Source organism: Thermoflexus sp., assembly GCF_034432235.1.
Taxonomy (GTDB): Bacteria; Chloroflexota; Anaerolineae; order Thermoflexales; family Thermoflexaceae; genus Thermoflexus.
Map to the genome: position 1 here is coordinate 1 of NZ_DAOUCJ010000063.1, position 47,810 is coordinate 47,810.

The following is a 47,810-nucleotide window of genomic DNA, read 5'->3' on the forward strand; positions in this document are numbered from 1 at the left end:
TCAACGACAACACCTTCGTAATCGCCGACGTCAGCGTCGTCTTCCCATGATCTATATGCCCAATCGTCCCCACATTCACATGCGGCTTCGCCCGCACAAACACCGCCTTCGACATCGTTGCACCTCCATAAGGTGATCTGGATGCAGGATCCATTGCCACTATCGGCCTACCGGCTTCTTCTCACCTGCCCGGATGATCGATTCCGCGATATGCGGCGGCACCTCCGCGTAATGGTCGAATTCCATCGAGAAAGTGCCGCGGCCCTGGGTGATGGAGCGCAGGGTGGTCGCATAGCCGAACATCTCGGCCAGCGGCACCAGCGCCCGGATGGCCTGGATGCCTTTCCCCCGGTTCTCGATCCCCTGGATCTGGGCCCGACGGGAGGAGAGATCCCCCACCACATCCCCGGTGTAGGTCTCCGGGACGATGACCTCCACGCGCATGATGGGTTCGAGCAGCACCGGGGCGGCCTTCTCCGCCGCGTTCCGGAGCGCCAGCGAGGCCGCCACCTTGAAGGCCATCTCCGAGGAGTCCACCTCGTGATAGGAGCCGCCGACCAGAGTGGCCCGGATATCCGTCAGCGGATACCCGGCCAGCACCCCGGCCTCCATGGCCTCGATCAGGCCCTTCTCAATGGCCGGAATGAACTCCTTGGGGATGATCCCGCCGACGGTGGCATCGACGAACTCAAACCCCTTGCCCCGCTCCAGGGGCTCGAAATCGATGATCACGTGCCCATACTGGCCCCGGCCGCCCGTCTGCCGCACGAAACGTCCCTCCACGCCCTTCACCGGCCGGGTGAATGTCTCCCGATAAGCCACCCGCGGGCGCCCCACATTCGCCTGCACCCGGAACTCCCGCTTCATCCGCTCGATCAGGACCTCCAGATGCAGCTCCCCCATCCCGGAAATGATGGTCTGGCCCGTTTCCGGATCCGTGCGGACCCGGAAAGTGGGGTCCTCCTCTGCCAGTTTGCGCAGGGCTTCGCTCAGGCGATCCTGATCCGCGATCGTCTTGGGCTCGATGGCCACAGAGACCACCGGCTCCGGGAAGGTAATGCTTTCCAGGATGATCGGCGCTTCCGGATCGCACAGGGTGTCGCCGGTGAACGTATCCTTCAGGCCCAGCGTGGCCGCGATATCCCCGGCATAGACCTCTTTGATCTCCTCCCGACGGTCCGCATGCATCCGCAGGACCCGTCCCACACGCTCCCGCTTGTTCCCACGGGTGGAGTTGGTGATCTGCTGGCCTGCGGTGATCTTCCCCGAATAGACCCGGAAATAGACCAGACGACCGACATATGGATCGGTCACCACTTTGAACACCAGCGCGGCCAGCGGGGCGTCGTCCGAAGCCGGTCGGGTTTCCTCCTGACCGGTGATCGGATTCACCCCCTTCACAGGTGGGATATCCACAGGGGAAGGCAGGTAATCCACGATCGCGTCCAGCAGCGGCTGGATCCCTTTGTTGCGGAGCGCGGAGCCGCACAGCACCGGGACCAGCTTCCCGGCGATGGTGGCCCGGCGGAGGGCGGCCCGGAGCTCCTCGATGGTGATCGGCTCGCCCTCCAGATATTTCATCGTCAGCTCATCATCGGTCTCGGCGATCCGTTCCACCAGGGTCTCCCGGGCATGTCGGGCCTCCTCCTCCAGTTCGGGAGGGATCGGCTCATAGGCCATCTGGGTCCCCAGCTCATCCACCCAGTAAATCGCCCGCTTCTCCAGGAGATCCACCACTCCCCGGAAATCCGCCTCCGCCCCGATCGGGATCTGAATCGGAACCGGATTCGCCCCCAGGCGATCCCGGATCATCTGGATCGTGTTCCAGAAATCCGCCCCCACCCGATCCATTTTGTTCACGAAACAGATGCGGGGAACACCGTAACGATCCGCCTGACGCCACACCGTCTCGGATTGGGGCTCCACCCCATGCACTGCGTCAAAAACAACGACACCCCCGTCCAGCACACGCAGGCTCCGTTGGACCTCAGCGGTGAAATCGATGTGCCCGGGGGTGTCGATGATGTTGATCTGGTGTCCCCGCCAGTAACAGGCTACTGTCGCAGCGGTGATGGTGATCCCCCGCTCGCGCTCCAGTTCCATATAATCCGTAACCGTGGTCCCCTCATCGACGGAGCCCAGCTTATAGGTTTTGCCGGTATAGAACAGGATGCGCTCGGTGGTGGTGGTTTTGCCCGCATCGATATGAGCGATGATTCCGATATTCCGGATCTTATCAATTGGAACTTCCCGCGGCATCTCTCCTTGCTCCTGTAACTCTGTCAGATGAGCTGGACTGACACGATGGAACATCAAGGGGGAAAATCAAGCCCCTTCCCCTCTTCTCGTTGTCTCGTCTGACCCAAAAGGGAATATCCTTCATCTTTTCCGACCAGCTGCCTTCAGCGGCCGGCCCATTTTTCTGAAACCGGCGGGAAACCAGCAGGTTGTTCAGCGACAGGGTCACGGCCCCAGCCGTCTCGCCTGCCGCGAACGGCCATCCTCTTCAACAGACCGACGCCGTTGGGCTTCCGCAGGAGAGCCCCTCCCCCGAGGGGGTCAACGGCGTAACACCCATCTGCAAATCCCGGCAGGTGAACACCCTTCCCCAGATGGGGATCGGCCGCTCACCACCGATAATGCGCAAAGGCGCGGTTGGCCTCCGCCATGCGATGGGTATCCTCACGCTTTTTAACCGCCGCCCCCGTCCCATTGGCCGCGTCGATCAGCTCGGCCGCCAGCTTCTCGATCATCGACTTCCCAGGACGTTCCCGGGCGGCGTTCACAATCCAGCGCAGCGCTAAGCTGACCTGGCGATCCGGCGGCACCTCCAGAGGGATCTGATAGGTAGCGCCGCCCACCCGGCGCGGGCGAACCTCCAACAGTGGCTTGGTGTTCGCCAAGGCCTTCTCAAAAATCTCCATGGCCGGCCGCCCGGTGCGGCGCTCGATCAAATCGAAAGCGCTGTAGACGATCCGCATCGCCAGGCTCTTTTTGCCGTTCATCATCACTTTGTTGATCAGCTTGGCGACCAACACGCTGTTATATCGGATATCGGGAGCGATCTCTCGTTTCGGTGCACGACCCCGTCGCATGGATCTCCTTCCTGTCGACCGGGATGCATTCGCCTGCCTCGGGGAGGACAAATGGATCTCCTCTGGATTCCGGAAGCGCCGATCGGCCGAGAGCCGTTCTTTGCCACCCTGCTGGGCTTGCCACGCTACGGAACGCCCCCGCGGCGCGGCAGCGGGAAAGAGGACCCCGGGGAAGCCCTACCCGGCAGACGCAACCAGAAATTATAGCGGCAGGGTGAAAACCTGTCAAACCGCGCGAGAGCGAGCGAGGTTCCAACGGTCAGCGATCGCCGGAACGCGCTCCAGCAACGCCCTTGAAAGGCGCTAATGGGAAGTTTCCTGCCAGAAGAGGAAGAGAATCCCCGCGATCACCAGCGCCCACAGCCACATCACGGCGGGGTGGCTGAGAAATTCCAGACCCTGCTGCAAAGCCCTGGCAGGATGGGAGATGAGACGCGTGAGGCCCTCATACATCCATTCCAGCGACAGGAACGGACGCACCCGGGCCCAGCCCCGAGCCGCTGCATGCATCTTATCCGCCTGCCATAGGCCAATGATCCCCAGCCCGAGGCTCGCAAGCAGGGGAAGGCGAAAAACCACCGGCACATCCTGCCAGGCCCCGAACAGCCCGCCCAGCGTGATCAACCCGAACATCCCCAGCGCCAGGGCGAGGCCATAAGCGGCCCGCCAGATTCGTTCAGAAGGCAGGGGCTCCTCCGCCGCCCGAAGCCAATCCCGACATAGAGCGCCCAGCAGCAAAGCGGAGGGAAGCGTCAGGAGGGGCCAGGCCCAGAAAGGCCATGCCTGAAAGGGAGCCGCAGCGATCCGCATGCCCGGCATCATGGGCAGGCCGGCGATCGTCAGGATCGCCGCCAGGGCGGGAACCCCCCATAGGGACGTTCGATCGAAGGGACGGCCAGCGAAGATCAGGGCAAAGCCAACCGGCCACAGGATGGCCGCCAGCGGAGCGACGTCCGGATGGGCCAGCCCGGCCAGCGCCCACCAGGCGGCGCTTCCCCATGCCGCCTCCACCAACCCCGCCCGCGGATCGGGCTCCGCCCACGCCCAGAGCCCCCCCAGCAGAGCAGTCAGCCCCAGAGCCGCGGCCACCCACGGCATCCCTGGCCATCCGCGGATCAGCGGGGCGAGATGGCCCCATAGCATCAGCCCCACGGCAGTCGGCAAGATATACAGCAATGCGACGCGATTCACCTCATCGGCCAGCTCCGGCGGGCGCCCGACATGAAACGGGTAAATATCCAGGCGAATCAGCGCGGCGAGCACCAGGAAGGGGAGCGGAGCGATCCCCGCCATGCGGCTCCAGAAGAGGCTGTCGCCGGAACGCCAGATCTGCCAGGCCGCCGCCCAGAGGCTCAAAAGGGCCGCCCCGTTCACCAGGCCGGCCATAACCGCCCGATCCGCGACGGCCTGGCCCCGTCGGATCAGAAGGAAAGCCAAGAACATCGCGTCCAGCGCGGCCCATGCCATGAGAAGGGTGAAGAGATCCGCCGTTAGAGCAGCACCGGTGGCCACAACCACCATCCCGAGGGCCAGGGCTCGCGGCCATCCCCGGCCCTGACCGGGATGGGCCACCCCCATCCAGGCCACCAGGAACCCGGCCAGCAGAACCCCCAGGCCCTGCCCCCAGACCGGAGTCGTGAGACGGAAGACCCAGGCCGTCTGAAAGACGGAGAAGGGCCGCTCCAGGCGAAGGGCGACTTCCTGGGGAGGCTGGCGCCACGCCAGCAACCAGAGCCCCAGAGCTCCTGTGAGGGCGAGGCCCACTGCCAGGCTGGCTCCCCGCAGGCTGGGAAGCCGTCGCCCCACTCCAACGCCCAGGATCCCGATCCCCATGGTTATCCACGCCAGGATAATCCACTCCATCGCTCTGAGCTCTCCTCCTTAATTCATCTATTCATCAACGGCCACCATGTGCACCGAAGCCTTCAGAATGGGTCCATGATCTTGCGGGACCGTCCCTTTCAAGGGGCCCTCTTTGGAGGCCCCGATCCGATCGCTGTTGGGCTAAGGTCCCTTCATGATCAAGGGAAGCCAGATTCGACGATCCAGGATCCGCTCCTCGATCCACACGAGGCGATTGTCCCCTTCATGGCTGAGGATAGCAAGCCGGGCAACGGGATCGAAGACCATGTCCCGCGGGAAGATCCCGGTGGTGAGGATCTTCCGAACGCTGGGGCCCTCCAGGGCTGCGATCTGGAAATCGCTGGCCACATACGCCAGCCGGCTCCAGGGGCTGACCCAGATCCGACGGGGCTCAAAGGGGAGAGAGACGGTGAACGCCCACTGCGTCCCTGTCAGCACCGCCACCTGACGGGTCCCGCTCAAGGCCACGTAGACCCAGCCGGATGCCGGATCCGCCCCGATGGCCACGGGCACCCCCTCGACGGTCCGGCTGGCCACACGGGCGGGACCCTCCAGGATCCACACCGTGCCGGTGGCCCCGATCCCGGATCCCACATAGGCCAGGCCGTTCGCCGGCTGCACCGTGAGGGCCCGAGGAGGATACACTTCCCCCGTCGTGGTCAGCCAGAAAGAAGCCGTGATGGGGCTGGTCAAAGAGAAAACCGCCACCTGAGCGCTGCTCCTCACATAGAGGTAATGGCGTTCAGGATCCACCGCGATCTCCCGAACGGGAGGCCAGAACAACGGGCTCTCCCCTCCAATTGGAAGGGTGTAGACCGTCGTCCCCGTGATCGCCAGCAGCCACGGCCGGTCTGAGGCCCCTCCCCAGACCACGCCATGCACCGGATCCGAAAACAGGGTCGAGACGGCAGCGCTCAGAGGCCAGGTGATCCACCCATCCTCCTGAAGGATCCATAACAACAGGACCCAAGGATGCGCCACATATACCCATCCGGTCCCCGCGTCCACGGCGATCCGGCGTTCCGAAGGCAAAAGGATCGAAGGGCCCCATGGGACCAGATGGCTAACGGTGAGGACCCCGGTCCCGGACAGGACATACAGGGTGCCTTCGAACGCGTTCAGGGCGTAAAGCCGCTTCCCGTCGGGGGAGAGCGCCAGGGAGCCCAGGCCAAACCCGTTCGGGTATTCGGCAACCGGAGTGGTCCGGCTGAGCACCCAAAGATCCGTCGATAGTCCGGGATCAGGTTCCTTCCCGGTTATGTAGACCCACTGGGAGGGGGTGGCCGCGATGAAGTGGGGACGAACGGGCATGGAGATCACGGTTAAGCGGGACAGCTCGCGGGAGAAGATGTGGATCTCCTGACTGAAGAACGCCCCCCCCACGATCTCCCCGGAGGAGGGGATGACGTCGATGGGATTGTAACCGTGCGGGAAGGGAATGCGGGTGATCACCTCCGTCCGCGAGAGGACCGTGATGAAATCCGGAATCCAATGGGTCGCATACACCCGCTCGCTATCCGGATCCACCGCGATCTCGTAGGTCTCGGTCACCGGGAGGGTGGCGCTCACCGAGCGGCCGTGGAGGATCTTCATCTCGTTCGGGCTGGCCACATAGGTGAGGCGGCTGTAAGGATGATAGACGATGAAGTGAAGGGGTCCGTCCAGGGGAAGGGAGGCCACCCGCTCCGTCCCGCTCAGGATCCACAGCCTCTGGGTGCCGGTGTAAACGCCCAGATACAGATCCCCGCTCTCCGGATGCGGGACCAGAAAAGACGCACCGGGAGCGCTCATGATCGTTAGAACGGACGTGGCGCTGATGACGGCCAGGTGGGTCGAGATCGGCGGATAGGGATTCGCCTGCATGGCCACATACAGCAGCTGGGTCCGGGGATGGAGGACCCCTCCGGTCACCGTATACGGGAGGTTCACCCGGGCGATCGGGGTGGTCCCGCTCATGATCACCACCGAGCGGCCATCCGCCGTGAACCAGCGCGGGGTTTGCGCATGGAAACTCAGCGCGCAGGAGCCGGGCACGATCTCCCGGAGCGCGGCGCCCCGGAGGATAGTGGCCCCGCCGGCCCGGCAGATTCACACATCTCCGGAGACCGGATGGACTCTGGCGACCCCCGGAGATAAACCCGGTCCGGGATCCAGGAGGGTTTCGGCGAGGGAAACCGGGACCACCGGATCCGAGGGGGAGGCGATCGAAACGGAGACATGGTTGGCCTGGATGGGCTGGAGCCCGATCAGGGCGGCCAGCAACAGGAAACCGCTGAGGCCAAGACCTCCCACGAGAAGGATGCGCATGGAGCGACCCCCCATCTTTCTATGAGGGAAAGCCTTTGGTTCCCAGTATAACCGGAGGACGCCCCCGGCGGGAATCGCCGAGCGGGCGGGAAGCCCGTGACGTTCCGGAGCTCGCGAACCGCGTGGCCAGCCCTCCCCCGCATCCGATTGAGCTAAACTCGATAAGGAACCCATCCTCATCTGGATCGCCGGCCATGCCCAAACGGATCGCGATCATCGCCCACGATGGAAAGAAAGGGGAGCTGGTGGAGTGGGCCCGGCGCGAGCGGGACCGCCTGGCCCGCTATGATCTGGTGGCGACGGCGACAACCGGGCGCACCCTCCAGGAAGCCCTGGGCCTGGAGGTGGCCTGTGTCCGCTCCGGTCCCCAGGGCGGGGACGCCCAGATCGCTGCGATGGTGGTGGAGGGGAAGATCGACGCCGTGATCTTCCTGGTGGATCCCCTTTACGCTCACCCCCATGAGCCGGACATCCGCACGGTGATGCGGCTGTGCAATGTGCATAACGTTCCGCTGGCCACCAACCTGGCCACCGCCTCGATGGTCCTCCGGGGGCTGGAGGAAGGATGAGCCGGCGCCGCTGGCTGTTCTGGCTGGTCCTGGATCTCGTGGCCCTGGCCGTTCTGATCTGGATCGACCGGTCGCTGGGAACGAATCGTCCGGCGATGAGGGGAAGCCCTTCTCCAACCCCGACTCCCTCTGCGGATCATTATGCGCAGCAGGCGGAAGCCGCCTACCGGGCAGGGGATCTCCGGCGGGCCGAGGAAAGCTACCGGCTGGCCCTTTCCCTGGAACCCGAAAATCCGGCCCGGTATCCTCCCCTGATCCGCCTTCTGGCCTTCAGCAATCGCCTGGAGGAAGCTGCCACCTGGATGGAACGCGCCCGACGGCTGGCCCCGGAGGATCCGATGGTCCTCGGGATGGCAGCGCTGATCCTGGACTGGCAGGGGAAGATCCCGGAAGCGCTCCAGGCGGGCGAGCAGGCCATCGCCCGGGCACCGGAATCCGCCCCTCTCCACGCCTATCTGGCGGAAGCCTATGCGGACGCCCATCGTCCGCAAGCGGCCCTGGCGGCGGCCCAGAAAGCCCTATCCCTGGATCCAGAACATCCGGACGCCCATCGAGCGCTGGGCTACGTGTATGAGACTATGGGGCGCTACGCCGAGGCCATGGCGGCCTATCGGGAAGCCCTGGCCCGGGACCCCCACATGGTGATCGTCTGGCTGGCCCTGGGGCGCAACGCCCTGGTTCTTCGCCAGACCCCGGTCGCGGTGGAGGCGTTCCAGCGAGCGGCCGCCCTGCGGCCCGAGGACCCGCGGGTTCTGGATGAGCTGGGCTGGCTCTATTACAACCTGGGGCGTCTGGAGGAGGCCCAGCAAACCCTGGAGCGGGCGCGAACCTATGGCCCCGATGACTGGCGGATCCTTTACCATCTGGGGATCACCCTGTATGCCCGCCGCCAGTATGAGGAGGTCGTTCGGGAGGAGCATCTCCCCCGGGGCATCGCCCGGCTCCAGGAGGTCCTGCGCCAGGAAGGGAAGGCCTGCACCCCAGAGACGGTGAGCGGGGAACCCCGTTGCGCCCGGCTGGTGGAGATGGCCTACATCCTGGGGCTCTCGGAGTATTATCTGGGAGATTGCGAAAAGGCGCGCCCCTGGTTCGCGCTTGCGCTTTCCCTCTCGCCCCAGGAGGAAAACGCATCGAAGGGCCTTCGATTGTGCGAGGAAAGCCACGGACGGCCGTAGTGGAGATCCCGGATCCGCTTTTTCATCTCCGGCAAACTCTCATGAACGCACGACGCTTCGGCCAGCCCCATTCGATGGGATCCAGCCAGCGGGGATCCCGAGCGATCCCTCTGGGTCTCCTCGCTCTTTTCTTTGCGCTGGAGCTGATCGCGCTTCCCTCGGCCTTTGTGCACAACGACGAGGCCCATGGGGCCATCGTCCTGATCTACAATCTGCCGGACACTTTGCGAGCGGTGGCCCGGGACAGCCATCCGCCCCTCTATTATGTTCTGCTCTGGGGATGGCTCCGGCTGGTTCCGCACCCCTTGGCCCTGAAATTCGTTTCGCTGTTCTTCGCCCTCCTGGCCCTCGCGCTCGTTTACCGTCTGGTAAAGGCGGCGGCCGGCCAGCGCACCGCAACGCTGGCGATGCTCCTCCTCGGATTGAACCCGCTGTTCTTCGCCATGGCTACGATCGGCCGGATGTATTCCATGGCGATCGCCTGGAGCGCCCTGGGGGCATGGCATGCCCTGCGTGGGCGCGATCGGGGATGGTTGCTCAGCGCCTGGGGGTTGACCCTCACCCATTTCTATGGGGTCTTCTTCCTCCCCGCCCAGCGTCTGCTGACCCGGGGTCCGCGCTCCTGGTTTCGAGAAACCCTCCTCATCGCCCTGGCGACCCTTCCCCTGCTTCTCTGGTCGATCGGCGCGCTGGGCCCCTCGCTGGACCATACGGTGCAGACCCTGGCGCGGATCCCCATTCGCCCCACTCCCTTCGAGGTTCTGGCGAACCTGATGGGCGCTCTGGGGATCGGCATTGGAGCCGATGGGCTGCTGGGCGGGGTCGGGGCCATGCTCACGGCCATTGGGATCGGGGCGGCGATCTCCGCTCGAACCCTCCGCCTCGGGCTGGCGATGGCGATTCCCATCGGGATCGGGCTGGCGCTGGCCCTTCGTTTCCCCTTCTATGCCGCCCGTTATTTTTCCCCGATCCTGCCTTTCTATGTGTGGATGCTGACCACCGGCTGGAGCCGCCGATGGCGGCGGCTCCTGACCCCCCTTTTCCTCATCCTGGGGGTGTACGGCATCGGACGAACATGGGCGGTTTATGAGAACGCACCGATTTATGTGGAAGCCCAGCGGGAGCTCTACGCCACCCTGCATACCCTTGCCTATCCGACGGATCGCCTGATCTTCCACGGCTACTGGAACCAGGCGGAGATGGCCCTCTTCTACCCGGAGACCCGGCCCCGCCTGCGTTCGATGGAGGATCTCATCCGCCAGGAGGGTCGGCTGCACGAGCCCACCTGGCTGATCGGTGTGACCTTCTTTCAGGAGCTTTACCGGCCGGTGGCGGAGACCCTCGCCCGACAGGGACCATTTGACCGCCATGCCTGGTATCCCATGGCGGAAGTCTTCCGCTTCGTGCCATGGCCGGATTCCTTATCTTGGCAGCCTCTCCATGTCCGCTTTGAGGAGGGTATTCGCCTGGAGGCGATCGCCCTCCTGGACCCGGTCGCCGAGCCCCGGGGGAGCGTTCGGATCGGCCTGCGCTGGCGGGCCGAACGCCCCATTGCCCGCCGTTACGTGGTTTTCGCCCATCTCTGGGATTCAGAGGGGCGCTACCGGGCCGGGACGGACCGCGAGCCGGTGCCGCCCACAGAGGCGTGGGAGGTTGGGTTGCCCATCACCCAGACGATCGCCATCGGCGTGCCTCCCTTTCTACCCGCCGGCCGCTATCGGGTCGTGATCGGCATGTATGAGCCGGTGGGATCCGGATGGCGACGCCTGCGGACCGAAACGGGGGAGGAGGCGGTGCCGATCGGCTTCGTCGAGATCCGTCCGCTGCTCGAAGAATCCCGTCGCCCGGGACCCACGCTCCCCATCGGGATCACCATCCTGGAAAGCCAGGCGTGGCACACCGAGATCGACGGCACGCCGCGATGGCGGGTGCACCTCGTCTGGCGAGCGGATCGGCCCATCGAGAAGGATACGCACCGATTGCTCCTTCGATCCCCTGATGGGACTGTGGTGGGCCTGACGCCTCCTGAAGGGTGGTTCCCAGGGGCTCGATCGGCGGGGGAGGTCGTGGCGGAGATCTGGGAGTGGAAAGAGCCGCTTGCGCCGGGGCGTTATCAGGTATTCTGGGAAGGAGGAGCCGATTTCGCCCTTCTGACGTTTCGGGTTCCACCGGATGGTTATCGATGGAATTATGACTGGATTTTCCTGAATCGCCTTCCCTGGTGATGGGATTCCGGGCAAAAGGAGAGCCGGGATGATCCGGGATCTGTTCCTGAATCAGGAGCCGGCCCTTCGGTTCTTCGCCGGTCTTGTCTATTACACGCTTGGCCTCAGCCTGATCCTGCAATCCCGGGGTCACAGCCGCCTGCGCCTGGCCCGCAGCCTCCCCTGGCTGGCCGGCTTCGGGATCCTCCATGCCATCTATGAATGGAGCGGGGCGCTCCTCCTGCCGGTGCGCTCGCCCCTCGCGGCGGAGGCGGCGAGCCTGTTCATGATCGGTCGGATCATGAGTCTGGCGCTGGCTTTCTTCTGCCTCTTCGAGTTCGGCGCTGACATTGTGGCTCCCCTCGGCCCGCGCTGGCTGTGGCTGCGGTCCATCGGGATGATCCTCTTCCTGGGCTGGAGCGCAGGGGCCTTCGCCATCGGCCTTCTTTCTGCTCTTTCCCTGCAGCAGTGGGCGCGTTGGGTGGAGGCCAGCGCGCGCTGCCTCCTGGGCTTCCCTGGCGGATTGCTGGCGGCCTACGCCCTGCGCCGCCACACCTTCCATCTCCTGGTTCCCATGGCCCGGCCGCACATCATCGGGATGCTCCGCACCGCCGGGCTGGCCATCGCCGCCTACAGCCTCCTGGCCGGCCTCGTCGGGCCTGCGATCCCGGTCTTCCCACTGGATCGGATCCATGAAGAAGCCCTGCAAGATCTCACCGGCGTCCCTATCTTCCTGCTGCGCAGTCTCGCGGGGATCGTGCTGGTGGGGGGCATGCTGCGCGCCCTGGAGATCTTTGAGATCGAGCTGAGCAGCCGGCTGAGCAGCCTGGAGGAAGCCCAGATCCTGGCCAGCGAGCGAGAGCGGATGAGCCGGGAATTGCACGATCGCACCCTCCAGATGATCTACGGGGCCGGCCTGCTGGTTCGCAACGTTCAGGCTCAGATGGAACCTGCCGCCGCGAGGGCCCTCGATCCGGTGGTTCGCCTGCTGGACCAGGCGGTGCAGAGCCTGCGGGAGATCCTTCAGGAACTCCAGGCCCGCCCGGCCATGGCCAGCCTGATCGATGGCCTGGAGCGCCTCATCCGGGAGTACAGCCTTCCGGCTCTCATGGATGTAGAGACCGAATGGGAGATCCCCTCGGATGCCCAATTGCCCCCAGCTCAGTTGCGTCATATCCTGGCCATCGTCTCCGAAGCCTTAAGCAACGTTGTCCGCCATGCCCGGGCCCGACGGGTCCACATCCGCGCCGCTTTGCATGATGGCCGGCTCCAGATCCGGATCGCCGATGACGGCCGAGGATTCGGCCCGGAGGTCCAGCCCGGCTTCGGCTTGCGCAATATGGAGGAGCGTGCCCATCTGCTGAATGGACGCCTGGAGATCCAGAGCCAGCCCGGTGCAGGGACGACAGTGATCTTAGAGGTCCCATGGTTGGGGATCCGTCGGGAGGCGCTCCATCGCCCGATGGGGACGAGCCAGCCCCAGCCGGAGGAAGACAACCGGTGCGCCCCAGGTCACCCAGAGTCCGATCCCCACATACCGCAATAACCGGAGGGCCGGCTCCTCGGAAAGGAAAGATGGGAGGAGGGCAAACATGGCGGTCAGGCCTCCATAGATCGCCCCCAAGGTGAAGAGACCGATCCCCAGGCGCAGCCCCCGCTGCCATAACGGCCCGCCTGGATGAAATCCGTTCCCACCGGACTCCCCGATCGCCCCCCATGCCATGCCCAGCCATGCGCCGAGCGGCACCGCCGTTTCCCGGGTTCGATGAGCGAGAAAAAGGAGGATCACCACCCCTGCGGCGAGCAACGCGCTCCGTCCGCGGGAAGTGGCCAGCCGGCGGACCACCCGGGGGGCTGCATACACCATCAGGAGCGCCACCAGCATCCCAACCCCCCAGCCGACCAGCACGTCGTGGGGAAAATGCACGCCCAGGATGATTCGCGATAAGCCGATGAGAAAGACGAGCCCGATCGCGAGGATCGTGAAAAGCGGATGCCTTACCATCCCAGCCAGCGTTCCCCAGAGGGCGGCGGCGCTCACGGCATGCCCGCTGGGCAACCCGTATCCCAGCCTCTCCCCGCCGGGCAACAGCACTCGAACTTGATCCGGGGCGACCTGGAAGGGGCGGGGCATGGCGAAGAGATCCTTTAAGACGAACGTGAGGTAACTGCCCAGCAAAAGACCGGTGGCCGTATAGAGGACCTCGCGCTTCCGGTAGCCCCACAGCAGGGCAGAAAGGATGAGGAGGAACGCCTGCTCCTCCCCCAGGAACGACATCATGCGCCAGAAGGCGATGGCCCATGGAGGCTGAAGCCTCTGCAGTTGAGCGATCCACTCAATTTGCCAGCGCATCCAATCCGGCATCCGGGTCCTCCAGAGCAGGATGAAGCATTCCACCGGCTCCCGCCGCGCAGCCAGCGGCGCGATCCTTCACCTAAGCCGGCAAGAGGATGGAAAATCCCCGGCCATGATAGGCAGGATCGCAGATTCCTGTGGATTCAGCTATCATGTTAAAGAAGCAAGGACAGCTCCCCTTCCCCCCCCGGAATCCCGGAATAAGGAGGTGCTTATGGCCATTCGGATCACCTGGTATGGCCATGCCGCCTTTCTGATCGAGAGCGACGGCAAGCGCATTCTGATCGATCCTTTCCTCAGCGGCAACCCCATGGCTCCCGTGAAAGCTGATGAGGTCCATGCCGATGTGATCCTGATCACCCACGGCCATGCGGATCACGTGGGGGACGCGGTGGACATCGCCCGGCGAACGGGGGCCCTGGTGATCAGCAACTATGAAATCGTCTCATGGTTCCAGAGCAAAGGGATTTCGAACACCCATCCCCTGCACATCGGCGGAGGCCGCGATTTCGACTTCGGCCGGGTGAAGCTCACCCCCGCGCTCCACGGTTCCGTCCTGCCCGATGGCTCGTATGGCGGAAACCCGGCGGGGATCCTGCTCTACCTGGGGAAGCATCGGATCTACCACGCCGGCGACACCGGCCTGTTCGGAGACATGAAGCTCATCGGCGCGGAGAAGCTGGACCTTGCCCTCCTGCCCATTGGGGATAACTTTACGATGGGCCCGGCGGATGCCCTGCAGGCGGTTCGCCTTCTGAAGCCGAAAGTCGTCATCCCAATGCATTATAACACCTGGGAATTGATCCAGCAGGATCCCCACGCTTGGGCCCGGAAGGCGAAGGCCGCCGTGAAGGGCTTGAAAGTGGTGGTGCTGGAACCAGGCGGGTCCTTCGAGCTGAAGTAAGCAACCCGTCTACGGCACCTAGGCGCCGCACTCCTCCCGTCTGCCCCCCTCGGGGAGGACCGGGCAGCGGCGGGGCACCCAGCGCGCCACACCCCGCCCGGAATCCACCCCGAGGGAATTTCCGGCATTTGCCTTCCTGGGGGATTTTGACTTACAATAGGGAATAGCCCGGCCATGTGCGTGAGGTCGTGCTCAGCGGCTTGCGCCAACACCTGATAGAGCGGGGGCCGGACTCTGGCCTGGGGACGCGTTAGACGGCCTGCGCGCGGGGCCCGTCAAGGCGGCAACCGGCAGGAGGCCCCCACCTGAGCGAGAGGGTGCATCAGCCCGGCGGCCCACGGCATGGCGGGGCTTTTTATTTTTCGACATAAGCGCCGTTTGTTTCCAGTGGGCCTGTCCTCACCCCGGGCCCTACCCGGCTGGCCAGCCGTCTGTGGAATTAGGCACGATGGGTCTCCAGCCAGTCAGCCAGCGCCCAGCGTCGCTCGGTCACTTCATCCAGCTGTCGAGCGAGCGCCAGCGCTCGAACCCGCAGGCCGGCGGCCTCCTCGCCAGCCCCGAGCGCGTCCACCGCCAGGGACCACCAGCCCAGGATCGCCCGGGCCAGCAGCCGGATCGCCTCATAGGAGGGTTGGGGGAAACTCTCCGCCAGATTCTCCAGCGCTGCCTCCGCTGTGGCCTGCACCACAGATCCTTCTGGACCGGCAGCCCGGGCGCGCGCCCACATGTTGAAGACATCCAGCCAGCTGAACAGATCCTGGGCGGATCGGATCTCTTTCAACGCCTCCAGAAGTTCCATAACAGGACCCTTTCATGCCCCCTGGGCCCTTTGGGCCCGGAGGATGAGGAACGGAGGAACACCCTCCGCGGACGAACAACAGCCGAAACGGCTGCGGACAGAACCTTTGGGCTTATGGCTTCGATGACGGGCTGGAAGAGCCGGTCTCTTCCTCCTCATCTTCCCAGCTGATGATCCAGACACACAGCCCGGCCAGCACGATGGTCGCGATCACCAGGGCCAGGAGCTGAGAGGGAGTCAACCCCACGTCCCGTGCCGACCACAGGAGGATCGCCACCATCCCGATGGCCAGGGCAATCCACGCGGCCAGGCGAGGATGCCGTTCCGCAAATCCTTTGATGGCAGCCCACATCGCGCGCTCCCTCCTGAGGAGGATAGGTGCTTCAAATCGGCCGTGTGACGCGCTCGGCGCGGATCTGCTTGATCAACGCCACGCGACCGAAAGCATCGAATTCATGGGCGGCCTCTCGCCATGGTTCGGATAAGCTTTCCTCCGGCCACCGGGTATATCCCAGACCCAGATAAAACGCAAGGGCTCCAGAGGACATCTCTGGGGAAACGTAAATCATGCAAGCCTCGCACTCCAGACGGCGCGCTTCCTCTTCGACGGCCTCGATGAGCTGCCGGCCGACCGTGGGCCGCAGATCCAGAGGATCAACCACGAAATCCAGAATGCGGGCCACCAGGTTCTCCACCCGCCAGCTGATCAGGCCAACCAGCTCCCGGTCCGGGTTGAAGGCCAGCAGCATCCCCCGCTCGGCCAGCCGATCAAACACCTCATCCCCGGAGGGATCCAGGCGTCCCCGGGTGGCCCGGCGGACGAGATCCCGAATGGCGTCCACATCCGCAGGTCGCGCCCGACGAACAGTGATTTTCATGGTTCCTCCAGCGCGCAGGATGAAATCGCCGCGGAGCCCTTTCCGCCCTTTAAACGTTCCTCAACCGTGGATCCACCCATTCGCGCCATGCACGCTCAACCTGACGACGGGTCATTTCCAGATCCCCACTGTTATCGATGATGACATCGGCATACCGGATCTTTTCCTCTTGGGGGGGCTGGGCGTGGACCCGAACGCGGGCCTCCTCCTCCGTGAGCCCGCGCTCGACCACCAGGCGACGGATCTGCTCGGGCTCCGGGCAGGTGACCACCCACAGGGTATCGCAGGCCCGGGCGAACCCGGATTCGATGAGCTTGATCGCCTCGATGACAATCGCCGGGGCCTCTGAACAGGCATGGATCTGTCGCTGGATCTCCTCCAGCACCGCCGGGTGAACGACGGCTTCCAGATCCTGCAGGGCGCTGGGATCCCGGAAAACGATCGCCCCAAGGCGCCGGCGATCGATCTCCCCATCCGGCCCGAGGATTTCCTCCCCAAAGCGGCGGAGGATGGATTCATAGGCCGGAGTGCCTTTCCGGATCACCTCATGGGCGATCGCGTCCGCATCAATGATATATGCTCCCTTCTCCGCCAGCATGCGGGCCACCGTGCTTTTGCCACAGGCGATGTTCCCGGTCAGGCCAATCAAAACCGGTCGCTTCCCCATCCGATGCCCCACAAGCGCCCGGCTTCCGGTTCAGGCCGTAAGCCTGAAGAGGCAAACGTCGCGGATGCCCCTTTCTTCCATGCTGAGCCAGGGCCGCCTTCGGGCGGCCCGCCCCAGGGAAACGGTGTGGGAAAGAGGACCCCCGCCTTTGTCGATCGGAGCCGAACGGCGTGCGTTTTATGATAATGATAACGCTCTATTTGAAAGTCCGAGGATACGAATAGCGGGCCCGCCGAAGGCGCCCATGCCCTGAGATCCAGGGAGTTGGAGAGACCGTCCGAATCCCGTTAAACTTAGGTGGGAAAAGCGTTCCCGGACTGGAGAAGATGAACCCATCCGCTCATCCAAGGGGGATTCCGATGTGGAAAGCTTACTACACTCCAGTGTCCCTGGAGGAGGTTCTGAGCCTGCTGGCGGAATATGGCCACCGGGCGCGGATCATCGCCGGGGGCACCGATTTGCTCCTGGAGCTGGAAAGGGGTCAGCGCCCCGGCGTGGAGATCCTGATCGACATTACCCGGATCCCCAACCTGGATGCCATCACCATCGGCCCGGATGGGCGCCTGCATCTGGGGCCTCTGGTCACGCATAATCAGGTGGTGGCCTCCCTTCTCTGTCGTGAGCGGGCCTTCCCGCTGGCCCGGGCCTGCTGGGAAGTGGGATCTCCCCAGATCCGGAATCGGGGCACGGTGGCCGGCAACCTGATCACCGCCTCGCCGGCGAATGACACCATCGTGCCCCTGTGGGCGATGGATGCTACCGTGACCCTCCAAAGCGCGCGGGGCCGGCGCACCCTCTCCTTCGAGGAGTTTTACCAGGGGGTCCGCCGGACCGCCATGGCCCCCGATGAGATGCTGGTGGATATCGCGTTGGAGCCCCTGAAGCCGAACGAGCGAGGAACTTTCCTCAAGCTCGGATTGCGCCGGTTTCAGGCGATTTCCGTGGTCAGCGTCGCCGCTGTCGTCGCTCTGGAGGGTGACCGGGTAGCCCGGGCCCGGATCGCCCTGGGGGCGGTGGCGCCGACCATTGTCCGGGCCCGGGAGGCGGAGGCGTTCCTGCAGGGGCAACGCTTGACCGAGGACGTGATCGAACGGGCAGGGGAACTGGCCCAGGCCGCAGCCCGTCCCATCGATGATATCCGCGGGCCGGCCTGGTATCGCGCGGAGATGGTCCGGGTGCTCACCATGCGCGCCCTGCGCCAGCTGCGGGAAGGAACCGAGCGGATGGGCTTTCCGGAGCGCCCGGTGCTGCTCTGGAGGCGCCCCGACGGGCAGCCCCGCCCCTGGCTCTCCATCCCCCCCGAGCTCATCACCTGGAACGGTCGGGTTCGTCATCTGGCGGAGGGCCCTGAGCCGATCGTTACCACGGTCAACGGGCGTCGCTATGTGGTGCATGGCGCCAGCGACAAGACCCTCCTGCGCATGCTGCGGGAGGATCTGCGGCTGGTGGGCACGAAGGAGGGATGCGCCGAGGGAGAATGCGGCGCGTGCACCGTGATCCTGGACGGCATGGCGGTCATGTCCTGCTTGGTCCCGGCGCCCCGGGCCCACGGGGCGGAGATCGTGACCGTGGAAGGCGTGGCGGCCGGGGAGAGCCTTCACCCGCTGCAGGCCGCTTTCATCCGCCAGGGAGCCGTCCAGTGCGGATACTGCACGCCAGGCTTTATCATGTCCGGCGTCGTGTTGCTGGACGAAGTACCCCAACCCACGCCGGAGGAGATCCGTCAGGCTTTTGCGGGGAATCTCTGCCGGTGCACCGGCTATTACAGCATCATCCGCGCGGTGGAAGAAGCCGCCGGCGGGAGGGGCTCAACGTTCCGGAAGGAGCCGGAGACCCGCTGAGCGCTTTCCATGCTTTACCATGACTACGCGCCTCCCGGCGCGATCGGATGAGCTCTTCAGCGGAGGAATCCAGCTATGGCCATCGGGATCTCCATCCCGCGGATAGACGCCGAAGGAAAGGTTACGGGTCGGACTCCCTATCCGGGAGATCTGGATCTGCCCGGACAGCTATTCCTGAAGGTGAAATGGGCGGGTCGGGCCCCGGCCCGGATCCGGCGGATCGATACGCGCCGGGCGGAGGCATTGCCGGGCGTGGCGGCGGTGTTCACCGCGAAGGATGTGCCGGTGAACGAATACGGCCTGATTTACTTTGATCAACCGGTGATCTGTGGCCCGGGGAGCAAGCCGGGCGCGGATGTGGTTCGCTACGAGGGGGATGTGGTCGCCCTGGTGGCGGCGGAGAGCGAGAAGATCGCGGCCCGGGCGGTCGATCTCATCGAGGTGGAATACGAGGATCTCCCCGGCGTCTATGATCCCGAGGAGGCCCTGCGCCCGGGCGCCCCCCAGGTTCACCCGGATTATCCGGGGAACTTGCTGTGCCATTATCGGATCCGCCAGGGGGATGTGGAGGCGGCCTTCCGGGAGGCGGCGGTGATCGTGGAGGGAACTTACCGGACGCCGTTCCAGGAACATGCCTACCTCCAGCCGGAGGCAGGGATTGCCTATATCGATGAGGAGGGACGCATCACGGTGGTGACCGCTGGGCAGTGGGCCCACGAGGATCGCCATCAGATCGCCCATGCCCTGGGGCTCCCCGAGGATCGGATCCGGGTGATCTATGCAGCGATCGGCGGAGCCTTCGGCGGCCGGGAGGATATGTCGGTGCAGATCCTCCTGGCCCTGGCAGCGTGGAAGCTGGGCCGCCCGGTGAAGATTCTCTGGAGCCGCGAGGAATCCATCATCGGCCATCACAAGCGCCACCCGGTGGTGGCCCGGGTGCGCTGGGCGGCGGATCGGGAGGGGCGATTGCTGGCGGTGGAGGCCGATGTGATCGCCGACGTCGGCGCCTACGCGTATACCTCCACCAAGGTCCTGGGCAACATCACCATGTCGATCTGCGGCCCCTATGAGGTCCCCAACGTTCGGGCCGATATCCGGGGGGCGCTCACGAACAATCCTCCGACCGGGGCGATGCGAGGCTTCGGAGCGCCTCAAGCCCTCTTCATCGCGGAGACCCAGATGAACAAACTCGCCCAGGCCCTGGGGATGGATCCGGTCGAGATCCGCCTGAAAAACGCATGGCGCGAGGGCTCCCGCATGCCCACCGGCGGGATGGTCCCGGAGGGGGTGAGCCTTCCCGAAGTCATCCAAGCATGCGCTCGAGCGGCCGGCTGGCGCCAGACAGCGGGCGGCTGGATCCGGCCAGAGGCGCCCTCCTCGACGGATCCGACGAAACGATACGGCTGGGGGTTCGCCTGCGGTTTCAAGAACATCGCCTACAGCTTCGGCTTCCCGGAGCATTGCTGGGCCCGCGTGGAGCTGCACGGCGACGCCCATATCGAGAAGGCCATCGTCTTCCACGCCGGCGCCGACGTGGGACAGGGAGCCCATACGGTGATGATCCAGATGGCGGCCGAGGCCCTCGGGGTGCCGCCGGAGCGGATTGAGCTCCGCGCCTCGGATACCGCGTTCACGGAGAGCTCGGGAAGCTCCTCCGCCTCCCGCATGACCTTTATGGCGGGCCACGCCATCCGGGGCGCAGCGGAACGGGCCCTGGCCGCATGGCGCAACGAAGAGCGCCCGGCCGTCGGTGAATTCACCTACCGGCCGGTGCGCACCTTCCCCTTTGATCCAGAGACCGGCTTCTCCGAACGCCCCAACGTGACCTACGGCTACGTCGCCGAGGCGGTCCTCGTCGAGGTCGACATGGAGACCGGTCATGTGCGCCCGGTGAAGGTGATCTGCGCGGATGATGTGGGGCGGGCGGTGAACCCGATCAACGTCAGGGGTCAGATCGAGGGCGGGGTCGTGCAGGCCGTCGGCTACGCCATCACGGAGAACTTCATCGTGCAGCAGGGTCGTATCCTCACCCGCCACCTCAGCACCTATCTGATCCCCGGGATCTACGATATTCCCGAGGAGATCGAAAGCCTGATCCTGGAGCATCCGGACCCATTGGGCCCATGGGGGGTCAGGGGGATGGCCGAGATGCCCTTCCTCCCGCTGGCCCCTGCCCTCATCGCCGCCGTTCACGATGCCACGGGCGTCTGGTTCGAGGCGTTCCCGTTGACACCGGATCGGGTCTATGCGGGGTTGTATCCTGATCGGGTGAAAGGAACAGCCATCCGCAAAGAGGGGCCCGAACAGGCCCCCTGAACGGAAGCCATGCGGCTGGCCCCTTCATGGGGGAAGAAATCTTCCCGCCTTCCCGGGTGGAGCCCGGCGGCGGCCCGGCCCGGAAAGAGATCCCAGGCTCTTCCATGGTCTCTGGAAGGCCCGTGATTTCTCTCACTGATGTCATCCAGAGGGAAGAAGAGAGAAGGGGGAGATCCGCTTCTTCCTTCCTCTGGAGAGGATTTTCAGCGAGCAGATCCCGATGGCTCTGGAGATCGCTGTCCTGGCCGCCAGCGCGGCCTATGCCGGTGGCGTTTTCCCTTACGAAGAACCCGAGGGCCCGGATGGTCATCTCCGGCCCGGGCACCTCGTGCTGGTGCCGTTCGGGCGAAGCGGGCGGCCCGAGCCGGGGATTGTGCTGCGCCGGATCCCCGGCAAGAGCTTCACCCGTCCCCAGAAGGGCGACCGGGTGGAGAACGGCCGCGCCCGGAAAGCGGTGCTGCGCTGTCTGGAAGAGGACCCTATTCTGGACCCCCCGCGCCTGGAATGGGCCGCCTGGCTGAGCCGGACGTATCTGGCCCCGATCAATGAGTGCCTCCGCCTGATGATCCCCTCCGGCCTGATCCCCCGTCGAGAGCCGGTCTATGAGCGGATCTCCGGCCCCACGGGCGGGGAGCTGGAACAGGCGGTGGCGGTCTCGTTCGCGGAACATGTTCTGCTCACCGCGCTGACGGAGGGGCCGCTGACCCATAGCGAGGCGCACGCCGTCCTGCGGGATTTCCCCCTGGCGGAACGGCGACGCGCGCTCCAGCGCTTGCTCCAGCGGGGATGGATCCGGCGGGGCTGGCGAATCGGCGAACGCCGTCCTCCGATGCTCCGCTGGGTTCGCTTGAAGACCATGCCGGATCCGACCTTCCGCCTGGGACGCCATCGGGCGGTGGTCGAACGGCGGCGACGGCTGCTGGAACGCCTCGAGGAGACCGCGCGGCCGCTGCCCGCCGACTGGCTGCAGGCGGAGACCGGCTGCCGCGCGTATGATCTGCAACAGCTGGCCCGCTGGGGCTTCCTGGAGCTCTTCGAACAGCCAGCGTGGGAAACCTTCGATCCTTACCCGGTGCCGGAGGAGCCGCCGAATCTGACCCCCGACCAGGCGCTGGCATGGCGATCGATCGCCCGAGCCCTGGAGGCCGGTCGGTTCCATGCCTTCCTGCTCCATGGGATCACCGGCAGCGGGAAAACCGAGCTCTACCTGCGGGCTGTGGCGGAGACCTTGCGTCGGGGGAAGGGGGCGATCGTCCTGGTGCCGGAACTGGCCTTGACCCCCCAGACGGCGCGCCGCTTTGAAGCGCGCTTCCCGGGCCAGGTCGTCCTCTGGACCGGCGGGCTGTCTCCGGCTCAGGAACGGGCTTTGTGGGAGCGGGTGCGTCGTCGCCAGGCCCGGGTGATCGTGGGCACTCGCTCCGCCCTTTTCGTTCCCATCCCCGATCTGGGGTTGATCGTCATCGATGAGGCCCATGATCCGAGCTACAAGCAGGACATCGAGCCCCAGATCCCCTATCTTCTGCCCGCCTACCATGCGGTGGACGCCGCGCTGGCCCTGGCCCGCCTGGTGGAGGCGGTGGTCATCCTGGGCACCGCAACGCCCGGGGTAGAGCTGCGCCATCTGGCAGAGCGGGGCATGCTCGAGGAATTGAGCCTCCCCCGTCGCCTGCGCGGATATCGCCAGCGGCTGATGGAGCAGGCCCGGCAATTCGGGGCCTCCCTCGATCGGTTCGTGGAGGTGGAGACCGAAGCCCTGGAAAGCGGCCTGCCCCCGGTTGAGGTGGTGGATATGCGGCAGGAGCTGAAAGCCGGGAACACCGGGATCTTCAGCCGGGCGCTGGAGAAAGCCCTCGATCAGGTGCTCCGCCGCGGACAGCAGGCGATCCTGTTCCTGAACCGGCGGGGGGCCGCGCCCTTTCTGTTCTGCCGGGATTGCGGGCATCTGATCCGATGCGCCCGCTGTGATCTTCCCCTCGCGGAGCACCATCACCCCACCCGCTGGGTCTGTCATCACTGCGGCGCCGTGGAGAAACCAGCCGCTCGCTGCCCTCGATGCGGGTCCCGCCGGCTGAAGGGCATGGGCATCGGCACGCAGGCCGTGGAGGAGGCCGTCCGGAAGCGCTGGCCCGAAGCCCGGGTGCTGCGCTGGGATCTGGACGCCGCCCCGACCCGCGCCGCCCATGCGCTCATCTGGCAGCGTTTCGCCGACGGGGAGGCCGATGTCCTGATCGGAACCCAGGTGCTGACCAAGGGGCTGGATCTGCCGCTGGTGACCCTGGTCGGGGTGATCCTGGCCGACGTGGGGTTAGGGCTGCCGGATTTCCGGGCCGCCGAGCGGACCTTCCAGTCGCTGATCCAGGTGGCCGGCCGGGCCGGGCGGGGGCTCTTCGGCGGACGGGTGATCCTCCAGACCTACCGGCCGGATCATCCGGCGATTGCCGCAGCGGCGCGTTATGATTTAGAATGGTTCTATCGGAAAGAGCTGGCCTTCCGGAAGGCCCACGGATACCCTCCCTTCCAACGCCTGGTCCGCCTGCTTTACTGGCATGCGGATCCGGAGCGGGCCCGGGAGGCGGCGGAGCGGATGGGGGAGGCCCTGCGCCATCACCTGGAACGGAAAGGGGCCCCCCCCACCGCGATGATCGGCCCGGCCCCCTGCTACTTCAGCCGCCTGCGGGGGCTTTACCGGTGGCAGATCCTCCTCCGGGGTCCTGACCCGGTGGCCTGGCTTCGGGATTTCCCGCTGCCGCCGGACTGGCGGGTGGACGTGGATCCCCTGGATGTCCTGTGATCGGAACTCTCGGAAATCCGGAGCGTGGACGATGCCCGGGGCCTTCGCATCCCGCAAACGCTACCATCTGATCACGCTGGGCTGCGCGAAGAACGTGGTGGACTCCGCCAGCATGGCCCAGTTGCTGGAGGACGCCGGATATGAGTCCGTGGATCGCCCGGCCCGAGCGGACGTGCTCATTGTGAACACCTGCGGCTTCATCGAAGCGGCCCGGCAGGAATCCCTCCAGGTATTGCGGGAGCTGGCGGCCCGGAAGAAGAAAGGGCAGCTGCTCATCGCCGCCGGATGCCTCGCCCAGCGGTGGGGAGCCCGCCTGGTGGAGGAGGTGCCCGGGATCGACGGGGTCATCGGCACCCGGCGCTGGATGGATATCCTGGAGTTCATCGAGCGGCTGCGGGGGCGCATGATCCCCGAGCCCCTCTTCCATATCCCGGAGGGTGGGCCGATCCAGCGAGAGGAGCGCGGCGTGTTGCGCGCTGCGGTCCAGGGGGCCAGCGCTTATCTGAAGATCGCCGACGGCTGCCGTCGCCCATGCGCCTTCTGCGCCATCCCCCTCATCAAAGGCCCCGCTGTCAGCCGTCCGCCGGAGGTCATCTGGGCGGAGGCCCGTCGCCTGGTGGATCAGGGGGTGCGGGAGCTCATCCTCATCGCCCAGGACACCACGGATTATGGCCACGATCTGGGGATGCGGGATGGGCTGCCCACCCTGATCGAGGGCCTGGCCCAGCGGGTTCCCGAAGTGAAATGGATCCGCCTCATGTATGCCTACCCGGGCGCCGTCTCCGATCGCCTGATCGAAGTGATGGCCCGCTATCCCCAGGTGGCCCATTATCTGGATCTGCCGCTGCAGCACGGCCATCCCGCAGTCCTGCGCCGGATGCGCCGTCCGGCGAACATCGAGTGGGTCTATCGCACCATCGAGAAGCTCCGGAAGGCCATGCCCGATATCGCGATCCGCACGACCTTCATCGTGGGCTATCCCGGGGAGACCGAGGAGGAATTCGAGGCGCTGATCCGGTTCATTCAGGACCTGGAGTTCGATCGCGTCGGGTGTTTTACGTATTCTTACGAGCCGGAGACGCCCTCGGCCCGGCAACCCGGCCATCTCCCGGAGGAAGTCAAACAGGAACGCTATGAACGGCTGATGGCGGCTCAGCAGCCGATCTCCCTCCGCAAGAACCAGGCGCTGGTCGGGAAAACCCTGGAGGTGCTGATCGAGGGGACGGGAGACGGCCTGAGCGTGGGGCGGACGTATCGGGATGCCCCGGAAATCGATGGCCTGGTGCTGGTGGAAGGGGAATGGCCCGTGGGCCAGTTCCTCCCGGTGCGGATTACCGGGGCGATGACCTATGACCTCATCGGCGTGGTGGAAACTACCTCTCCTCGGGATCGGGGAACTCCCGCTCGAATTCCTCTCACCCCTTCCCCCCTCTCACGACATCCATCCCCATGAAACCCTTACGAGGGGCCGGGGCGATCGCCCCGGCCCCCAGGCTTTCAAGCTGACTCCTGTGGCCAGTCGATCCAACCGTCCTGAATCACTACGAGAGGCCGCCCCTCCCGACGCAGCCCTTCCGCCCGCTCCACATCCCCCGGTCTACCCCCCACAAGACCTCCAGGGCCAGTGGAGCAAGCCCTCGGGCCGCCGCTTCAGATTACCCCATCCACCCGCCGTGCCTCCTCGTATTCCTCCGGCGTGATCCACCCGGCGTCCAGCGCGCTCCCCAGCACCTGCACCTGGCGGAAATCCCAACGGCCGAAGTAGGCCGCCGCCCGCTTCCGATATGCGCGGTGAAAGGGGTTGCCTCACCCAGAATACCCTCCACCCCCTCGTCTACCGGCACGTCGAGAGGGATGTCCAGGACAGCGTCAGCGTATGGCTGGGTGGAACTGAGTCGGGGTTAGGGATAGCATCCTCGTCGGTGTGGCCGGGGCAGGTGGCGATGCTGTAGCTACCGAGGCGAGCAACGGGATACGGACGGCCCCCTCTGGGTGCGGCGGGCCCGTCCACCAGTCAAAGAGGCTGTCCCACTCTACATGACCATAATAGCCGAACCACTCGGGGGCAGGTGTCAGTTCGTCCACCACTTTCTGCGGTTCGCCCCCTTCGGTAGATACCAGCCATAACGATGCTCGTCCTTCCCTATTCAGCCGAGCAAAAAGGATGCGGCTTCCGTCAACTGACCACAGCGGGCGCTCATCACGGTAGGCTGGATCGTCTGTGAGACGATGATGCGACTGGCCCTCCACGTCCACCAACCAGATGCGCCGCTGCATCATCGCTTCGCGGGCCGGCTCCCCACCGGCCACTCCTTCTGCCGACGGCATGCTCACATAAGCGAGGGCTCGACCGTCCGGCGACCACGCCGGCGAAGCGACTGCTTCCTCAGAAGGAGAAAGGGGGATCTGTTCGCCTGTGGTGACGCGAATGATGTAAAGCCGCTTGCCCAGCCAGCTCTCACGGCCACTGCCGGCGACGACCGCGATCCAATCTGTCGCCATGGGGTGGGGAACGACGAAGTCCTCATAGACCAGTGTGGTTACAAGGCTTTGGGGCGGACCGCCGTCAAGGGGAAGACTCCACAACGGAGCGCCATCGGCCAGCAAAGAGCGCCGAGCCATCAGAGACCCATCCGGCCAGAATGGGCTCATACGTTTCAGTGTCCACATTGAGGAGTTGTGTGGCCTCACGCCCATCAGCACGGATGCGCCACAAGCTCGCATATCGCACGCTCTGCTGGTTTCTTGCTGGAGAGTTATATACTCGTATGCTAACCACTCCCCATTCGGACTCCAGGCAAAATGCACCACACCGGTGTGCGTTTGACCTCCTGCCCCTGACACAAGTTGCTGCTCATCTCCCCCACCCGCGCTGGCGACCACCAGAGCTCCATCAGGGGCAACATAGGCCAACCGGTCATCGGTGGGTGCCCATGCGAAAGCGCCCACGGCCCTGCCTTGGTTCAGCGGATAAGCAGCCCCGCTGTCGGCGCGCATCACCCAGACCTGATAATCGCCCTTGCGAAAGGCGATCCACCGACCCGAAGGGGACCAACGTGGCTCCCGGTTGCGGCCATCCGAGGTTAGACGCCGTGGCTGACCGTCCGGCAGGTCCTTAACCCACAGGTCACCACCCTGAATATAGGCCAGCCGGCCCAAGCCTGGCCCAGGCGTGGGGGAGCGGGCCACTTGAGCCGTGGCCGTGGCCTCGGCCGGAGTCATCACACGGGTTTTGATGGAAAAGGTGCCACAGCCAAGCAAGAAGTGCGTAAGCAACGCCAAGAAGAGAAGGTGTCTTTTCAACATGGTGTTAAGCCGCTGCCGGCTTTCGAATTTTATTAAGGCTGCCGAGTTGGCACGAGTTGGGGATAAGGCCAATATGGGCTCTTGGCTTCTACAATCCTCTCGACTTCTCGACCATCCTCAGTAACAAAATGCAACGTGAGCGGAACTTGCTGATCAGGCCTGGGGAACTGGATAAACCAGACGCCCTTCTCAACCGGCTCTACGATAATGTAGTAGTCGGCACCTACACGTTTGATGCTCTTCACCCGATGTAACAACACCCAGACTTCTGCTTTCTGAAGCTTCAGTATAGCATCCTGACGCTCAGGGTCGACGCACCGACTTCGCACATTTCCTTCAAGCGTCCAAAGCCCCGAAAGGTTGATGAGGTCGTATTCGTCGCTGGCATTACCGTAGACTACGAAGAAATTGTGGGTCCAGGGATACTGGGTGACCTTCTCATCGCCACCTGCGTACCGCCCAGAGTTCCCCCATTTTGCCTTTTGTTCCCCTTCGGTGGGTCGGGTCCAGGCGCTGGACTCGCCACAAATCTCAAACGGTATTTGCTCCCCCTGGACAGCAATCTTCGATATGCTTGCTTCGTTTGCAGTTGTTTCTTGGGGCGCTGACGCTGGCGCTGCACAGGCGACTCGTAATACAATCGCTAACGGCATAATTGAGAGCATACGTATCCTCTTCATCCCGCTCCCCTTTCCAGGTCGCTGTCCTTATGATTTGCCTCCCGGCTTCCTCCACAAAAATACAGGCTCAATACAATTCAGCTATTTTTGTTTTACTGCGTCCCATGTTTCACTGTGTTTCACACCAATGTCCATTCGAAAACAGCATGTTTCGATCCTGAAACATCACTTCTCTTTCGCCAGCGGCAACCACACCCGCACCACAGTGCCCTGACCTTCCCGGCTCCGCACGGCTACCTTCCCCCTGTGTAACGTTACGATGCGTTCCACCAGGGCCAACCCCAACCCGCTGCCGGGCACTTCCCGCGCGTTGCGCCCCCGGTACAGCTCCTCAAAAATGTGTGGCAACTCATCTGCTGGGATGCCCGGCCCCGTGTCTGCCACCTCCACCACCGCCCAATCCCCGTCCTCCACCACCCGCACCTCTACCCGATCACCTGCCCGCGTAAACTTCAGGGCGTTGTCCAACACGTTGCGAAAGGCCACGACCAGCAGCTCGTGATCCCCAAGCACGGGGCCGACAGACCAGGGGACTTGCTGGATGTGCATGTCCACTTTCCGGCCTTGCTCCCCGGCCTCCCCACAAACGAGGGTTAAGGCCTCTTCCAGAACCGCTTGCAGGTCGACGCGCGCCGGTTCGCTGGTGGCATCCTCCAGTTCCGTCAGCCACCGGAGGCCGGCCACAAACGCCTCCAGCCGTCCCACCTGTTCCGCGAGCCGCGCCAGCCTTTCGGCTTCATTAGGGGACCGATCGGTTAAGGGCTGTAAGTTGGCCAATCCCACGCGCAGGATGGCTAATGGGTTCTTGAGTTCGTGGTCCAGCCGGCGCAGAAAGCGGCGGTGGGCGGCCACCTGGGCGGCACGGGCGGCGGCTTCGGCTGCCGTGATGCGGCGGCGCAGCCACGCGCGCCAAGCCCACCCAACCCCCCATGTCAAGCTCACAAACCCACCGATGCCGACGGCCAGTGCGGCAGCGTCTACCACAAAGGTGCTAACCAACACCCGATTGGGCAACAGGCCGCGGGCCAACAGGACGGAAAGGAGCAGACCGAGGAGGAAAGGGGCGATCGTCACCACTATGCGCACACTGCGTCTCACGGGATGCCCTCCACATCGCCGATGAACCGGTAGCCGTATCCGACAACCGTCTCGATGTAGCGAGGGGATTCCGGATCGTCGTCCAGTGCCTTGCGGATCTCAGCGATCCGGATGTCCACCGCGCGCGGGCCAACGGGGTAGGCCCACCCCCACACCTGGTCCAGGAGGTGTTCCCGGGTCAAGACCTCGCCCGCGTGCAGCATCAGGAACTCAAGGAGAGCGAAGGCCCGCGGGGTGAGGGCGAGCCCCACCCCTGCGCGCCACGCCTTTCGAGCCTGCCGGTCCAGCACCAACTCCCCACACCGCAGGCGGCGAGCCGTCAAAGGGGGTTTACCCGGCCGGGCACGGCGCAACACGGCCTGGATGCGCGCCACCAGCTCCATCGGCTCAAAGGGCTTGTTCAGGTAATCGTCGGCCCCCTCCTGGAGGCTGAACGCCCGCTCCGCGGGCGTGCCCACCCGGGTCAGAAGGATGACCGGCGTCCAATCACCGGCCTGTCGCAACCGGCGGAGCACTTCCCGGCCATCCAGGCGGGGCATGAGCACATCCAACACGACCAGATCCGGCCGCTCCTCGGCAATGCGGCGGAGGGCCTCTTCCCCGTGACGTGCCGTGAGCACGCAGAACCCGAAGCGTTCCAGCAGAGATGTGAGTTCGGCCAACAGGTCTGGTTCATCATCGACCAGCAGGATACGGGGCCTGTGCGAGGTCCTGGGTTTCCCCCCGTTGGCTGAGGCGGGCAACACGCTCTCACTTTCCACTTCACACCCTTATTGTATTGAACCATAGCCACGCCGTCGAACGGCGGGGACCGCAGCGTATCCATGGCCACACACAGGAAGCATCAGAAAAAACAAGGAAGAGCAAAGAGCAGGCAAGCGGGACTTTACATGCATCCCCACTGCCTTCTTCGCCCCGAGAGGCATAAACAGCGGAATTTTGGCCAAACTCCCGCCTCGCATTAAACTGAATATCCCCACGGAGGGGAAAATGGAAGAGGTGAGCTGGCCATGGGCGGCCCCCGCTTGCGCTATCTGATCCTGGACCTGGACGATACGCTGTATCCCCGCCGCTCCGGGTTAATGGATCTCATCAGTGAGCGGATCGGCCGCTACATGGTGGAGCGCCTGGGATTTCCCCCTGCCGAGGCGGAAGCGCTGCGGCAGCGCTATTACGCCCAGTATGGGACCACCCTGCGGGGGCTGATGGAGGAACATTCGATCGACCCCGAGGATTATCTCGCTTATGTCCACGATGTGCCGCTCGAGGCCTATATCCAGCCCAACTCCGCCCTGGATCGGATGCTGGGCCGGATCCCTCTGACGAAGGTGATCTTCACGAACGCCAGCGAGGAGCATGCGCGGCGGGTGATCGAGCGTCTGGGGATCGCCCATCACTTCCCGATCATCCTGGATGTGCGTCGTCTGGAATATTACAATAAGCCGGACCCCGAGGCTTACCGGCGGATCCTCCAGCACCTGCGGGCCCAGGGGCCGGAGTGCATCTTCGTGGATGACTCGGCTCGCAACCTCCGCCCGGCGCGAGCGCTGGGGATGATCACCATCCTCGTGGATGGCCAGCCGGAGGAGGGGGTGGATTTCCACGTCCCGGACATCCTGAGCATCGAGCCGGTGATCCGGCGCCTGCTCCTGGAGCGCAACGGAGATGTGAAAGACGATTCCGCATGACCCCGCCCCGGGGTCGAGCCGCTTCATTCGCCTCCCTCACCCCGGGCTTTCTCCAGATGGCGTAGCCACGCGCGGCCCTGCCGCGCAGCCCCCCAATCGACCAGGCGGGGCAGCGCCCGGTTGATCCAGATCGCCGGGACGTAGCGGGCGGGGATCACGATCTCGGGCACCGGCCGGCGCAATGCCCGGGCGATCGCCCGGGCGACCGCCTCGGGGTTCAGCCCCCCGGGCACCTCACCGGGATCCACCGCCAGCCCGCTGGCGGCCCGTCCGAACTCCGTGCGAACCGGCCCCGGGCTGATCACGGTGACGTGAATGCCGTGCGGCTCCAGCTCACGTCGCAACCCCTCACTGAATCCCACCACGGCAAACTTCGTGGCGGAATAGACCGTGAGGGGCGGGGTGGAGATATGTCCGGCGACGGAGGCGACGTTGATGATATGACCGCGCCCCAGCCGCCGCATGCCCGGCAACACCAGCTGCACCAGATGGATCATCGCCAGGATATTCACCTGGAACATCCGCTCGATCACTTCCCAGGGGGTCTGGGCCACGGTCCCGTAGTAGCCGAAGCCCGCGTTATTAATCAGCACCTCCACCGGGCCCCATGCCTCCTCCACCTGACGCACCAGGGCCTGACGGTCCGAGAAGCTGGCCAGGTCCGCCGGGATCACCAGGGCGGCACCGCCCTGAGCGCGGATCTCCTGAGCCAGGGCCTCCAGGCGATCCCGGCGCCGGGCGGTTAGGACCACGCGCATGCCCTGGCGGGCCAGCCACCGAGCGGTGGCCGCCCCAATTCCACTGCTTGCCCCCGTGATCAGAACGGTCTGCTCTCCCATATGCCTCTCCCAGGATGGAACTCGGCTGCACCCTCTCGCCCTGTGATAAGTTTAGAATACAAGCACGCTCGGATTCTGGAAAATCGGATGTTGTTGACGATCCCAGGAAGTCCTCTTAAAATGCGTGCCGTGAGCCATGATCCCATCAGACCCGTGGAACACCCGCCTGGGATCGGGAATTTCCAAGGAGATCACGTCCGCCCATGCAACGGGATCGAATTACAGATGACATTTATGTCCTTACCAGCGACCGGTATGCCCAGGTGAACGCGGGGGTGGTTCTCGCCTCCGAGGGGGTCGTGGTGATCGATACCCTTCCATTTCCCGAGGAAACGCGGGAAATCCTCAGGCTATTGGAGAAAGAAGCCGCGGGGCGTCCGATCTACCTGGTCCTCACCCATTATCACACGGATCACACCTTTGGCGCGTGCTTCTTTTCGAACGCGATCGCCATCGCCCACACCCTTTGCCGAAAGCGCCTGGAAGAACATGGGGAACAAGCCCTTCAGGAGGCGAAAGCGCAGGACCCTGCCTTTGCTCCGTTGAGCCTTCGTCTTCCTGAGGTCGTCGTGGAAGAAGGCGATCTCCTGCTGCGCCTGGGGAACAAAACGCTGCAGCTGTTCCACGCGCCCGGTCACTCCCCGGATGGGCTGGCCGTCTATGTTCGCGAGGATCGAATTCTTTTCACCGGGGATGTCATGATGCCCATCCCTTACATCGTGGATGGCGATGTCGAGCAGACCATCGCCACCCTTCAGCGCTTCCGGGAGCTTCAGATCGAGACCATGGTCCCCGGCCACGGTGAGCCGATCCTTCGGGGGGAGGTGCTGGACGCGATTCAGGCCAACATCAATTACCTGAACACAATTGTGCGCGAGGTTCGGCGCTACCTCCAGCAGGGGAAGCCCCGGGAGGCGCTGCGAGAACTGGATGTGGAAAGCTGTGGGATCCCCCGCATTGCCCTGAACGGCCTGGCCCCACAGCTGCACCACCGCAACCTGATCGCGCTGTATCAGCGCCTCAGCCCAGAGGTCCGACCTGCCTCCAGGGCGCGGGCAACCAAAACCTCCTCACGCTCCTCCAGGGCCACATGAGCGTCTGGGAACGGGCCCGACGACGCGGCCGCTTTCTGGAGCTGATTCTGGAAGATAAGCGGGAGGAGCTAACGCGACGACGTCGCGTGCTGGATGAAGGGGCCTTGCGCCTGCAAACCCGCCTCTGGCCCGCCCCCATTCCCCTTCGAACCGTCCTTCCCGATCCCCAGGGCCGGCTCCGACCCGTGGTCGCCCTGATGCGAGCTGCCCCCTTCCATGGACTGTTACGCCCCTCTTATGATCCGGTCCGCCTCGCTCTCTCCCTGGCGACTCGTGGGGTCGCCGCCCTGGTGGTCATGACCGACGCGCGTTACTATCAGGGCCGCCTGGAACATCTGGCAGCGGTGAAACAGGCCCTGCTCCGCCGACGGCTGAACATCCCGGTGATCCGCCACGATTTTTTCCTCGATCCCTTCCAGGTGCTGGAGGCCCGGGCCTTCGGGGCCGACGCCATCTGGATCAGCATGGGCATGCTGAGCCCCTCCGGCCTTCGAGCCCTTCTGGAGGCCGCCGCGGAATGCGGCCTGGAGGTCCTGGCGGAGGTTCGCACCGAGGCTGAAGTGGAAGCCGCCCGGGCGGCCGGCCTGGATGCCCTCATCGTCCAGCGGCGAGACTGGCGGACCTTTGAGGTGGATCCCACGCTGCCTGCTCGGCTGCGTCCACTGCTCCCCAGGGAAGCCATTCAGATCGTCGCCGGAGGGATCTCCACCCGTCAGGAGATCGAGGAAATCCAGACGCTGGGCTTTCACGCGGTGATTTTAGAGGAAACCTTCCTGAGCGCTCGGGATCCCATGACCCGCTTGAGCGAGGTGGGCTTCGGATCCTGAACAGAGCTTCCATAGAGGAGAAAAATATTCTTTGGGTAGAGGCGTCTGCAGCGCCCCGATTTCCCCAAAAGGACACTCTTCTTCCCGCATGAGCTGGCCATGCGGAGCACCCTTTCCAAACCGCCGGCTCCCGAGACGATGCAACGGCTACCTCGCGCGTTCTTCGAGCGGCCCACCTTAGAGGTCGCCCGGGATCTCCTGGGGCGACGCCTCGTGCATCTGGTCCGTGGGCGTCGGATCTCGGGGCGCATTGTGGAAGTGGAGGCTTATATTGGAGAGGATGACCAGGCCTCCCATGCCGCCGTCGGTCGCACCGCTCGCAATGCGGTGATGTATGGCCCGCCCGGACATGCCTATGTCTATATGATCTACGGCCAGCACTATTGCCTGAACGTCGTCACGGAACCGGAAGGGTTCCCGGCGGCCATCCTGATCCGGGCTCTGGAGCCCGAGGAGGGGCGCTCATGGATCGCCCGTCGGCGCCCCGGGATCCCGGAGCGGGACTGGTTGCGGGGCCCCGGGCGGGTCTGCGCCGGGCTGGGCATCGACCGGAGGCTGAACGGCCACGATCTGTGCGCGCCGGATGCCCGGCTCTGGATCGAGCTCGGGGAGCCCGTTCCCGATGATCAGGTGGCCACGGGCCCCCGCGTCCGGGTACGCGGGGATCTCCTCGCCCGCACCCGACCGTGGCGGTTTTACATCCGCGATCACCCATGCGTGTCGGATTAGCGCTTCGTCCAGCTAGGATTTCAGGACACGGGGCGCCCGGATCCCTGGGTTCCGTGCGGGCAGGCCGCCGCAGCAACCCGCCCGCGCGAAAGCTCCGCCCGAAAAAGCATGAGGAGCGCGCCTGGTGGGTGGTGGCCAGCGCTTCCGCAGGGCGGTGGCACTGGCGGGACTTTTTCCAAGACCCAGCGGAGGAGGGGCGGAACTGGGGAGGGCGGGAATGGATCCGCTCACCGGTCTCATGGGCCCGGATCCGGGAGATGCGAAAGGGAGATATTGTGGTGGCCTATCAGGCCGGCGAGGGGATCATCGGCCTGGCCCGACTGGCCTCGGATGGCTACCCGGAGGTCGAAGGGGGGCCTTATGATACCTTCGACCTGGCCCCCACGCCCACCGTATGGCTCCGTGAGCCCGTCCCCCTTTTCCTGGTGCGTCAGATCCCTCAGGCGCGCGCCCACTTCGAGTTCCTCCGGGTTCGCCACGGCACGGTTTTCCGGATCACCCCAGAGGGCTTTGAGGCCCTTCTGCATCTGATCCGCGCGCTGAACCCGGAGCAGGCTCCGGAGCTCCAGACGTTCCTGGAGAAGCGTAACCAGTGAGATCTTCCTCACCGACGTGAATCAGTGAGCGTGCCCATCCAGAAGCGATCGAAGCAGCATCAGTTCATCCCGCAAACCCCGGGTGCAAAGGAAATGCTGTCGCACATGTTCCCGGCCCCGCTCCCCCATCGCCCGGGCTTTCTCCGGTTGGTTCAGCAACTCCAGCGCCCTCCCCGCGCACTCCTCCACGCTGCTCACCAGGAAACCCGTTTCTCCATCCAGGACCTGCAATGGAATCCCGCCGACCCGGCCCCCGACGACCGGCTTTCCTTTCCATAAAGCCTCTGTGACGGTGAGCCCAAATCCCTCCCGCAGGGATTTCTGGATGACCACATCCGCAACCCGCTGGAAGGCATTCACTTCCCATGCGCCCACCCCATGGAAGTTGTGCAGCACATAAAGATCCGGGTCCTCCCCTGCATGCCGCAGCGTGCGGTCATAATAAAACCATCCCTCCGGGTCATCGTGGGCCATGGATCCCACCAGGGCCAGCTGAACCTCCGGGCGCTCCTCCTTGACCAGCCGGTAGGCATCGATCACCCCCAGGGGGTCCTTCCATGGGTCGAAGCGGGAGACCTGCAGAAGCAGGGGCCGGTTCACATCCACCCCGAACCGGGCGACGATGGCCCGCGCTTCCCCCAGATCCATCGGCGCGTTTTTGGGCGAGAGGGGATCGATGGTCGGAGGGATGATCTCCACGCGAGGGACCGGGAAGCCAGGCCCCACGTATTCCGCCATGGTGAAGACTGCCGCATCGTAAACAGCAAGATAGGGGAGCAGGAACGACCAGAAAACCCGATTCGGGTTGCTGGTATCGATATGACAGCGCCAGATCCAGAACCGGGCCCCGCGGCGTTCTCGCTGCAGCGGGATGCCGACCGGTTGCGGGTCATGGATCACGATGACGTCGTAGTCCCCTGGCAGAGACATCGCGTTCTGCCGGTTCCCTTCCTTCCAGATCTCCTGCATCGGCGGGGTGAAGGCGATGTCCATCCCCTGGAGGCCGTTATGCATCGCCTTGGTGACCCGGAAGAAGGCATCGTCCCCGTGGATCACCCGCCACTCCGCCTCCAGGCCGAGATCCCGCAGCAAGGGGATATGGGTGGCCAGGATCTCGGCCACTCCCCCGCCGAAGGCGGTGGCGTTCACATGCAGCACCCGCAGGCCGCGCAGAGGCGCGACGAGCTCCCGAAGGGCCTCGATAACCTCAGCCTCCACCAGGGGGCGCAACGCTTCCAGGGATCGGGAAGGAACAGCTACAGGTTCATGCATCGCATGGTCTCCGCTCAGCGATAGAAGTTACACCGCGCGATCTCCCCCCGGCGGCTTCCAGGGTCAGGCGCTGAACAGCATAAGCCCTGCGAAATGGTGGAAAAACCATGAGCGCGCACCGCTCACTATTTCAGGGTCCACCCGATCAGGCCCCGAATGTAATAGCGCTGGAGCAGGGCGAAGACCAGGATCGGCACACTCATGGTCAGGATGGAAGCCGCGGTCAGCACGCCCCAATCGATATGATACTGGCCCCGCAGCAGGGGGATGCGCTGGGTGGCCACCAGCATATCAGGATCGTAGATCAGGATCAGGGCCATGAAGAAATCGTTCCAGGCCCAGGTCAGTTGCAAGGCAGCGGCTGAGGCCAGGCCGGGCAGGCTGAGAGGCAGCACAATCCGGGTGAAGATCTGAAACCGGCTCGCCCCATCCAGGCTGGCCGCCTCCTCGATCTCCGGCGGCAGAGTGGAAAAATAGTTCCGCAGGAAGAGGATCACCCAGGGCAGCGCCCACGCCGTGTGCACCAGGATCAGCCCGAGATAGCTGTTGATCAGCCCCAGATCCCGCAGGAACCGGAAGAGGGGGACGGCCACCATCTGCTGAGGGATCGCCATCAGGAGAACGATCGTCAGGAAGAGGGGATCCCGCAGCGGGAAGGGGAAACGAAGCAACGCGTAAGCCGCCATCGCCCCGATGAATATCGGCAGAACCGTGGCCGGGATGACCACCGCCAGGGAGTTGCGGATCCCCTGTCCGATAGGGGCGGTGGGATGGTTCCATGCTTTCAGGAAGTTATCCAGGGAGATGGTGAAGGAAGAGAACTGCCACCACCCGTGGATCAGCTCGCTCTGGGGGCGCAGAGCGCTCATCAGGATGCCGATGAAGGGGACGATCCAGATCAGGCCCACTCCCCATGCCAGCGCGTTCACCGCCAGTTCCTGTCCCCACCGCCGCATCGCGCTTCACTCCGGAGAACGTGTGGTCCGCACGAACCAGAGGCCGACGATCAGCGTGAAGAGCGTCAGCAGGGTGGCCACCGCCGCCGCCCGATGGAACTCCAGGGCCCGGAAGGCGTAGAAATACATCTGGAGGGCGAGCACCATGGTGGCCCCGCCCGGGCCACCCATCGTCGCCGTGTAGACGATGTCGAAGATCTTCAACTCCCAGAGGACCGTCATGGCCACGATCACCATGGTGACCGGGCGGAGGCTGGGGATGGTGATATACCAGAACTGCTGGAGAGGGCCCGCTCCATCCACGGCGGCGGCCTCATAGTAATCGCGTGGGATCGTCGCCAGGCCGGCGCTGTAAAGGATCATGCTGAACCCGACCCAGAGCCAGACGGACCCGAGGATCAGCGCCGGCAATGCCGTCTCCGGGTAAGCGGCCCAGCTCCGCCCCAGCTCCGTCAGCCCCACCGCCCGCAGGATCGCGGTGACGATCCCCGCGTTCTCGTCGAACAGGAAGCGAATGATCACACCCCCGACGATCATCGGCGTGACCATTCCCAGGAAGATGATGGATTTGAGGAAGGTAGCCCCCCAAGCCCGATCCAGCAACACCGCCAGGATCAGACCCAATCCGATCGTCAGCGGAAGATGGAGCAAGATCCACACCGCATTGTGGACGATGGAGCCCCAGGGGGGTGGGCCGGGCGGGAAGCCTGGGAGATTGAAGGTGTCCGGATCGGAGAGGACCTGAACGAAATTCCGCAGGCCCACAAAGGCCCCCTGCCGGTCGGTGAAGCTGAGGGCGATGGTCTGCAAGGCGGGGAGGATGATAAAAAAGAGAATGAGAAGCAGGGCTGGTGCGGTGAACCCCAGAAAACTTCCCCAGCGTCCGATTCGCTTCCACCCTCGCCATGCCCGCATGGTCCCCGGCTCCTGATCCGGATTCAGAGGGACAGGAGATGGGCGCAGACGGCGAATCGGCCTGCCCCCATTCCCTTCCCTTTGCAAAACAACCGCCGTTCGGCTCCCATCCGGGAGGCCGGATAGCCTCTCCCCGCGGCCTGAGGGGCCGCGGGGAGAGGAGAGAACACGGAGTGTCTGGAGGGGAGCTCCCCGGGAAAATCCAGAGGAGCCCGCTATCGAGTGGGGAAGCGAGCGTCCAGGGTGCGGAGCACACTATCCAGCGCCTGGGGGCGCACCCAGAGGAGCTTCAGCTGATCCCAGAACGTGCGCTGCCAATCCCCGCCCACCGTGTCATCCAGGTCCGGGACGTTCGGCCGCTCGATCTTCGCCAGGGCCTCCGCCAGGGCCCGGTCGGCCGGCGGGTAAACCTCGGGGGAGATGTCCTTGCGGCTGGCGAGCTTGCCGCCCTGTTTGGCCCGGATCTCCATCCCCTCCTTGCTGATCAGGAAGGCGACGAGCTGCTTGGCGGCCTCCACATTCTCGCTGTATTTGGGGATGAAGGCCCAGTCAGTGCCCCCCACCACCCCGCGCGCCCCAGGCAGAGTGAACACGCCCAGGTCGTTCGGGTCCTTCACCATCCCGGTCAGCCAGTTCCCCATGAAGAACAGGCCGTATTCCTCATTCCACCAGAGGTCAATGGCCTGGGTCCATTCCACCGGGTCGCTGAAGTATTTGCCGAGCAGGGGAACCAGGCGCTCGGCGAAGATGGCGCGGACCTGGGGATCGGTGAACCGGGCCTTGCCGGCGATCAGATTCTCCTGGAGCTCCGGCCCGCCGAAGGTGATCAGGAAATGCTCCACAATGTCGCTCAGCGGCCAGCCCACGCCATCGCCGCTGATGATCGCCTTCTTGATACCGGGGATCTTGGAGATCTGATCCAGGAGGGCCAGGAACTCCTCCCACGTGGCCGGCGGCTTCAGATTATGCTTCTGGAAGAAGGATTTCTTATACCAGAAGCCGGGCTTCACAAAGAGAACATAGGGGACAGCGTAAACCCGGCCATCCACAGGGGCGGGCTGGAGCACGAACTGGCTGGCCTCCTTCTGCCACACGTCCGTGAGATCCACCGCGTGATCCTTGTTCTTCCGGATCCACCAGTCCCACATGAAAATCACATCACCCGGGGCCTGCTTCGCCTCAAATTGAGGAGGCAAAATCTGCGAGAGATCCTCCGCCCGGTAGATCCGGTAGCGGATCTGAACGCCGAGCTTCTTCTCCGCCGCCTTAAGGACGGGGAGGAACTGGTCCATCTCTGCGCCCGCCCAGGGGCCGATGACGGTCAGGGTGGGGATTACCTTGGTGACCTCAACGGTCTTTTCGACCGGCACCGTCCGCTCAATGACCCGGGTCTCCACGATCCGTTCAGGAGTCGGCGTGGCGGCTGGCACACAGGCGCTGACCGCCAACATCAAAACCACCAGCACAAACCCGATACGTTTCATGCTCCACCTCCCGCGCCACAGGATTGACGGATCACCAGCCCGGTGGCCAACCGGATTGTTGCGGTCGGAGGCCTTCCCTCCTGAATCCACCGAAGTAACAGCCGGCCCGCCTCCCGCCCCAGATCCTCCGCCGGCAGGTGAACGGTGGTGAGCGGTGGATCCACGTAGGCAGAGAGAGGCACATCATCAAAGCTCACCAGAGCCAAGTCCTGGGGAACCCGCAGGCCGTGGCGGCGGATGACCTGAAGGGCACCAAAGGCGACCACATCGCTGGCCACAAAGACCGCGGTGGGAGGATCCGGAAGCTTCAGCAATCGCTCCATCGCCACCGCGCCGCTGGCCGGGGTGAAAGCCCCGAAGGCGACCAGGGTTTCATCGTAAGGCAGGCCCGCCTCCTCCAGGGCCTGACGATAGCCGAGCCAGCGCTCATAACTGGCCGTATACGATAACGGCGCGTTGGTGATCAACCCGATCCGTCGATGGCCTAACCGGACCAGATGACGCGTGGCCATGGCGGCTGCCTGCCTGTTGTCCACATCGACCGAGGGGAGCGGAGTGTTGGCCAGATGACCCAGGAGAACCACGGGCGTTTCCTGCCCCCAGCGTCCCAGCCACTCCCGATCCTCAAAGCGCGGGCCGGAGAGGATCAGCCCATCGACCCGACGCTCCTGAAGCAGGCGGGTGGTCTCCTCAGGAGCATGATGGGGGGCAAGGGGAAAGAGCAGCAGATGCAGATTCGCCTCTCGAAGGACATCGCTCAGGCCCCGCAGCACTTCCGGAAGGAACGCATCGGCGAAAACCTGATCGGGGGTCTGACGCATCACGAAGGCGATCACCTCGGAGCGCCCGCGGACCAGATGCCGGGCTCCCGCGTGGGGGCGGTAGTTCAGGCGAGCCGCCGCCTCCAGGACCCGCTGTCGGGTCTCCAGAGGGATCCGAACATCCGGGACGCCGTTCAGCACCAGCGAGACGGTGGTCCGGGAAACCCCCGCCAGGCGGGCCACATCCTCAGCTGTTGGCGATCGTCGCTTGATCATCGCATGCTAACACGCGTTAGCATCAAGATTATTTTAGTAATTCGTTTGATTTATGTCAAGAAAATCGAGGGGGTATGCGAAAACCCGAAGATTTCCCCTGCGCTGCGATGGGACATGGGGGGAGGGGAAAGCGGAGAGGATCGGAGGGGTTTCCACAACCAAGCGGCGGGTCCATTCCAGAGGAGATCCTCCGCTTTGCGGAGGCTGGGGGAGACATTAGACTGAAGGGCAACAGAGATCAGGGGGCCAGGAGATCCTTTATTCTCCAAACCCATCGAAGTGGAAGATTCTCTGGGGAGGCGAGGCCGCCCCGGATGGGGACATCCTCGCCTGGGAAGCGGAGGGAAGCGCCATGCTCCGGGTAGAGCGGTTGCGGGTCGCCTATGGGGATGAAGTGGTCATCCCGGGGTTAAGCTTCTTCGTGGAGCCGGGCCAGGCGCTGGGATTGATCGGCCCCAATGGCGCCGGAAAGACCACGGTGCTCCGCGCCTTAAGCGGCGTGATCCCCCTTCAGGCCGGCACGATCTTCTGGGAGGACGTTCCGCTGCATACGCTTCCCCCGGAACATCGGGCGCGGTGGATCGCCGTGGTCCCTCAGGGGGCTTCGCTTCCCGAGGCCTTCACCGGGGAAGAGGTGGTCTCCTTCGGGCGCACCCCCTACCTTTCCTGGCTGTCTGCGCTTTCCGCAACGGACCGGATGCACATCGAGCAGGCGATGATCCGGACGGAAACGCAGGCCTTTGCAGAGCGGCCGGTGGGGACGCTTTCGGGAGGGGAGCGCCAGCGCCTGCTCATCGCCCGCGCTTTCGCTCAGACCCCACGCATCCTGCTGCTGGATGAGGCCTTCGCCCATCTGGATCTGAAATATCAGCTCCGGCTTCTCCAGCTGATCCGCCGGATGCTCTGGACGGAGCATATGGCGGGGGTGCTGGCGATTCACGATCTCCATCTGGCGGCTCGCTTCTGCGATCGGCTGCTGCTGCTGAAAAACGGCCGGGCACTGGCTTTCGGGCCCCCGGAGGAGGTCCTTCAGCCGGCCCTTCTGGAAGCCGCCTACGAGATCCCTATGCGCGTGGAGCGCCATCCGGAAGCCGGGTGGTTGATCTGGCCGGCTTGAGAGCCCCATCCATCCAGGCCCTCAGGAGGAGATCAACCGGGCACGGCGCCACTTCGCCCACATGGAAAGCAGGTGGACCCACACCGGGCTCAGACGGCGGGTGGGGCGGGCATGGCGTAAGGCTTGCAGGAAACCCACCGCGTCTTCAAAGGGTGGAAGGGCCGTCCACGCCCGGCCCAGCTCCCACAGGGTGTGGGCGTCGCTGCCGGAGAATCCCGGCTTGCCGAACCGCGCGGCCAGCGCCGCGGCGCAGGCATTGTCGCCCGGAAACACGCAGCGCGCGTTGAAGATCTCCACCGCGTCTACCATATGGAGCACAGCCTCGGCGACCTTCCGGCCCACCGCGGAGCCCCGCGCCCGGTCACAGGGATGGGGAAGCGCCACCACCCCGCCCTGCTCCCGGATCCGATCGATGGTTTCCATCAGGGGGAGACCTTTCGGGATCTCCCGCTCGATGAAGTAAGCGAGCACCTCCCCTTCCCGGGTGCGGATCTCCTCGCCCACGATGATCAGATCGGGCGCCCGTTCCTTCAGCCGCAACGCCCCCTGGATGGTGTTGTGATCGGTCACCGCCACGCGATCCAGGCCTTTCCGACGGCAGGCGGCGAGGAAATCCTCGAGGGAAACCAGGCTGTCCGGCGAGCAAACCGTATGGGCGTGGAGCTCAACCCGCCACATGGGATGTCTCCTGGCACCGGGCTTCGAGGAGGGCCAGCACGCGCTGGAACACTTCCTCGATATCCATCGCTGTGGTGTCCAGGACCACCGCGTCAGGGGCCGGGCGCAGCGGCGCGACTTCCCGCCCCTGATCCAGGGCGTCTCGCTGCCGCATGGTCTCCAGGACCTCCTCGAAGGATACGGCTTCTCCACGATCCCGAAGCTCCCGATAACGACGCCAGGCCCGGGTCTTTAGATCCGCGTCCAGATACAGCTTGAAATCGGCCTCGGGAAGGACCACCGTTCCGATGTCCCGCCCGACCATCACCACCCGGCCCCGCAGCCCGATCTGGCGCTGACGCTGGGTGAGGGCGCGACGGACGCCTGGATACGCGGACACCTGGGAGACCGCCGCGTCCACCTCCGGGCTTCGCAGGGCCCACGTGATATCCTCCCCCTCCACCCGCACGGTATAGGGGCGGCCATCGGCCTCGGTGGGAGGCAGGATGTCCAGGTCCAGGGTCTCGGCCAGACGGGTCAGGGCCTCTTCGTCCGTCACCGGGATGCCTCGCTGCAGGGCGGCCCAGGTCACCGCCCGATACATGACCCCGGTATCGATATAGGCATATCCGAGATGAGCAGCCAGGCGCTGAGCCAGCGTGCTCTTCCCCGAAGCCGCTGGCCCATCGATGGCGATTCGCAACGGTCGCCCCATCGCGAAGGATGCCCCCCGAGAGGATCTGTGGATCGTTCCAGGATAAGGGATATACGCTCTACCGGATTCTATTGCATCCGGATCGAGCGCGCGGCGAAAGGAGGAGAAACCATTCGGGGCAGGCGGCAGAGCTGCCTGCCCCGAATCTCCCAGAACAAGGATCAGCTGCCCAGAGCGCTTCCCTCAACAGGCCCCGCTTCGCCCTCCTCCGGGGCTTTCCGGCGGCGGGGAGCTTTCGGAAGCAACGATTGGACCACGTGCAGGGGATTCCCCTCCGGGTCATAGAACGTCCCCAGCACCATCACGCCCGGGATCTCCACCAGATCCCCGACCCGGACCCCCTGGCGCTTCAGGCGGTTGAGGACGCGCCGGGCATTGCGCACCTCAAAGAGCGCGCCCCCTCCGGCGTTCCCCCCCGGCCCCTCCGGGCTCTGATGCAGCAGGATCCGCGGCCCACGAGGCGGGCCAAATTCCACCCAGCGCCCTTCCGGATCCTCCCCGCGCACCGGCAGGCCCAGGGTCTCCCCGTAGAAGGTTTTGGCCCGCGCCAAATCCTGCACCCGATACAAGACCCCTTGAACTTTGCGCACCACTGGCATCCTGGCCTCCTTCGTGTTCCAGGTTACCTCCATTATAGCGGCATTGGCCTGTTCTAAAGAGCCATTCTGGATCGGTGGACTATCGGGAGAGCTACGGTATGATGAACCCAGATCCCCATAACCGGCGAGGAGACGAGCCGATGGCGTATCAGGATCTTCGGGATTTCCTCAACCGTCTGGAACAGGCCGGGGAGCTGGTCCGCATCCGCGCACCGGTCTCCGCCGAGCTCGAGATCACCGAGATCGCCGATCGGGTGATGAAGGGTCCACCCGCCCGCAATAAGGCCCTCCTTTTCGAAAATGTGGACGGGAAGGGGATCCCCGTCGCCATCAACCTGTTTGGGACCCGACAGCGCATGGCCTGGGCCCTGGGGGTTGAAGACCTGGAGGAGCTTCGAAAGCGGCTGGAAACGCTGCTGCGCCCGGAGCTCCCCCAGAGCCTGGGGGAGGCCTTTGAACGCCTGGGCCAGGTGCTGGGAACCCTGCGGAGCATCGGGCTGGGCCCCCGGCGGGTCTCCCGGGCGCCATGTCAGGAGGTCGTGGAGACCGAACGCCCATCCCTGGATCGGCTGCCGATCCTGAAGTGCTGGCCCAAAGATGCGGGCCGCTACATCACCCTGGGCCAGGTGATCACCCGGGATCCCCGCACCGGGAAACGCAATGTCGGGCTGTATCGCCTCCAGGTTCACGATGAGCGCACCCTGGGGGTCCACTGGCAGATCCATAAGGGCGGCGCGGAGCATGAACGGGCCGCCCGGGAAGCGGGGGCGGAGCGGATCCCCATCGCCGTGGCGCTGGGAGGGGATCCTGCCTGCATCTGGGCGGCGAGCGCGCCGCTCCCTCCGGACATCGATGAGTATCTGCTCGCCGGATGGCTTCGGGGACGGCCGGTGGAAATGGTCCCCTGCGTCACCCAACCCCTCGAAGTCCCCGCCCATGCGGAGATCATCATCGAGGGCTACATCGACCCCTGGGAACAGCGCATGGAGGGCCCCTTCGGCGATCACACCGGCTATTACACGCCGCCGGAGCCCTTCCCGGTGATGCACATCACCGCGATCACCCACCGGCGGGATCCGATCTATCCCACCACGATCGTCGGCCGCCCGCCGATGGAGGATTACTGGATGGGCAAGGCCACGGAGCGGCTCTTCCTCCCGCTGATCCGCCTGTTCCTGCCGGAGGTGGTCGATTACAACATGCCTGCGGAAGGGGTTTTCCACAACCTGGTGATCGTCAGCATCCGCAAGCGGTTCCCCGGGCACGCCCGCAAAGTGATCTTCGGCCTGTGGGGCCTGGGGCTGCTGAGCCTGGCCAAATGCATTGTGGTCGTGGATAGCTGGGTGGATGTGCACAACTTATCCGAGGTGGCATGGCAGGCGCTGGGGAATGTGGACTGGAAGCGGGATGTGGTGATTGTGGAGGGGCCGGTGGATCATCTGGATCATGCTGCGCCCTTGCGGGCGTATGGGGGAAAAATCGGCATCGACGCCACCGCCAAGGGGCCCGAGGAGGGGCATCCCCGGGGCTGGCCCGAGCGCATTGAGATGAGCCCGGAGATCCGGGCGCTGGTGAATCGACGGTGGGAAGAATACGGGCTCCCCTGAGGCCCGAGGAGACCCACCGGGTAACTCATGCGTTTAAAAAACCCGGGGGCGCAGGACGCGCCCCCGGATGCCCCTGCTTATCCTTCCACGATCAGTGCCGGCGGTGGGGTCAGCTCCTCGATCCCTTTCGGGCGGAAGACCAGCTGATCTCCCTCCAGGTCGATGATCACCGTGTCTCCCGGCCCAAACCTCCCGGCCAGCATCCCCTCGGAGAGGGCATCTTCCACCAGGTTCTGGATCACCCGGCGCAGCGGCCGCGCGCCGTATTCGGGATCGTAGCCCTTATCGGCCAGGAAGGCCTTGGCCGCCGGCGTGGCCTCGATGCGCAGACGATGCTCCTGGAGACGGGCCGCCACCTTGCCCAGCTCGAGGTCCACGATCTTCAGGATGTCCTCCCGGCTCAGCGGCCGGAAGACCACCACCTGATCTACCCGGTTCAGGAACTCAGGCCGGAAGACCTTGCGCAGCTCATTGAGAAGCTTCTCCCGCATCTCCCGGTAGCGCCGCTCCAGGTCCACCTCCTCCTGCTTCTGGGTGGGGAAGCCCAGGTGCGCCTTGCGGATGGTCTCCGCGCCGATATTGGAAGTCATGATGATGATCGTGTTGCGGAAATCCACCTTGCGGCCCCGCGCATCGGTCAGCCGGCCTTCCTCCATAATCTGGAGGAGCATATTGAACACATCCGGATGGGCCTTCTCGATCTCATCGAAAACCACGATGCAGTAAGGCCGGCGGCGGACATATTCGGTGAGCTGTCCGGCGTCCTCATAGCCCACGTAACCAGGGGGCGCTCCCACCAGGCGGGAGACGTTATGGCGCTCCATGAACTCCGACATGTCCAGCTGGAGCAGCGCGTCTTCGGAGCCGAAGAGGAACTCCGCCAGGGCCTTGGTGAGCTCTGTCTTGCCCACCCCGGTCGGCCCGAGGAAGATGAAGGAGCCGATGGGTCGGCGGGGGTCCTTGAGGCCGGCGCGGGCCCGCCGCACCGCCCGGGAGATCACGCTGATGGCCTCATCCTGCCCCACGATGCGCTTCTTGAGCTCCTCCTCCATCTGGAGCAGGCGCTGGGACTCATCCCCGGCGATGCGGCTGACCGGGATGCCCGTCCACATGGAGACCACCTCGGCGATATCCTCCGCCGTGACCCTAGGTCCCTCGTCGGTCTCGCTGCGCATCCGCAATTGCTGGAGCTGAGCCTGGAGCTCCTCCTCTCGGGCTTTGAGATCGGCCACATCTTCGTAACGGCGTTCGGCCAGGGCTTCCTCCCGCTCGCGCTGCACCGTGCGTAGCTCGGTGTATACCTTCTGAAGGCTCGGCCAGCGGGAGGCCTTATACATCCGCACGCGGGCCGCCGCCTCATCGATCAGATCGATCGCCTTGTCCGGGAGATAGCGTTCAGGGATATAGCGCGCGGATAGCCGGGCAGCCGCCTCGATCGCCTCGTCCGTGATGGTCAACTTGTGATGCTCCTCGTAGCGATGGCGGATGCCCCGCAGGATCTCGATGGTTTCTTCGATCGTGGGCTCCTCCACCACCACCGGCTGGAACCGGCGCTCGAGCGCCGCGTCGCTCTCGATGTATTTGCGATATTCATCGAAGGTCGTGGCGCCGATGCACTGGATCTCCCCCCGGGCCAGGGCCGGCTTCAGGATGTTGGCCGCATCCACGGCGCTGCCGGCCGCCCCGGCACCCACCAGCATATGCATCTCATCGATGAACAGGATGCAGTCAGCGCTCTTGAGCTCCTCCAGCACTCGCTTCAGCCGTTCCTCAAACTGGCCCCGATACATCGTCCCCGCCACCAGGGAGGCCACATCCAACTGCAGGACCCGCTTGCTGAGGAGCGGCTCGGGGACCTCGCCGGCCACGATGCGCTGGGCCAGCCCCTCCACGATGGCCGTCTTGCCCACCCCGGGCTCCCCGATCAGCGCCGGGTTGTTCTTGGTCCGGCGGGAGAGGATCTGGATCACCCGCTCGATCTCCTGTTCCCGTCCGATGACCGGATCCAGCTTCCCCTCCTCGGCCAGGGCGGTCAGGTCGATGGCCAGCTGATCGAGCAGCGGCGTCTTCGGGCGCTCCCGCCGGGGCCGGGCGGCTGCAGTCGTCTCCTGGATCGCCCGATTGGTTTCCCGCCGGATCTGCTCCAGGGACAGCCCCAGGCTCTTGAGGATATCCACCGCCATCCCGTCACCCAGGCGGACCAGCCCGAGGAGGAGATGTTCGGTGCCGATGTAATGATGCCCCATGCGTCGGGCCTCATCGACGGCCAGCTCGATCACCCGACGGATGCGGGGCGTCAGGTCGGGCTTGCTATGGGGAGTGCGGCGGCCGGGCCCCGACATCCGAAGGACCATTTCCTCCACCTTCTGCGGGGTGACGCCCAGGCGTCGGAGCACCTGGCCGGCGATGCCGTTCTCTTCCTTGACCAGGCCCAGGAGCAGGTGTTCGGTGCCGATGTACGTGTGGTTCAGGCGTTCGGCTTCCTCCTGAGCCAACGCCAGCACCCGCCTGGCCCGCTGGGTAAACCGATCCAGCTTGCTGGACACAGCGTCCTCCTTCAAACCGACTGCAGGGTTTCCAGGGGCGAACGCGCAGCCGGCTCTGATGTTAGTATAACACGTCGCCCCTTTTTCAGTTAGTTCAGGGATCCCATGGTTGACCGTTTGTCGGAGGGACAACGGGGCGCACCATGACCACCCCTCAAGGGCCATAATTCCCATCCACCGGCGTGGAATCCTCAAGCTCGATGCTTCGAGTTGAGATAGAGAAAGCGGGGCGCTGCAGGCGCCCCGCTCACCCCCTCCCCAAGCCTCCCACCGGCGATCCGGG

The 47,810-nt window shown here is 64.7% G+C and carries 40 protein-coding genes and 1 pseudogene; 16 read left to right on the plus strand and 25 right to left on the minus strand.

The window, feature by feature from the left end; translation table 11 throughout:
• The 6 genes from VAE54_RS07490 to VAE54_RS07515 all read right to left on the minus strand — a co-directional run.
• Nucleotides 1-115: GTP-binding protein (locus VAE54_RS07490; RefSeq protein WP_299282441.1), on the minus strand; the 115-nt coding region annotated here is incomplete at its 3' end.
• A gap of 44 nt (nt 116-159) precedes the next feature.
• Complete coding sequence (gene fusA, locus VAE54_RS07495) at nt 160-2,259, minus strand: elongation factor G (RefSeq protein WP_322801327.1); 2,100 nt, start codon at nt 2,257-2,259, stop codon at nt 160-162.
• A gap of 368 nt (nt 2,260-2,627) precedes the next feature.
• Nucleotides 2,628-3,095 carry a 30S ribosomal protein S7 gene (gene rpsG, locus VAE54_RS07500; protein ID WP_322801328.1) on the minus strand — a complete coding sequence of 156 codons (468 nt, stop codon included), beginning with the start codon at nt 3,093-3,095 and terminating at the stop codon, nt 2,628-2,630.
• 303 nt (nt 3,096-3,398) lie between these two features.
• Nucleotides 3,399-4,958, minus strand: a complete 1,560-nt coding sequence (locus tag VAE54_RS07505; protein WP_322801329.1) for a hypothetical protein — start codon at nt 4,956-4,958, stop codon at nt 3,399-3,401.
• Between the two features lie 141 nt (nt 4,959-5,099).
• Nucleotides 5,100-6,992 carry a YncE family protein gene (locus VAE54_RS07510; protein WP_322801330.1) on the minus strand — a complete coding sequence of 631 codons (1,893 nt, stop codon included), beginning with the start codon at nt 6,990-6,992 and terminating at the stop codon, nt 5,100-5,102.
• Nucleotides 6,993-7,046: 54 nt separating this feature from the next.
• The gene (locus VAE54_RS07515) at nt 7,047-7,265 is read right to left on the minus strand and encodes a hypothetical protein (protein ID WP_322801331.1); all 219 of its coding nucleotides are present in this window, start codon (nt 7,263-7,265) and stop codon (nt 7,047-7,049) included.
• A 194-nt stretch (nt 7,266-7,459) separates the two neighbouring features.
• Here VAE54_RS07515 and mgsA point away from each other — a divergent pair, with 194 nt between their 5' ends.
• From mgsA to VAE54_RS07535, 4 genes are read left to right on the plus strand one after another with little or no spacing between them, the layout of a single operon-like run.
• Nucleotides 7,460-7,834, plus strand: coding sequence for a methylglyoxal synthase (mgsA, locus tag VAE54_RS07520; RefSeq protein WP_322801332.1), 375 nt, complete (start codon nt 7,460-7,462; stop codon nt 7,832-7,834).
• The gene (locus VAE54_RS07525; protein ID WP_322801333.1) at nt 7,831-9,009 is read left to right on the plus strand and encodes a tetratricopeptide repeat protein; all 1,179 of its coding nucleotides are present in this window, start codon (nt 7,831-7,833) and stop codon (nt 9,007-9,009) included. Before mgsA ends, VAE54_RS07525 begins: the two co-directional genes overlap by 4 nt.
• Before the next feature lie 41 nt (nt 9,010-9,050).
• Nucleotides 9,051-11,234, plus strand: coding sequence for a glycosyltransferase family 39 protein (locus tag VAE54_RS07530; RefSeq protein WP_322801334.1), 2,184 nt, complete (start codon nt 9,051-9,053; stop codon nt 11,232-11,234).
• A 28-nt stretch (nt 11,235-11,262) separates the two neighbouring features.
• Nucleotides 11,263-12,759 carry a sensor histidine kinase gene (locus VAE54_RS07535; protein ID WP_322801335.1) on the plus strand — a complete coding sequence of 499 codons (1,497 nt, stop codon included), beginning with the start codon at nt 11,263-11,265 and terminating at the stop codon, nt 12,757-12,759.
• 312 nt (nt 12,760-13,071) lie between these two features.
• Here VAE54_RS07535 and VAE54_RS07540 read toward each other — a convergent pair.
• Nucleotides 13,072-13,578 (minus strand): annotated as a pseudogene (locus VAE54_RS07540) (phosphatase PAP2 family protein); the annotation flags it as partial.
• 205 nt (nt 13,579-13,783) lie between these two features.
• On the opposite strand from VAE54_RS07540, the gene VAE54_RS07545 reads away from it, so the two are divergent.
• A complete protein-coding gene (locus tag VAE54_RS07545) occupies nt 13,784-14,473 on the plus strand; it encodes a metal-dependent hydrolase (protein ID WP_322801336.1) in 690 nt (229 codons plus the stop codon).
• A 439-nt stretch (nt 14,474-14,912) separates the two neighbouring features.
• Here VAE54_RS07545 and VAE54_RS07550 read toward each other — a convergent pair whose 3' ends face one another.
• The 4 genes from VAE54_RS07550 to coaE all read right to left on the minus strand — a co-directional run bounded on the left by VAE54_RS07550 (nt 14,913) and on the right by coaE (nt 16,817).
• Nucleotides 14,913-15,272, minus strand: coding sequence for a hypothetical protein (locus VAE54_RS07550; protein ID WP_322801337.1), 360 nt, complete (start codon nt 15,270-15,272; stop codon nt 14,913-14,915).
• Between the two features lie 112 nt (nt 15,273-15,384).
• Nucleotides 15,385-15,624: a hypothetical protein gene (locus tag VAE54_RS07555; protein WP_322801338.1), complete on the minus strand. Its 240-nt coding sequence runs from the start codon at nt 15,622-15,624 to the stop codon at nt 15,385-15,387.
• 31 nt (nt 15,625-15,655) lie between these two features.
• Entirely contained in the window at nt 15,656-16,150 is a 495-nt protein-coding gene (locus VAE54_RS07560) for a GNAT family N-acetyltransferase (protein WP_322801339.1), read from the minus strand.
• A 49-nt stretch (nt 16,151-16,199) separates the two neighbouring features.
• The gene (coaE, locus tag VAE54_RS07565; RefSeq protein ID WP_322801340.1) at nt 16,200-16,817 is read right to left on the minus strand and encodes a dephospho-CoA kinase; all 618 of its coding nucleotides are present in this window, start codon (nt 16,815-16,817) and stop codon (nt 16,200-16,202) included.
• A 359-nt stretch (nt 16,818-17,176) separates the two neighbouring features.
• Between coaE and VAE54_RS07570 the strand changes: the two genes are divergently transcribed.
• The 4 genes from VAE54_RS07570 (at nt 17,177) to rimO (ending at nt 25,218) form a co-directional block, all read left to right on the plus strand.
• Nucleotides 17,177-18,658 (plus strand): FAD binding domain-containing protein, encoded by a 1,482-nt coding sequence (locus tag VAE54_RS07570; protein WP_322801341.1) that lies wholly within the window; start codon nt 17,177-17,179, stop codon nt 18,656-18,658.
• Between the two features lie 75 nt (nt 18,659-18,733).
• Nucleotides 18,734-20,974, plus strand: coding sequence for a xanthine dehydrogenase family protein molybdopterin-binding subunit (locus VAE54_RS07575; RefSeq protein ID WP_322801342.1), 2,241 nt, complete (start codon nt 18,734-18,736; stop codon nt 20,972-20,974).
• A 220-nt stretch (nt 20,975-21,194) separates the two neighbouring features.
• Entirely contained in the window at nt 21,195-23,765 is a 2,571-nt protein-coding gene (priA, locus tag VAE54_RS07580) for a replication restart helicase PriA (RefSeq protein ID WP_322801343.1), read from the plus strand.
• Between the two features lie 31 nt (nt 23,766-23,796).
• The gene (gene rimO / locus VAE54_RS07585) at nt 23,797-25,218 is read left to right on the plus strand and encodes a 30S ribosomal protein S12 methylthiotransferase RimO (protein ID WP_322801344.1); all 1,422 of its coding nucleotides are present in this window, start codon (nt 23,797-23,799) and stop codon (nt 25,216-25,218) included.
• Between the two features lie 416 nt (nt 25,219-25,634).
• Here rimO and VAE54_RS07590 read toward each other — a convergent pair whose 3' ends face one another.
• The 4 genes from VAE54_RS07590 to VAE54_RS07605 all read right to left on the minus strand — a co-directional run bounded on the left by VAE54_RS07590 (nt 25,635) and on the right by VAE54_RS07605 (nt 29,610).
• Complete coding sequence (locus tag VAE54_RS07590; RefSeq protein ID WP_322801345.1) at nt 25,635-26,387, minus strand: hypothetical protein; 753 nt, start codon at nt 26,385-26,387, stop codon at nt 25,635-25,637.
• A 716-nt stretch (nt 26,388-27,103) separates the two neighbouring features.
• Nucleotides 27,104-27,751 (minus strand): hypothetical protein, encoded by a 648-nt coding sequence (locus VAE54_RS07595; RefSeq protein WP_322801346.1) that lies wholly within the window; start codon nt 27,749-27,751, stop codon nt 27,104-27,106.
• Nucleotides 27,752-27,916: 165 nt separating this feature from the next.
• On the minus strand, nt 27,917-28,849 hold the full coding sequence (locus VAE54_RS07600; protein ID WP_322801347.1) for a HAMP domain-containing sensor histidine kinase: 933 nt from the start codon (nt 28,847-28,849) through the stop codon (nt 27,917-27,919).
• Nucleotides 28,846-29,610, minus strand: a complete 765-nt coding sequence (locus VAE54_RS07605) for a response regulator transcription factor (protein ID WP_322801348.1) — start codon at nt 29,608-29,610, stop codon at nt 28,846-28,848. The genes VAE54_RS07600 and VAE54_RS07605 overlap by 4 nt, the downstream gene beginning before the upstream one ends.
• Before the next feature lie 249 nt (nt 29,611-29,859).
• Here VAE54_RS07605 and VAE54_RS07610 point away from each other — a divergent pair, with 249 nt between their 5' ends.
• Nucleotides 29,860-30,537, plus strand: a complete 678-nt coding sequence (locus VAE54_RS07610; protein ID WP_322801349.1) for a pyrimidine 5'-nucleotidase — start codon at nt 29,860-29,862, stop codon at nt 30,535-30,537.
• Between the two features lie 23 nt (nt 30,538-30,560).
• On the opposite strand, the gene VAE54_RS07615 is transcribed toward VAE54_RS07610, so the two are convergent.
• On the minus strand, nt 30,561-31,376 hold the full coding sequence (locus VAE54_RS07615) for an SDR family oxidoreductase (protein WP_322801350.1): 816 nt from the start codon (nt 31,374-31,376) through the stop codon (nt 30,561-30,563).
• Nucleotides 31,377-31,579: 203 nt separating this feature from the next.
• Here VAE54_RS07615 and VAE54_RS07620 point away from each other — a divergent pair, with 203 nt between their 5' ends.
• The 4 genes from VAE54_RS07620 to VAE54_RS07635 all read left to right on the plus strand — a co-directional run bounded on the left by VAE54_RS07620 (nt 31,580) and on the right by VAE54_RS07635 (nt 34,622).
• Nucleotides 31,580-32,470 carry an MBL fold metallo-hydrolase gene (locus VAE54_RS07620; protein WP_322801351.1) on the plus strand — a complete coding sequence of 297 codons (891 nt, stop codon included), beginning with the start codon at nt 31,580-31,582 and terminating at the stop codon, nt 32,468-32,470.
• On the plus strand, nt 32,467-33,297 hold the full coding sequence (locus VAE54_RS07625; protein ID WP_322801352.1) for a hypothetical protein: 831 nt from the start codon (nt 32,467-32,469) through the stop codon (nt 33,295-33,297). Before VAE54_RS07620 ends, VAE54_RS07625 begins: the two co-directional genes overlap by 4 nt.
• Nucleotides 33,298-33,396: 99 nt before the next feature.
• The gene (locus VAE54_RS07630; RefSeq protein ID WP_322801353.1) at nt 33,397-34,026 is read left to right on the plus strand and encodes a DNA-3-methyladenine glycosylase; all 630 of its coding nucleotides are present in this window, start codon (nt 33,397-33,399) and stop codon (nt 34,024-34,026) included.
• 257 nt (nt 34,027-34,283) lie between these two features.
• Nucleotides 34,284-34,622 carry a hypothetical protein gene (locus tag VAE54_RS07635; RefSeq protein WP_322801354.1) on the plus strand — a complete coding sequence of 113 codons (339 nt, stop codon included), beginning with the start codon at nt 34,284-34,286 and terminating at the stop codon, nt 34,620-34,622.
• Between the two features lie 21 nt (nt 34,623-34,643).
• Here VAE54_RS07635 and VAE54_RS07640 read toward each other — a convergent pair whose 3' ends face one another.
• The 5 genes from VAE54_RS07640 to VAE54_RS07660 all read right to left on the minus strand — a co-directional run bounded on the left by VAE54_RS07640 (nt 34,644) and on the right by VAE54_RS07660 (nt 40,286).
• The gene (locus VAE54_RS07640; RefSeq protein WP_322801355.1) at nt 34,644-35,894 is read right to left on the minus strand and encodes a glycosyltransferase; all 1,251 of its coding nucleotides are present in this window, start codon (nt 35,892-35,894) and stop codon (nt 34,644-34,646) included.
• Between the two features lie 125 nt (nt 35,895-36,019).
• A complete protein-coding gene (locus VAE54_RS07645; protein ID WP_322801356.1) occupies nt 36,020-36,850 on the minus strand; it encodes a carbohydrate ABC transporter permease in 831 nt (276 codons plus the stop codon).
• 6 nt (nt 36,851-36,856) lie between these two features.
• The gene (locus VAE54_RS07650) at nt 36,857-37,765 is read right to left on the minus strand and encodes a sugar ABC transporter permease (RefSeq protein ID WP_322801357.1); all 909 of its coding nucleotides are present in this window, start codon (nt 37,763-37,765) and stop codon (nt 36,857-36,859) included.
• 215 nt (nt 37,766-37,980) lie between these two features.
• A complete protein-coding gene (locus VAE54_RS07655) occupies nt 37,981-39,249 on the minus strand; it encodes an ABC transporter substrate-binding protein (protein WP_322801358.1) in 1,269 nt (422 codons plus the stop codon).
• Nucleotides 39,246-40,286: a LacI family DNA-binding transcriptional regulator gene (locus VAE54_RS07660; RefSeq protein ID WP_322801359.1), complete on the minus strand. Its 1,041-nt coding sequence runs from the start codon at nt 40,284-40,286 to the stop codon at nt 39,246-39,248. The genes VAE54_RS07655 and VAE54_RS07660 overlap by 4 nt, the downstream gene beginning before the upstream one ends.
• A 352-nt stretch (nt 40,287-40,638) precedes the next feature.
• On the opposite strand from VAE54_RS07660, the gene VAE54_RS07665 reads away from it, so the two are divergent.
• Nucleotides 40,639-41,403 (plus strand): ABC transporter ATP-binding protein, encoded by a 765-nt coding sequence (locus VAE54_RS07665; protein ID WP_322801360.1) that lies wholly within the window; start codon nt 40,639-40,641, stop codon nt 41,401-41,403.
• A 21-nt stretch (nt 41,404-41,424) separates the two neighbouring features.
• On the opposite strand, the gene VAE54_RS07670 is transcribed toward VAE54_RS07665, so the two are convergent.
• The 3 genes from VAE54_RS07670 to VAE54_RS07680 form a co-directional block, all read right to left on the minus strand.
• On the minus strand, nt 41,425-42,081 hold the full coding sequence (locus VAE54_RS07670) for a PHP-associated domain-containing protein (protein ID WP_322801361.1): 657 nt from the start codon (nt 42,079-42,081) through the stop codon (nt 41,425-41,427).
• Nucleotides 42,068-42,775 carry a (d)CMP kinase gene (gene cmk, locus VAE54_RS07675; RefSeq protein WP_322801362.1) on the minus strand — a complete coding sequence of 236 codons (708 nt, stop codon included), beginning with the start codon at nt 42,773-42,775 and terminating at the stop codon, nt 42,068-42,070. Before cmk ends, VAE54_RS07670 begins: the two co-directional genes overlap by 14 nt.
• 161 nt (nt 42,776-42,936) lie before the next feature.
• Nucleotides 42,937-43,374, minus strand: coding sequence for a VOC family protein (locus VAE54_RS07680; protein WP_322801363.1), 438 nt, complete (start codon nt 43,372-43,374; stop codon nt 42,937-42,939).
• 140 nt (nt 43,375-43,514) lie between these two features.
• On the opposite strand from VAE54_RS07680, the gene VAE54_RS07685 reads away from it, so the two are divergent.
• Complete coding sequence (locus VAE54_RS07685; protein ID WP_322801364.1) at nt 43,515-44,981, plus strand: menaquinone biosynthesis decarboxylase; 1,467 nt, start codon at nt 43,515-43,517, stop codon at nt 44,979-44,981.
• 77 nt (nt 44,982-45,058) lie between these two features.
• On the opposite strand, the gene VAE54_RS07690 is transcribed toward VAE54_RS07685, so the two are convergent.
• The gene (locus VAE54_RS07690) at nt 45,059-47,527 is read right to left on the minus strand and encodes an ATP-dependent Clp protease ATP-binding subunit (protein WP_322801365.1); all 2,469 of its coding nucleotides are present in this window, start codon (nt 47,525-47,527) and stop codon (nt 45,059-45,061) included.
• Nucleotides 47,528-47,810: the final 283 nt, after the last annotated feature.

Coding starts and splice junctions, on each gene's coding strand:
- fusA (WP_322801327.1), bottom strand. CDS start 2,259: ATGCCGCGGGAAGTTCCAATTGATAAGATCCGGAATATCGGAATCATC.
- rpsG (WP_322801328.1), bottom strand. CDS start 3,095: ATGCGACGGGGTCGTGCACCGAAACGAGAGATCGCTCCCGATATCCGA.
- VAE54_RS07505 (WP_322801329.1), bottom strand. CDS start 4,958: ATGGAGTGGATTATCCTGGCGTGGATAACCATGGGGATCGGGATCCTG.
- VAE54_RS07515 (WP_322801331.1), bottom strand. CDS start 7,265: ATGCGCATCCTTCTCGTGGGAGGTCTTGGCCTCAGCGGTTTCCTGTTG.
- mgsA (WP_322801332.1), top strand. CDS start 7,460: ATGCCCAAACGGATCGCGATCATCGCCCACGATGGAAAGAAAGGGGAG.
- VAE54_RS07525 (WP_322801333.1), top strand. CDS start 7,831: ATGAGCCGGCGCCGCTGGCTGTTCTGGCTGGTCCTGGATCTCGTGGCC.
- VAE54_RS07530 (WP_322801334.1), top strand. CDS start 9,051: ATGAACGCACGACGCTTCGGCCAGCCCCATTCGATGGGATCCAGCCAG.
- VAE54_RS07535 (WP_322801335.1), top strand. CDS start 11,263: ATGATCCGGGATCTGTTCCTGAATCAGGAGCCGGCCCTTCGGTTCTTC.
- VAE54_RS07545 (WP_322801336.1), top strand. CDS start 13,784: ATGGCCATTCGGATCACCTGGTATGGCCATGCCGCCTTTCTGATCGAG.
- VAE54_RS07550 (WP_322801337.1), bottom strand. CDS start 15,272: ATGGAACTTCTGGAGGCGTTGAAAGAGATCCGATCCGCCCAGGATCTG.
- VAE54_RS07555 (WP_322801338.1), bottom strand. CDS start 15,624: ATGTGGGCTGCCATCAAAGGATTTGCGGAACGGCATCCTCGCCTGGCC.
- VAE54_RS07560 (WP_322801339.1), bottom strand. CDS start 16,150: ATGAAAATCACTGTTCGTCGGGCGCGACCTGCGGATGTGGACGCCATT.
- coaE (WP_322801340.1), bottom strand. CDS start 16,817: ATGGGGAAGCGACCGGTTTTGATTGGCCTGACCGGGAACATCGCCTGT.
- VAE54_RS07570 (WP_322801341.1), top strand. CDS start 17,177: ATGTGGAAAGCTTACTACACTCCAGTGTCCCTGGAGGAGGTTCTGAGC.
- VAE54_RS07575 (WP_322801342.1), top strand. CDS start 18,734: ATGGCCATCGGGATCTCCATCCCGCGGATAGACGCCGAAGGAAAGGTT.
- priA (WP_322801343.1), top strand. CDS start 21,195: ATGGCTCTGGAGATCGCTGTCCTGGCCGCCAGCGCGGCCTATGCCGGT.
- rimO (WP_322801344.1), top strand. CDS start 23,797: ATGCCCGGGGCCTTCGCATCCCGCAAACGCTACCATCTGATCACGCTG.
- VAE54_RS07590 (WP_322801345.1), bottom strand. CDS start 26,387: ATGGCTCGGCGCTCTTTGCTGGCCGATGGCGCTCCGTTGTGGAGTCTT.
- VAE54_RS07595 (WP_322801346.1), bottom strand. CDS start 27,751: ATGAAGAGGATACGTATGCTCTCAATTATGCCGTTAGCGATTGTATTA.
- VAE54_RS07610 (WP_322801349.1), top strand. CDS start 29,860: ATGGGCGGCCCCCGCTTGCGCTATCTGATCCTGGACCTGGACGATACG.
- VAE54_RS07615 (WP_322801350.1), bottom strand. CDS start 31,376: ATGGGAGAGCAGACCGTTCTGATCACGGGGGCAAGCAGTGGAATTGGG.
- VAE54_RS07620 (WP_322801351.1), top strand. CDS start 31,580: ATGCAACGGGATCGAATTACAGATGACATTTATGTCCTTACCAGCGAC.
- VAE54_RS07625 (WP_322801352.1), top strand. CDS start 32,467: ATGAGCGTCTGGGAACGGGCCCGACGACGCGGCCGCTTTCTGGAGCTG.
- VAE54_RS07630 (WP_322801353.1), top strand. CDS start 33,397: ATGCGGAGCACCCTTTCCAAACCGCCGGCTCCCGAGACGATGCAACGG.
- VAE54_RS07635 (WP_322801354.1), top strand. CDS start 34,284: ATGCGAAAGGGAGATATTGTGGTGGCCTATCAGGCCGGCGAGGGGATC.
- VAE54_RS07640 (WP_322801355.1), bottom strand. CDS start 35,894: ATGCATGAACCTGTAGCTGTTCCTTCCCGATCCCTGGAAGCGTTGCGC.
- VAE54_RS07645 (WP_322801356.1), bottom strand. CDS start 36,850: ATGCGGCGGTGGGGACAGGAACTGGCGGTGAACGCGCTGGCATGGGGA.
- VAE54_RS07650 (WP_322801357.1), bottom strand. CDS start 37,765: ATGCGGGCATGGCGAGGGTGGAAGCGAATCGGACGCTGGGGAAGTTTT.
- VAE54_RS07655 (WP_322801358.1), bottom strand. CDS start 39,249: ATGAAACGTATCGGGTTTGTGCTGGTGGTTTTGATGTTGGCGGTCAGC.
- VAE54_RS07660 (WP_322801359.1), bottom strand. CDS start 40,286: ATGATCAAGCGACGATCGCCAACAGCTGAGGATGTGGCCCGCCTGGCG.
- VAE54_RS07665 (WP_322801360.1), top strand. CDS start 40,639: ATGCTCCGGGTAGAGCGGTTGCGGGTCGCCTATGGGGATGAAGTGGTC.
- VAE54_RS07670 (WP_322801361.1), bottom strand. CDS start 42,081: ATGTGGCGGGTTGAGCTCCACGCCCATACGGTTTGCTCGCCGGACAGC.
- cmk (WP_322801362.1), bottom strand. CDS start 42,775: ATGGGGCGACCGTTGCGAATCGCCATCGATGGGCCAGCGGCTTCGGGG.
- VAE54_RS07680 (WP_322801363.1), bottom strand. CDS start 43,374: ATGCCAGTGGTGCGCAAAGTTCAAGGGGTCTTGTATCGGGTGCAGGAT.
- VAE54_RS07685 (WP_322801364.1), top strand. CDS start 43,515: ATGGCGTATCAGGATCTTCGGGATTTCCTCAACCGTCTGGAACAGGCC.